Genomic DNA, 53,810 nt, shown 5'->3' with positions numbered 1-53,810 from the left:
TGGGATCAGAGATCGCGCCGGCCGACTACGCAGACGTGCTCCTGCGGCACCATGCCGCCCTGCGCCGGCTCGATCTGGACGCACCGCATTTCACCGACCGGGTCGCCGCGGCGCTGAGAGAGGTGAGCGACCGGGCCAACTCCCCCGAGCTGCCCGCTTCCGACCGGGAACTCCTCAGCGGCGCACTCGGTGGGCTGAGCGCCGCCATCAGCACCGACGAGGACGGCGACCAGCTGCTGCACGGCGAGCCGCATCCGGGCAACCTCCTCAACACGCGCAGAGGGCCGCTTTTCGTAGACCTCGCCACGTGCTGCCGTGGGCCGGTCGAGTTCGACCTCGCCCATGCGCCCGAGGAAGTGGGAAAGCACTATGCGGGGGCCGACCACGACCTGATCCACCGGTACCGCGCCCTGAACTGGGCGATGTTCTCGGCCTGGCGCTGGCGCCAGGCCGACCACATGCCTGACCGGGACCACTGGAGAGCGGAAGGACTCAACCGGGTTCGCGCCGCACTCGAACGCTGCGGACTGGGCTGAACTCGGGACACAGGGGCTGCTGGGTCCCGATCCGCTGCACCGTGTACGGCCTCCCGACACGGTGCGGCGGTCGATCTCGGCCGGCTTGAGAGGACGTCCCTTCCCCTCGCCCCGTGCCCGCATCAACGACCCTGACAGGGTCCAGCCGTTTCGTTCGGGTCACCGAACCCTTGGTGTGTGAGGGGGATCGTCGAGTGCGGCCGGATCCGGAGTACCTGGCCCACCGACGGCAGGAACGACCGCCGGCCGAGTTCCGAGAGACGTCGGACCTTCCATGTCCCTTCCCTCACCAGTTCCGGCAAGAAACCGTCGGCTCGTCAAGAGGAGTATGCCGTGCCAGGGGGCGCCCGGATCAACGCCCGGGCGTCCCCTGGCCGTCACCCGTCGGAGGCGGTCTCCCGGATGAGCGGCTCGAACTCCCGCCGCACATAGGCGTCGAACGGCTCTGTCAGCGCGCCGTCGATCACCCGCCTCACCCGGTGCTTCGCCGCGAACTCCTTGAGCGCCGCACGGGAGTCCGGCTCCACACCCCCACCGATGATCAGCACCCCGAACTCCTCGGTCGCCAACAGCTTGCGGGCCTCCTCCTCGGTGCTCACCCCCTCCGCGTGAAAGCCGTCCGCACGCAGCGTGGCCAGCACATCCGTCACCCTGGCGGGGGTCCTTCCCAGCACGAGCGTCCTCATGACCGTTCCTCTCCGGTACGTCGACATCGGTGCACCCGAAGCTAGAAGCTCAACCCGACTTGAGGTCAACCCGCGCCCTGCCCGTCCGAGACAGGGCGCGTCGAAACCGGCGAGGGGGCGGTGGCGATCGGGGCGGGCCGGCCCCGAGCGAGACGTTCCGCCGTTTCCGCGCGGCCGTGGAGCACGCCTTCACGGTCACCCGCCAGGTGGAGGAACGCGCGGCGCTGGGCTACAGCCGTCGCAGGCCCACCCGGGCCGCGGAGGCCGTCACCGGCATGCCGCCGAAGCGCCGCATCGGCGAACGCGTGGTACTGAAGACCGAACGGGAGCCGGCCCACGCCCGTTGACCGTCGGCGCCGTCGCCGCGTGTCCCGGCTTCGCCGACACCAGCGACTTCACCGAGTTCTTCCGGCAGCGGACAGGCACGGCACCGACGGCCTTCCGCGGAACGGCTCACGGCGCGTGACCGCACGGCCGACGGCGGGACCGCTTCCTCCGCCGCGTGTCCCGGCGCCGGGCCGCGGCCCCACCGGCCGTCCCGGCGCCGTGCTGGGCTACGGCTGCGCCCCCGCACCGCAGGCACGGGCGAGGGCCGCGTCGAGAAGGTGACGCAGCCGTGCCGGTGTCGGGGCCACGGCGGTGGCGAGCAGTGCCGGTCCGTCGGCGAGCGGCGCCAGGGCGCAGTGTCCCCGTACCGGGTCGCCGAGGAGCACGGGCTCCGGGGGCACGGCCAGCTCGGGGTCGACGAGGAGGAGCTGCCCGGTGGCGCGGTGGCCGCCCAGTACGGCGGGTCCGTCCCAGGCCGGTGCCCCGGCGCCGTAGGCGGTGTGCTGGTCGAGGATCGGTCGGCCGTCGCGCCGCACGGTCAGCCGGGTGGACAGGTGGCCCGGCGGCTCGGCGGTGCGTCCGAGGCACTGTTCCTCGCGCAGCAGCAGCCGGGAGGTGCCGGCGAGTTCCACCCGGTACGTCTGGTGCAGCGTGCTGCCGTGCGCGCTGATCAGCGGCTGGGGCAGCCAGTGCAGTGACGCGTCCTCGCCGACGGTGAGCCGTACGTCGTAGGTGGCGGGGTCGGTGGTCGGGCCGCGCAGGGCGATGGTGGCCGCGGCCGTGACCACCTCCAGGCGGGCACGGGCCTCGGCGGTGATGTCGAGCGCGAGTCTGTCTCCGCCGAGCGGCGCGCTCATCGCACCGAGGACGCACACCCGTGCCCGGTCTCCGCGGGGCCGCAGGCGGCGCAGGTGGAAGGGGCCGTCGCTGTGCAGGAGGGGGACCGTGGTGGTGCGGCCGTTGTGCGTGGCCCGGAGGCGGGCGGTGGCGTGGACGCCGGAGGGAGGGTCGGAGGCCCGGGCAGCGGCACCGGGGACGTCCGGCGCGTGCGGTGGACGGGCCCCGGCCGAGCGGGGGTGGCGCGCTCCGCCGCCGTCCTTGGCGAGATCCACGGTCGGCGGCCGCGTCACGGCCTTCACCGGGTGGCTCCGGCGTGCCAGGCGGCGAGGCATCCGGTGACCCAGTCGGCGACCGGCCGGATCCCGTCGGCCGTGGTCAGGCTGGTGAAGGCGAACGGAAGGTCCTTGCGCTGCCTGCGGGTGTCCGCCGCCATGGCGTCCAGGTCGGCTCCGACGTACGGCGCCAGGTCGGTCTTGTTGACCACGAGGAGGTCGGCGGTGGTGATGCCGGGTCCGCCCTTGCGCGGGATGTCGTCGCCGCTGGCCACGTCGATGACGAAGACCTGGGCGTCGACGAGTCCGCGGGAGAAGGTCGCGGTGAGGTTGTCCCCGCCGGACTCGATGAGGATCAGGTCCAGCGGGCCCAGGGCCTGTTCGAGTTGCTCGACCGCTTCCAGGTTGGCGGAGATGTCGTCGCGGATGGCGGTGTGCGGGCAGGCTCCGGTCTCCACGGCGCTGATGCGCTCCGGCGGCAGGACGGCCTCGCGGCGCAGGAAGGCGGCGTCCTCCTGGGTGTAGATGTCGTTGGTGACCACGGCGAGGGACAGCCGGTCCCGCAGCTCGCGGCAGAGGGCGGCGACGGTCGCGGTCTTGCCCGAGCCGACCGGTCCCCCGAGGCCGATCCGCAGGGCGCGGCGGCTGCCGTCCGGGCGTTGCGGTCCGGCGCTGTGGGTGTGGCGGTGCGGCATGGTCACGGGGTGGTCCAGGTGCACGGGTGCTCCAGGTCGGTCGGAAGGTCGGCCGGGAGGTCGACCGGAGAGTGGTCAGGAGGCGAAGAGGCGGACGGCCCGGGCGGCGTGCTGCTCGCCGGTGATGTCCAGTAGCGGAGCCGACGCGGCGGGCAGGGCGCTGACGCCCTCGGCGGCGACGCGCCGCGCCGCGTCCGCCGCGGCGCGGGCGACGGCGTCGAGGTCGTCGGCGAGCCGCGCCAGCACCGCCGTGGCGTCGAAGGGATCGAGGCTCAGCAGGCGTACCGCCGCGGTCGCCGGCCCGCCGACACTCTCGTAGACGGCGGCGTGGGCGGCGTCGAGCGGGGTGAGTCCGGCGGCGCGGGACGCCACGCCGAGGACGACCGGCTGATGGGCTCCCTGCGGCCGGTGGCGGGCGAGGTGGTCGAGGCCGGCGCTGGGCCAGGTGGCGCGGGCGGCGCGCATCATCTGCCGTCCCAGGCGGCGTGCGACACGGCGCAGTGCCGGTGAGGGGGTACGGGTGTCGGCGGCGTCGTCCAGGGCCAGGACGTCGTGTCCGGTGGCGGCCGCGGCGGCGAGACCGGCCGCGGTCAGTCCCGCGGTGTGCAGGCGTCCGCGGCAGAACGCCTCCAGGGTGGCGGTGTCGTGTACGCCTCCGGAGGCGACGGCGGCCTCCATGCCACCGGAGTGGGCGTGCCCTCCGGCGGGGAAGCGGCCGTCGGCCAGGATCAGCAGAGCGGTGCGGCTCATGGGACGAGGAGCCCACCTTTCGTGAGCGGCCGGGTCGGGCGCGGAGGTCCGGCCCGGCCGAGGGAGTCAGAACAGGAAGTACCGCTGGGCCATGGGCAGTTCCGTCGCGTAGTTCCGCCCGACCTCCTGTCCGTCCACCGTGGTGCGGACGTCGGAGGTGGTGGCCCCGCCGATGGTGACGTCGAAGGTGTCCGGGTCGACGACGATGTCCGGCAGGCCGTCGTTGTGCACCATGTCGGCCTTGGTGACGTCCCGGGTGGACCGGATGGCCCGCAGCGGCTTGAGCACTCCGGTCCGGGTGAGTTCGCCGTCGAGGGCCGCCTCGGCGACGAAGTTGAAGGAGTTCGCCGCCGGGGAGCGGCCCTGGAAGCCCCATACCGGCCGCGGCAGGTAGGGCTGCGGTGTGGGGATGGACGCGTTGGCGTCGCCGATCTGGGCGTAGGCGATCTGGCCGCCCTTGATGACCATGTGGGGTTTGACGCCGAAGAACTTCGGCTCCCACAGGACCAGGTCGGCGAGTTTTCCGTTCTCGACGGAGCCGACCTCGTGGTCGATGCCGTGGGTGACGGCCGGGTTGATGGTGTACTTGGCGATGTAGCGCCGGGCCCGGAAGTTGTCGGCACCCGGGTCGTCCTCGCGCAGGTGGCCGTAGCGTGACTTCATGACGTGCGCGGTCTGCCAGGTCCGCATGATCATCTCTCCGATGCGGCCCATGGCCTGGGCGTCGGAGGACATCATCGAGATGGCGCCCATGTCGTGCAGCAGGTCCTCGGCGGCCATGGTGGAGGGCCGGATCCGGGAGTCGGCGAACTTCATGTCCGCGTCGACGTCGGGATTGAGGTGATGGCAGACGATCATCATGTCGACGTGTTCCTTGACGGTGTTGACCGTCAGGGGCCGGGTCGGGTTGGTCGACGCGGGCAGCACGTTCGGCTTGCTCACGAGGCTGATCATGTCGGGGGCGTGGCCGCCGCCCGCGCCCTCGATGTGGAAGATGTGCAGGCTGCGGTACCTGGCGTCCTCGGTGCCGCGCCCCTTCTCGGTCCTGCCGCTCCTCCTGGTCGCGGCGAAGGTGTGCTGCACGAATCCGGACTCGTTGAGCGAGTCGGCGTGCAGGGCGACCTGGACTCCGGTCTCGTCGCACACCCTCAGGGCCGCGTCGATCACCGCCGGGGTCGCTCCCCAGTCCTCGTGGATCTTGAAGCCCAGGGCGCCGGCGGCGACCTGGTCGCGCAGCGCCTTCCCGGAGACCGTACTGCCCTTGGCGAGCAGTCCGATGTTCACGGGGTACGCGTCGAGCGCCTCGAACATGCGCTGGATGTGCCACTTGCCGGGCGTGACGGTGGTGGCCGTGCTGCCTTCGGCGGGGCCCGTGCCGCCGCCGATCAGCGTCGTGACACCCGACGCGAGCGCCTCGTGGATCTGGCCGGGGCACAGGAAGTGCACGTGGGTGTCGACACCGCCCGCGGTCAGGATGCGTCCCTTGCCGGAGATCACCTCCGTCTCGGGCCCCACGACGAAGTCGGACGCGCGCGGGTCGTCGTTGGGGCGCGGCGTCATGGTCTCGGGGTTGTACGCCTTGCCGATGGCCCGGATGCGGCCGTCGCGCAGTCCGACGTCGGCCTTGACCACGCCCCAGTGGTCCAGGATCAGGGCGCCGGTGATCACCGTGTCGACCGGTTCGCGGGGGTCGTCGCGCGGGATGTGCGACTGGCCCATGGACTCGCGGATCACCTTGCCGCCGCCGAAGACCATCTCGTCGCCGCTGCGTCCCGGTCCCCCGCACCAGTCCTCCTCGATCCTGAGGACGAGGTTGGTGTCGGCGAGCCGGATCCGGTCCCCGGCCGTCGGTCCGTACAGATCGGCGTAGCGGGAGCGCAGGAGGGGGGTGGGAGGGTGCTCAGTCTCGTCGGGCATCGAGGTGCTTCTCCTTTTCCGTTTTGCCTGCCTGGAGACCGGCGACGATCCGGTCGCCGGCGACGGGCACCAGCCACACGGGCCGCTCGTCATCCGGCTCGAACCGCTCGGAGGTGCCGGACGCGATGTGCAGCCGCATGCCGTGGGCGGCCTCCCGGGGGAAGTGGAGCTCCTCGTTCGCCTCGGCGAAGTGGAAGTGGGAGCCCACCTGGATCGGCCGGTCGGCGGGGTTGGAGACGGTCAACGACACGGGTGTGGCGCCCTCGTTGAAGGCGATGCTGAACTTCTCCTCGTCGGGCAGCAGTTCGGCCTTGCCCGGATGGACGTCCACCTGGGTGGCCGGCTCGTCGAACGGATCGTGGATGGTCACGAGCTTCGTGCCGTCCGGGAACGTGGCCTCGACCTGGACGTTGGTGATCATCTCCGGCACGCCGTCCATGACGTCACCGCGTCTCAGCACGTGGCGCCCGGACTCCATCACCGAGTCGACCGTCGCCCCGGCCCGGGCCTCCTCGTAGACGTGCGCCGTCAACAGCGCCATGGCTTCCGGGTAGTTCAGCGGCAGTCCTCGCTCCCGGCGCCGCCGGGCGACGTCCGCCGCCACATGGACCAGCAAGCGCTCCTGCTCGTGCGGAGTCAGATGCATGCCGTCCCCTCTCCTGCTCGTCGCTTCACCTGCGACCGATCATCAGGGAAAAAGGGAACAGACCCTGGCACTTCAACCCTGTTGACCCTTATGGGATGAACCGGGATCACAGGTCGCGCACGGGCGGGCGCACGGGGCGCGCAGGAGCCTTCCCGGCTCGCCGAAGTCGCCCGTGTCCGTTGCGGCGTGGGCCGGGAAAAGGGTTGGCTCCCGCGTCATGAGCCACTACGTGAAGACGTTCCGCGCCGTCGAGATCGGTGACGGCGGTGACGGGCGCTGGGCCGGGCACGTCCGGCCGGCCATGGCCGGCGCCGAGGACCGGCTGACCGAGGAGGGCCGGACCTCCGCCGGTGCCGCCCGGGCCCAGCGACTGTTCGAGACGCACATGCCCGAGCTGGTGCCGGCCCTCGACCGGCTCGCCGGCCAGCTCGACTTCCCCCGGGCCAGGACGTTTCTCACCTTGGCGGCGGTGCGGCCGTTCTTCTCCGGCTGCACCCAGATCGGCCGCGAGGGCTCCCTGCTCAGGAACTACGACTTCGCCCCCGATGCCTGCGAGGGCACCATCGTCTCCTCCGCCTTCCTGCGCCCGGTGGTCGGTATGCAGGAAGCGGGGTGGGGCCTGCTGGACGGCATGAACGACGCCGGGCTCGCGGTGTCCGCTCACCTTCGGCGGCCGGTTCGTCCACGGGCCCGGATTCGCCGTCCCCATCGTGCTGCGCTACCTCCTGGAGACCTGCCGGACCGTCGACGAGGCGGTGGAAAGACTGCGCACCATACCCGTGGCGATCCCGCAGAACGTCACCCTCGTCGATCCGGACCGCACGGCGACGGTCTACGTGGGACCCGACATCCCGCTGACCGGGGCACCGGACTCCTGCGCCGCCAACCACCAGCACCTGCCGGTACCGGACGGGCAGGAGCGCTTCAGCCGGACCCGGAGACGGCTGGCCGCCGTGCGGGCGGCGGGGTCGACGTCGCCGCGATGCTGCGGCCGCCGCTGTACCAGTGCGCGTACGACGAGTGGCTGGGCACCGTGTACACGGCCCACTACCGTCCCGCCGAGGGCCGTGTGACGTACCACTGGCCCGGCGCGGACTGGGAACTCTCCCTGGCCGGCTTCACTCCCGGATCACGCACCGTCGCCCTGGGGCTGCCGAACGGAGACGACGACCGCTGAGACGGCCGCCGAGCAGCCCTCGCGGGGAAACCCGCTCGACCTGCCCGGCTCCTGGAAGAGATCATCGGGTATGGAGTTCCTCTGCTATCACCGCGACCGGTCCGGTTCCGCGGCGCTGCGCGACGAGTTGACCGAAGAGCACTGGTCCTACATGGACCGGTTCGCGAAGGAGATGATCGCCCGGGGTCCGACCTTCGCCGAAGACGGCGAGACGCCCTCAGGAAGCCTGCACATCCTCGACCTGCCCGACCCCGCCGCCGCCCGCGCGTTCGCCTTCGACGAGCCGAACTACCAGGCCGGTGTCTACCGGGACGTGCTGCTGCGACGGTGGCGCAACACGCTGGGGCGCACCATGTGGGACTTCCCCGGCGGCCCGGCCGACGGCGACCGGTACCTGGTGCTCGGCCTCGGCTCGGGACAGGCCGCCGACCTCGCGGTGCCGCCCGGCGGGGACGAGCTGATCGCCTACGGGCCGCTGCTGTCCGACGACGGCGCCACCTGGCTGGGCACGGCGGCGCTGGTCCGGGCACCGGACCCGCAGACGGCACGCGCCGTCCTGACCCCGGACCGGTACGCCGACATCGAGGTGCACGACTGGGAGTTCGGCGGGCGCCGGTCGTAGCCGGGACGTCCGGCCGACGCGCTGCGGCACGGGGCGGGCGGCGCGTACACCGAGCACGGAGGCGTTCCGTCCGTACCGGCCCGTCGGTGACGGCCCGTCGGTGACGGCCCGTCGGTGACGGCCGCACGGCGCAGCCCGTGCGGTCCGGTGGTGAGCGCCGCCGCCCGGCCCGCTCCGCCGCTTCAGGGCCCGGCGGCGGAGCGGGGCGCTTCGTGGCCGTGAAGCCCGACGGGCCGGACGGCCACCACGCGGTGGACCGACGGATGTCTGCTCGGCCATGCTTGACCCCGGGCCGAACGACAACGGTCGGCCCCTCGTGGTCCCCTCGGCGCCCCGGGCGCCTTCACCTGTGGAGACACCCATGCGCGTGATCGGCTTCGACCACCTCGTCCTGAACGTCGCCGACATCGAGCGTTCGCTCGCCTTCTACACCGGTCCTCTGGGCCTGGAACCCGTACGGGCCGAGGAGTGGCGGGCCGGCGAGGCACCCTTCCCCTCCGTGCGGGTGAGCCCCACCACCATCATCGATCTCGTCGAGGCGTCCGCCGACGGCCCGCGCGGCTCGAACGTCGACCACGTCTGTCTGGTGGTCGAGCCCCTCGACTGGCAGCAGGTCGTCGACTCCGGCGTGTTCACCGTCGTGGACGGTCCCGGCGAGCGCTTCGGGGCCCGCGGCACCGCCGTCTCGCTCTACGTGGCGGATCCCGACGGCAACACCGTGGAACTGCGCTGGTATCCGCAGGATGCCTGAGGACACCTGCGGTGGGCGGGGAGTGACGGCTCATCACCGTGGCCGCTGCGACGCCTGGTCGGGGGCGCACGGCTGCGCCCGCTCGTCGCCGCGGCGCTGACGCGGCGCGTCCCACCGCCCATGCCGGCGGCTTCCGGCGCGGGAGCCGGTGGCCCGCACCGCGTGGAGTGCCGGGGCCGGTTGCACCGGATCGCCCGCCCGCGGTCCGGGAACGGTTCGGTCACGGTGAGTCGTGGCGCGCCGGCCAGGGCCGAGGCGCTGCTCCGGGACGCACTGGAGCCGGCCGCGGCCCGCCGTGGCGACGACGGGCTCTTCCGCCCGGGGCCGGTCACCGTGCGTCTCGACTCCGCCTCTGCCTGGACGGGCGGTCGGGCGCCGTGACCCTCCGTGCGGCCTCCCTGCCGCACGGCGGCCGCGGAACCGGGGCGGCCCCGGCCGTCCGGCCGGCGTGCCGTGGGGGACATCGTGCCCGGCAGCCATTGAGCGGTGGGTTGGTGCCGTCCGGGACCGGTCCGCTCGGGCATGATGCTTGCCAGGCCCTCGGGTCTGCCGGGACGCTTGGCGGAAAGGGAGCGACAGCTGTGGGTGCGGGGCGTGCTGCTGTGGAGTACAGGCGGCGGGCTGAGCAGCATCCCTGGCCGCCACGGTGGCTGCGCTGGTTCCCGCCCGCGATGATCGTGCTGGCCATGACGCTCGACGAGGTGACGCCGCCGCAGTACTTCTTCGGACCGTTGCTGTCGGCCTCGGTGGTGCTGGCCATCTTCACCTATCCGCCGCTCGGTGTCGCCGCCACCGGTGTCGCCGGATGTGTCCTGCTGGTCGTCTCCGAGCAGCTCGAGGACTACATCGGTCCGCTGACCGTCGTGGCGCTGATCGTGCTGGGCTCCGTCACGCTGCTGTCCGTCGTGCTCTGCGTGGTGCGCCAACGGGCCGAGAGCCGTTTCCGCCACGTGCAGGCGGTCGCCGAAGCCGTGCAACTGGCCCTGCTCCGTCCCCTGCCCGCCCGGATCGGCCCGTTACGGGCGGCCGGCTTCTACCGGGCCGCGGATGACGAGGCCCTCATCGGTGGGGACCTCTACAGCGTCCGTCCGACGCCGTTCGGCATCCGCGTGATCGTCGGGGACGTCAAGGGCAAGGGTATCGGCGCTACCCAGACCGTCGCCACGGTGATCTCCACCTTCCAGGAGGCGGCGCAGCTCCACCCGGCACTGTCCCAGGTGGCCGACCGGATCGACGTGGCCCTGCAACTGGACCGCGACAACCCCCCGATGGATCCCTTCAGCCACACGCAGCCCGTCACCCCGCCCCCGGACGGCGTGGCACTGGCGGACGAACTGTTCGCCACGGCCGTCCTGCTCGAGTTCTCCCCGGACGCACGCGCCGTACGGATCCTGGACCGCGGACACCAGCCTCTGCTCGTCATCCGGCACCACACCATGTCCGTCGTGGAGACCGAGCCCAGCCTGCCCCTGGGCATGGCCGACCTGCTGCCCGGTCCGCCGGACACCACCGAACTCGCGCTGGAGCCCGGCGACATCCTGATCGCCTACTCCGACGGCGTCACCGAGGCACGCAGCCGTACGGGCGTCTTCTACCCGCTGCGCGAACGGCTCCAGGCATACTGCGCCGCCAGCGATCAGCCGGTCTCCCCCACCGGCCTCATCACCTTTCTCGAAACCGACCTCGTCCGATGGGCGCCCACCCTGTGCGACGACGCCATCGCGATCGCCTTCCAGCCCGCCACGGCGTGACGGGCAGGTGCCGGAGGCGACCGGGGCTCGTCGGGACCGGGCGGGGGGCCGCTGCGCGTTCCGCGCTGTGCATCACCGCGACGCGCACGGTGGACAACCCGTGCCGGGCAGAGTCCCGCCGGGATCCGCGGCGGTCAGCCGGCGAGAGCGGCGGTGATCTGCCGGGTGGTCTGCGCCGCGACCCGAGGGCTGACGGCGGCGTAGGAGGTGTAGGCGTTCAGACCGGTGGTCAGGGCCCAGCCACGGCCTCGCGTCCACATGGCGTCGTCCACTCCGAGCGCGTCGCGGAACGCGGCTCGGCTGCCGGTCGTCATCAGGGTGAAGGCGATCACCAGGTCACAGGCCGGGTCACCGATGCCGAGCCCGCCGAAGTCGATGACGGCGCCGAGGCGGCCGTCGACGGTCAGCAGATTGCCCGTGTGGAAGTCTCCGTGGAACCAGACCGGTGGGCCGTCCCAGCCGGGGGCGTTCAGTGCCGCGTCCCACAGGCCGGTCATCGCCGCGGCGTCGAACACGCCGTCCACCTGGGCGATGGCCGCCCGGGTCGCGCGGTCCCGGTCGGCCAACGGCCGGCCGGCGAGGTCTTCGCCGAGGTCCCCCGCGGGCGGGTCCTCGGGCGCGACGCGCCGAAGGGCGGTCAGGAACCGCGCCAGTTCGACGGCGGCCCCGGAGGAGTCGGCCAGTGCCTCCACGGTCGCCACCTCGCCCTCCAGCCAGCGGGACACCGCCCACGGCCACGGATAGCCGAAGCCGGGCTCCCCCACCGCCACGGGGAACGGGACGGCGAGGGGGAGGTGCGGGGCGAGCCGGGGCAGCCACCGGAACTCCTTCCCGGCCTGTCCGGTCGCTCCGGCGTGGCGGGGCAGCCGGACGGTCAGCTCCTCGCCCAGCCGGTGGATCACGTGGTCGGAACCGGCCGGTTCGAGCAGGGTCAGGGGGAGCCCCGCCCACTGCGGGAACTGGGCGTCGACCAGGCGCCTGACCAGTGTCGTGTCGATTCCGGGTCGGGCCTGTGCGGCCGTCGCGGTGTCCAAGGGCAGCTCCTGTGGGCGGCCCGCCTCGTCCGGCGGGCGGTAGGGGCATCACAGCCGGTCGCCGCTCCGTCTGTCGACCGGATTTTCCGTCCGCGACGGCTGCCGGCCCGTCAGGAGGCCGGGAGACAGGAGGCAGGAGGCAGGAGGCAGGAGGCAGGAGGCAGGAGGCAGGAGGCAGGAAGGTGTCGTCAGGACGAGGTTCTGGTCTCTTCCTGTTCCGCGGTGGGCGTGTCCTCGGTGGCGGCCCACATGGCCAGCAGCCACAGGGTGTCGTGGTCGGGGGTTCCGGGGGCGGCGCTGTAGGCGGTGAGAGTGAGGCCCGGCTGGACGGGCAGTTCCACGGCGTCGAAGTCGAGGGAGAACCTCCCGACGACCGGGTGACGGAAGGATTTGCGCCCGGTGTGGTGCGGGCGCACATTGTGCTTGGCCCACGCGGTGCGGAACTCCTCACTGCGGGTGACCGGCTCCCCGGTCAGGCTGGTGAGGCCCTTGTCGTGCGGGGCGCGGCCGGCCTCGGTGCGCAGCAGGGAGACGGTGGCGTTCGAGGACTCCTCCCAGTCGGGGAAGAAGTCGTGTCCCCGGGGGGGTCGAGGAACTGGAACTGGGCGATGTCGGCCGTCCTGGTCGCTGTGTCGGGGAACATCGGGGAGCAGAGGGCGCGGCCGAGCCGGTTGGTGGCGAGGACGTCCAGGCGTCCGTTGCGGATGAAGACCGGGGGCATCGGTCATGGAGTCCAGGACGCGCAGCACGCTGTCGGGCAGGGGCCCGCGGGCGCGCCGGGTGCGGCGGACGGGGCGCTTGGCGACGGCCCGCGCCAGGTCGAACAGATGGGCGCGTTCGGCCTCGTCGAGGTGGAGGGCGCTCGCGACGGCGTCGAGGACCTCCTCCGAGGCGTCGGCGAGGTGCCCGCGCCCCCGGCGGACGTAGTAGTCGATGCCGACGCCGGCGAGCAGGGCGCCTTCTTCCCGGCGCAGGCCCGGCACGCGGCGGTTGCCGCCGTGGACGGGCAGTCCCGCCTGCTGCGGGGGGATCCTGGCGCGGCGGGAGGCCAGGAATCCTCGGATGTCGCTTTCGGCGCTCACCCCTGCGGGCCAGGCCGGTCGGGGCACGTGAAGGGGGTCCTGTCAGTACCTGGAACGGCAGTCCCCTCCCGGCGCGCGTCACCTGCGGGCTCCCCGGCGCCGGCAGTCGGTCCCGTCACCGGCGGGCAGTACGCCGTCGCTGCCGGAGGGCATGGTTTGCCGCCGTACCGGGAACAGAGGCGCGGTGGCATCACCGCACACGGACACGTGTCCTGGTGGTCCGTCCGTCTGAACGCGGGAGAGTGGGGCGACATGGCGCGAAGCGTCGAATCGGTCCGGCGAGTGGTGCTGGGTGTTCTCGGCGCGGCGCTGGTGGTGGTTGGTGCGGCTCTGCTGGTGCTGCCCGGGCCGGGGCTGCTGCTCGTGTTCGCCGGAGTGGTGCTGCTGGCCCGCGCCGTACCGGCGCTGGACCGGTTCGTCGCTCCCGTCCGCAAGCAGGCGATGCGGGCGGTCGAGGAGAGCGTCTCCTCGCCGTGGCGCATCGCCGGCTCGGTCCTGGCGGGGCTGTGCCTGATCGGCGCGGGCGTGGTGTGGGGCCTGGTCCCCCAGGTCCCGTTCGCCGGATGGGGCACGGGGGCGAGCCTGATCGTCTCGGGCCTCGTCCTCTTCGCCCTTCTCCTCTGGAGCTACCGCCGCGTCCACGGCGCCCGGAACGCTCCTGGGCGGTGACGTGGGACGGGCGCGCCCTCCCGCCCCGTGCCCCTACCGTCCGAGGATCCGCGCGTTGGGGACGAACCCGTTCCTGTCCTCCGGGTCGACGACCTCGTCGAGGTCGGTGAAGTAGAAGGACGTCGTCGTGCCGGAGACCACCTCGAGAAGGAACTGGCTGCACGAGATCGGATGGCTCTCCCAGAGCGGACCGCGGCCCTCGTTGAGGATCACGGTCCACTCCTCCGGCTCGACACCGGGCCGGACCAGCCAGTACAGGAAGTGGCCCCCGTCTTCCTCGAACCCCCAGGGCACCAGCTCGACGTCGTCCTCGCGCAGTTCCGACGGCTTCTCCTCGCCCGCCTCCCAGAGGCCGGTGAGGATCTCCTCGCGCTCCGTCCGCTGGGCGACCAGGTCGTACATGGCGTCCGGGCAGCCCGGTTCGAGCAGCCGGAGGACGCCCGCGAAGAGGCCGCCTCCGTAGGTCTCGACGAGCCGTTTGTAGTCGGCAGGCAGGGTGAGGCACAGTTCCCGCTCCACGGCGGACCAGTTCACGGTCCGGCCCTCGCCGGGGGGTGGGCAGAGGCGTACCAGTCGTTCGGTGTGGCGCAGGCTCCGGGCCGTCCGCGTCTCGTGGTCATCGGCGAGCATGGGGTCCACCCTGCACCATGCGGGCGGACCTCAGAACACCCACCGGGTGTGGCTGTACACCCCGTCGTTCCGGCCGAAGCCGTACGCCGTGGCCGGGGTCACCGCGAACACCGTCACGTCGCCCTTGCGGAACGCGTCCCCGATCCCGTGGAAGGTGCCCTCGGGCGAGGTGATGTGCCGCCCGTACTTCGCCTCGTACGCCGCGATCACCTCTTCGGTGACCGCCGGGTCGGTGACCGGTTCCGCCCGGCCCTCGACGACGAGGTCGAGTCCCCGGGTGAGCGAGTTCCCTCCGGTGGTCAGCGCGCAGTGCGCGTCATGAGCGAGGTTCCTCGCCTTCTGCTCGCCCGCGCCGGTGGAGAAGTACAGCACTCCGCGGTGCCAGGCGGCGATCACGGGAGTGACGTGCAGCCGTCCGTCGGGCCGCACCGTGGACACCCAGAAGATCTCGGCGGTCTCCAGGTGCCGCTGGGCCTCGGCCCACTCGGTGGCGGTGACGTCGGCGGCACCCGGGCGGGGACGGAGCGCGGAGCTGTATCGGGCGTCGAGGCCGGTCGTGGGCTCGGGGGGATCCTGTGTCGGCATGGCGGATCTCCTTTCCTCTTTCCCATGACGACCGGCCGCCCGCGCCGAAATCATCGCCGGCGCCGGTCACGCGGCGGAGGTGTCGCCCGCCGCGTCGCCGCGTGCCTGCTCGGCCAGGCGCCGCATGGCGTCGTCCCAGGAGATGGGGAGCCGGCCGGTGTCGGCCTCCCAGAAGGTGAAGGTGGAGTCGCGCATGGTCGAGCGCGCGGAGGCCATGATGCCGCGGTGCGGCTCCGTCCTCGCGTAGGCGTAGAGGGCGTCGCGGTCCTCCCAGGCGGACAGGGTGCAGAAGACCCGCTCGAACGGCCGGGCGACCAGGGAGGCCCCGTAGGCGCCGGGGGCGGTGCGGACCTGGCGCCAGGCCGCCAGGGAGCGCAGGAAGAACCGGGGGACGTCCTTGAGGGACCGCACTTCGAAGCGGGACGCCATGACGAACGCCGTGCCGTGCGGCGGGGGCGGGTTCGGGACGGTCCAGGGCAGGGTGGGCACCGTGCTCTCGCCTCCAGAATTGGGGAGTGACACTATCCACAATAGGCAGTGGCGCTATCCAAGAGCCAGTGGTTTCGCGTGCCTCGTCGACCGAACCCCCGTGCACCCCGAAGGGCACTTCTGATACCTCAAGGCATTTGCCTATAGGCATTAGGCATTAGGCAGATGCATGATGGCTATCGGCGAAGGAGAGACAGACCATGGTGCGAGCGGGACTGACCACGGAGCGCCTGACCCGGGCGGGCGCGGAGCTGGCCGACGAGGTCGGCTTCGACCAGGTGACCGTCTCGGCGCTCGCCCGGCGTTTCGACGTCAAGGTCGCGAGCCTGTACTCGCACCTGAAGAGCTCCCAGGAACTCAAGACGAGGATCGCCCTGTACGCGCTGGAGGAACTCGCCGACCGGGTCGCCGCCGCACTGGCCGGGCGGGCCGGCAAGGACGCCCTGGCCGCCTTCGCGAACGCCTACCGCGACTACGCCCGGGAGCACCCCGGCCGCTATGCCGCCGCGCGGCTCAGGCTCGACCCCGAGACGGCGGCCGCCAGCGCCGGCGTCCGGCACGCGCAGATGACCCGAGCCATCCTGCGCGGTTACGACCTGGGCGAGCCGGACCAGACGCACGCCGTCCGGATGCTGGGCAGCGTCTTCCACGGCTACGTCAGCCTGGAGACGGCCGGAGGCTTCAGCCACACGGCCGTCGACTCGCAGGAGTCCTGGGAATGGGTCGTGGACTCCCTCGACGCGATGCTGCGGAACCGGTCCGCTCCCTGACCGGCGCGGGGCCGCACGGCCGAACGCGCCCCGCCGGTCGCACACCGGCACACCGGACCACACGCAAACCCGATCGACAGGCTGAGGCGATGGACACCGAAGACCACTGGGTCACCACACCCGTGACCGCGGACCTCCTGCGGGGGGTCCTCGACGTCGAACCGACCGCGCACGGCCTGCTGCCGCACCGTCTGCCCGCTCGGGCCCGCCGGCAGATCCCCGACGACCAACTGGCCGTGGCCGAGGCCCAGCCCTCCGGCGTGCGGCTGGTCTTCCGCACCCGGGCCACCACCGTCGAACTGGTCACGCTGCCCACCAAGCGGGTCTACCGAGGTCTCCCGGCCCCGGCCGACGGCGTGTACGACCTGCTGGTCGACGGCCGTCTCGCCGCCCAGGCCACCGTGACCGGCGGCAACGTCCGCACGGTCGTCGACCTGGTCACCCAGACCGCCGAGCTGAGCGAAGGCCCGCCCGGCACCGCCCGGTTCACCGGTCTGCCGGCCCGTGACAAGGACGTCGAGATCTGGCTTCCGCACACGGAGATCACCGAGCTGATCACGCTGCGCACCGACGCCCCGGTCGAGGCGGTACCGGACAGCGGGCGCCGGGTGTGGCTGCACCACGGCAGTTCCATCAGCCACGGCTCGAACGCCGCCCACCCCACCGCCATCTGGCCGGCCCTGGCCGCCCGCCGGGGCTCGGTGGAGCTGGTCAACCTGGGGTTCGGCGGCAGCGCGCTGCTGGACCCGTTCACCGCCCGTGCCATGCGGGACACCCCCGCGGACCTGATCAGCGTCAAGGTCGGGATCAACATCGTCAACGCCGACGTGATGCGCCTGCGCGCCTTCGTCCCCGCGGTGCACGGCTTCCTCGACACCGTCCGCGAGGGCCATCCGACCACGCCGCTGCTGGTCGTGTCGCCCATTCTGTGTCCGGTCCAGGAGGACACCCCCGGGCCTCTCGCACCCGACTTCGACGGCGGCACGGTGCGGTTCAAGGCCACGGGCGATCCCGCCGAACGCGCCGCCGGGCGCCTGACGCTCAACGTCGTCCGCGACGCCCTCGCCCGTATCGTCGAACAGCGGGCCGCCGACGACGCGCACCTGCACTACCTCGACGGCCGTGAGCTGTACGGGGAGAAGGACTACGCGGAGTTCCCGCTGCCGGACGAGGTCCACCCCGATCCCGCCGGGCACCGCCGCATCGGTGAGAACTTCACGCGGCTCGTGTTCGCGGACGGCGGCCCCTTCGCCGCCACGACCGGCTGACCGGCTCACGCCCGCACAGCCGCCGGCCTCGCCCACAGCAGTTCGCACCCGACGACGGCCCCGCTCAGCCTCCGCGGCACAGACCACCGGGCCCGCCGGACCGTGTCCACCACCGGAAGAAGGAGCCGCCCGTGATGCCGGAGACCGACTACGAACAGTGCTGGACCGTCTACGGTCAACGGCAGCTGGACCACGGCTGGTCGCCTCCCGTGCCCGACCGCATCGACTGGGGGTTCTGGCCCGGTGTGGGGCCGGGGGCCGAGGTCCTCGGCGACCTCCGGGGCAAGCGGGTCCTCGACGTGGGATCGGGGCCGGGCCACCATGCCGTCCACCTGGCCCGCGCGTACGGCGCCCTCGTGGACGGCGTCGACCTGTCCCCCACCCAGCACCGGCGCGCACTGAACGACCACGGCTCCGAGCCCGGAGTCCGTTTCCTGTGCGCGGACGTCGTCGAACACCTGCGGCGGGTACGGCCGTACGACGCGGCGTACGGGCTCCGTACGTTCGCCTGCATCGACCCCCGTCACCTGCTGCCGGCGCTGCGGGACGGACTGGTCGACGGCGCTCCCCTCGTCTTCTCGGCGCTGCACACCGACTCCGACGGGCGGGGCCCCGGCGAGGAGGTGGCACCACGCCACGAGGTGATCCGGCTGCGGCAGGAGGCGCCGATTCCCACCCTGATGTGGGTACTCACGCCCCGGCTGTGGGAGGAACTGCTGAACGATCACGGCTTCGAGGTGGAGGGGTGCGAGCTCCTCAGCGCGCCGGACGGGGACGACCCCGGGGTCCTCCAGCTGATCCGGGCCCGGCGCCGACGCGCTGCCCGCGTCTCCGCCGTGTCCAGCCGGCCCAGGACCGACCGGCCGCCCGTTCCCCACGCCGCGATCGGCGTGGGCGCCGTCGTGCTCGGACCGCGCGGACTTCTGCTGGGCCGGCACCGGTACGGCACCTGGGAGTTGCCCGGTGGCACCGTCGAACCCGGGGAGGCCCTGCAGGACACGGTCGTGCGTGAGCTGGCCGAGGAGACCGGGCTGCTCGCCCGGCCCGAGGACGTGACACTGCTGGGCACGCTCGTCGACCACGTCGGCGACGTGGTGCGCGTCACCGTCGGGGCCGTCGTCACGGCCTGGCGGGGCGTTCCCCGCGACCAGCAGGGCGAGCGTGTGGGCGACTGGCGCTGGTGGCCGCTGGACGGACTGCCGCAAGGACTGTTCGAGTGCAGTGCCCAGATCCTCACCTCCTGGCGCGCCGACCTGCCCCCCATCGATCACCCGCCCGCCCACTTCACGCCGTTCGCGGACCCGTCGTCGCTCCCCGTACGGCCGGACGGCACGGGCTGACCCGAGTCTTCACCCGGCTGCGCGGGCGGTTCCGTCCGTGGTGCGGCCGTGCCCCACGCCGCGCCGCGTAGGGAACCGTCCGGCCGTCACACCCGCTGGGCGTGGTCCGTGCCCACGGGTTCCGTGGCGAGGCCTCCCATCACGATGCGGGAACGGCTGTGCAGGCGCAGCGAGACGGCGACGAGGACGATCGCGACCGCCGTCATCGCCGCACCGGCCCAGGCCGTGGAGGCGAAGCCGAGGTCCGCGTCGATCACCGCGCCGCCGAGCCAGGGGCCACCGGTGTTGCCGAGGTTGAACGCGGCGGTCGTCGTCGCGCCCGCGAGCGTGGGCGCGGCGCCCGCCACGTTGAACAGGCGGGCGTTGAGCGCCGGGGCGGTGTAGAAGGCGGATACGCCCAGCAGGAACGACAGGACGATGACGACGGCGGGGCTGGAGGCGAACAGCGCCAGCGCGGCCAGCAGCACGGTCGAGGCGGTGATGCCGGAGAGCAGCACGCCGAACAGGTGGGCGTCGGCGACGCGTCCGCCGATCGTCGTGCCGACCAGCGCGCCGATGCCGAACAGGGCCAGCACGGTCGGCACCCAGCCGTCCGCCAGGCCGGCCACATCGGTGAGCAACGGCGCGAGGTAGGAGAAGGCGCAGAACACGCCGCCCGCCGCGAGCGCGGTCACCACGATGGAGAGCCACACCTGACGGTCGCGGTAGATCGCCAGCTCGCCCTTGAGCCTCGGCCGCTGCTCGGGCAGCGGGATGCGGGGGATCTTCGTCGCCACACCGACGAGGGCGATCGCGGACGCCGCGCCCACGGCCCAGAACGCGGACCGCCATCCCAGGTGCTCGCCGAGGAACGCGCCCGCCGGGACGCCGAGGACGTTCGCGATCGACAGCCCGCCGATCATCACGGCCATCGCGCGGGCCCGCGCCGTCTGCGGCACCATCGCGATGGCGACGGCCGCGCCCACCGCCCAGAACCCCGCACACGCCAGGGCGCTGACGACGCGTGAGACGAACAGGATCTCGTACGTCGGTGCCAGTGCACCCGCGACCTGGCCGAGTCCGAAGACCGAGATCAGCGCGACCAGGGTGGTCTTCCGCGGCAGCCGCAGCGTCGCGACCGCGAGCAGGGGGGCGCCGAGCACCATGCCGATCGCGAACGCCGATATCAGCAGTCCGGCCCTGGGGATGGACACGTCCATGTCGTCGGCGATGGGCGGCAGCAACCCGGAGAGCATGAACTCACTGGTACCGAGTGCGAATACGGACAGGCCGAGGATGTAGACGGCGAGTGGCATGCGGGATGCCGAGGGCCGCGTGGAAGAGTCGGGCATGACAGGTGCCAACGAGGCTCTTCCTCCTGACATTCCCTCATGTCCCCCGTTCTCACGATGCGGTCGGCCCTCCGGCCGTCGCGCCGGATGATGGGCGGGTCGTCCGGTCGGGCGGCCCCGGTGTCCCCCGTCGTGTACGCCGCCTCCGGCCCGAGCGACGACGCCGGTCCCTGGGCGGGGGCCGAGACGGGCATCGAGCGGGACGGTGGCGAACCGTTTCGGTGGCGCCACCCCGTACCTGCCGGGCGGCGTCGGGGCGCCCCCGCTCCAGCACGCCGACCGGCACGGCTCCACGGAGACCGCCGCACCGCTGAGGATTGTCCGGTGAGGGGGACCGCCGCGCTCGCCGCCCTCGGCGGCGGGTGCGCCGCTCCCCGGTACGACGCGGCCGGTGCCGCCACTCCCACCGCGTCGGGAGCGGACACGGCGGCGCCCGGCGCCTCGACGCGGGCGAACGGCCGCCGGGGGCCGCGGTTCTCCGGACCTCGTCCCGCCACGGCGGACGCGCGCCGCGGACCGCACGCGCGCAGAATGGGAGCAGGACATGCCGGCTCGGTGGCGTCCGGCCGCCTCGGGACGGGGCGCACCGATGTGACGCGACCTGCCGGGAGGCAGCGATGGAGCACTCCGGGGGCCGACGCGGCGCCCCCTCCGCGTCAGGCGGCCGACGGGTCGCCGCACATGTGGCTCTCGCCGTCAACGGCATGGGCAGTTTCACCTGGGACGTGCCCAGCGGGGTGATGCACTACGACGATGCCGCCCTGGCCGTGATGGGCTTCCGTCCGGACGAGTTCGACGGCCGGCTGGGCACGCTCGGCGCACGCATGCTCCCGGCGGAGCTGCCCGCGGTGCGGGCGCGCGTGGACCGGGCCCTCGAGGAGCGGTCCGGATTCAGTCTGTACTTCCGCGTCCGGCATCCCGGTGGCTGGCTGCGCTGGACGCACACCCAGGGGCACGTCGTGTGCGACGCCCAGGGACGTCCCCTCCAGGTCATCGGCATCGTCCGGGACGCCAGCCACGAGCTGCGGGCCATCGACCAGACCGAACAGCTGCGGCAGGCCAGGCAGGACCGGCGCCGGCAGGCCGACATCGTCGCCCACATCAGTGACGCGCTCATGCCCACGGTCACGGTGGACGACGTCGCGGACGCTCTCACCTCGGCCCGGCTGCTGGAACGGCTGGGCGCCTCCAGCATCGTCCTGGGGCTGGTCGACAGCGGCCGGATGGAGCTGATCGGCTCGAACGGCCTGAGCCGGCAGCTCGTCCGGGACTTCCACCTGTCCCGGCTCGACCGGCCGCTGCCGCTCACCGAGGCGGTGCGCACCCGCGAGCCCGTCTTCGTCGAAGGCCGCGACGAGCTGGCCGAACGCTACCCGCCGCTGCTGCCGTACCTGAAGATGTTCTCCAGGGCGACGGCCGCCGTGTACCAGCCGCTGATCGCACACGGCACCCCGATCGGCGCCCTCGGTCTCACCTTCGACGGCAAGAGGGTGTTCACGCAGGACGAGCGGACGGTCCTGAACGCCCTGGGCAAGGTGGTCGCCCAGTCGCTGCAGCGGGCCCTGCTGTACGACAGGGAGCACGAGCTGGCGGCCGGGCTGCAGACCGCGATGCTTCCGGGCCACATGCCGCCGACCCCCGGGCTGGTCACCGCCACCCGTTACCGTCCGGCGAGCGCCCGCGGCGGGATCGGCGGCGACTGGTACGACGCGCTCACCCTCCCCGACGGCCGGGTCGTCGCCGTCGTCGGCGACGTGCAGGGCCACGACGTGACGGCCGCCGCGGTGATGGGCCAGCTGCGCATCGCCCTGCGGGCCTATGCGGCCGAGGGCCACCCTCCGACGACGGTCGTCGCGCGGTCCTCCGCCTTCCTCACCGAGCTGGACACCGACCGTTTCGCCACCTGCCTGCTCGTGCAGATCGACCCGCGCACCGGACACACCGTGATCGTCCGTGCCGGTCACCTGGGTCCCGTACTGAGGGGTCCGGACGGCACCTGCACGTGGCTGGACACCCCCGGGGGCCTGCCGCTCGGCATGTCGTCGCCGGGGTCGCGGCCCGGCCACCCGGCCTTCGAGATGGTACTGGGCGCCGGTTCCACGCTCCTGCTGTGCACGGACGGGCTCGTCGAGTCGCGCGCCGCCGACATCGACGAGGGCCGGGGCAGACTGCTCGGCGCTCTCGCCACCGGACCCATGGAGCCGGAGGGCCTCGCCGACCACGTTCTGGACTCCATGAGCGCCCACACGGGGGAGGAGGACGACGTGGCGCTGCTGGTCATCCGGCGCAACCGCCGCGCGTCCGAGGTCACCGAGCGGCTGGAGGTCGCCATCAGGTCCGTCGACCCCGACTCGCTGCACACGGCCCGGCTGGCCCTGCGGAAGGCGCTGGCCGACTGGTCGCTGGGCCCGCTCTCGGAGACGGCGGAGCTGCTCGCCTGCGAACTGGCCACCAACGCCCTGCTGCACGCCCGGGGCGACGCGACCCTCACCGTCTCGCCGGTACCGGACCGGGGCCCCACCGTGCGGCTGGCCGTCACCGACACGTCACCGGTCTCGCCGCGGCGCCGGGCCGCGACCGAACGTTCGACGTCCGGCCGCGGACTGGTGCTGATCGAGGAACTGGCCACCGCCTGGGGGGTCGAGTCGCGGGGCAACGGCAAGACGGTGTGGTGCGAAGTGACGCTGCCCCCGCCCTGACCGGCCGCGACGCGCGCGGGCCGGACGACGGCGGCGCCCGGGCTCGCCCGGTCAGCGCACCCCGGTGGCGTGCGCGGTCCCCGGGTCGGTGACGGTCGGCGGGGCGGTGGCTTCACAGACGAATCCGTCCGGGTCGGTGAACGGGCCGGCGGCCGAGGAGAGCACGAGCCGGTGCGATCCCGTGCCGCCGGCGGGGACGCCCGCGACCTTGGCCAGCGCGCGGCGCTTGTACAGGGACAGCTTGACGGCGCCCTCCCCGGCGACGAACTCGACGTACTTGCCGCCGAAGCTCTTGCCCACGGTGAAGCCCTGCTCGACGTAGAACCGCTTGGAGTCCTTCACGTCCTCGACGCCCAGCAGGAGCACGAGTTCGTCGATGTCCCGGGTGACCGGCCCGGTGTCCTTCTTCACCGAGGTCGCGAGCTGCCAGACGGTGCCGTCGGGGGCCTGGACGACGCCGCCGTAGCCCCACAGCGACTTCGCGGCGGGCTTGAGGACGGTGGCGCCGGCGTCGTGTGCGGCGGTGAGGAGCGCGTCGACGTTGCCCGGCTGGGACACCACGAGCGACAGGGTGAAACCACGGAAGCCGGTCGTGGGAGCGTCACAGCCGCGCAGCCGCACCTGTGTCGGGTCCAGTCCGAAGGCGGCGTCGTAGAAGCGGGCGGCGGCCGTGGTGTCGGCCACTTCCAGGGCGACGGAGTCGATGGCGTTCATGTCGTCGACGGTAGGGGCGGCCGGGTCACCGGCGCTTCTCGAAAACTGACCGACCCGGCCGCCGCCCGTGTGCGCTGTCGGCGGACAGGGGCACGCACGCGGCTCGCGGGACGTTTCGGGTGGTGAGAAGGTCGGATGCCGGTCGACGTGTGCCGGCAGCGGAGAGGAAGTCCTGCGATGAAGCACCAGAGGGTGGGCGACGTGATGAGCGACGCCGTGGTCCGTGTGCAGCGGGGAACGCCGTTCAAGGAGATCGCCCACCTGCTGCAGGACTACGACATCACCGCGGTGCCCGTCGTGGACGCGGCGGACCGGCCCGTGGGGGTGGTGTCGGAGGCGGACCTCCTGGAGAAGATGTGGGGCGGGGAGCCGGACGGGAGCGCCGGACGCGGAGCGGAGAGCGCTCCTGCCGGGGCCAAGGCCTCCGCCACCGACGCGGCGGGGCTGATGACATCGCCCGCCGTCTGCGCGCGCGAGGACTGGAGCGTCGTAGAGGCCGCCCGCGCGATGGCGCGGCACGGCATCAAGCGGCTGCTGGTGGTCGACGAGGACGGGCGGCTGATCGGGGTGGTCAGCAGGAGTGACCTGCTGCGGGTCTTCCTGCGCAATGACCGGGCGATCCGGACCGAGATCCTCGAGGAGGCCCTGGTGCGGACCCTCGGCCTGCCGCCGTCCTCCGTGCAGGTGGACGTGGCGCACGGACACGTCGTCCTGAGCGGCCGCCTCCCCGGGCATGTGTCCGTCTCCGTCCTGGAGGAACTGTGCCGACGCGTCGACGGCGTCGTCGCCGTGGAGTTCCGGCCGGCGGGAGAGAGCGACGGCGACAAACCGGCGTCCGCCGGTCCCTGAGCGGCGGGCGGCCCCGGCACCGGTACGCCGGGGCCGCCCTACCGGTTCCGCGCGTTCCCTTCGCGTCCCCTGGAGTGCGACAGGCAGGACGTGACCACCACGAAGGGCCACAGGGACTGTGCGAACGTCACCACCCGTTCCGCGACCCCGGCCGCGCCGTGCCGGGTCATCTCGAACAGGAACCATGCGCCGCCGACGGCCATCAGGGCGGTCGCCGCGATCGACGGCGCGGGCCGCAGTGCCCACGGGGTGCCCTCGTCGCCGTCGACGGCCAGGACCGGCCACAGCGCCAGCAGTGCGAATCCGACGACCGCCACCGCGCCGTGGCGCAGGGATCCCCCGCTGCTCGGCGCCGGCAGCAGCACCACCGCGAACGCCGCCAGCCCTCCCCCGCCGAGCGCCACCCGGCCGGCGGCCGCGGCCGCCCGCAGACCCCACGCGGTCAGCAGGTGGCAGAGCCCCAGCGCGAGGAACGCCCCGTTCATCACCCAGAACCCCGAGGCACCGGAGGACCCCAGGACACTGATCGTCTGGGTCGAGGGGTCGTAGGCGGGCATCAGCGACGCCGCGATCGCCCACCCTCCGATCAGCAGGAGCGGCGCGCACCCCGACGTGAACAAGGCCCACCTGGGAACGATTCGCATCGGAACACCATAAAACGCCCACTTCCCATACCTTCCCGTCCGGTCACGGGTCGCCCCGTTGCCCCACCCGGCCTTTCCGGTCCGGGCCGGTCGCCGCCGACCCGCCGGCCGGGGGCGGTGGTGATGCGGGTGACGGCTTCGAGGGTCAGGGCCCGGCCGTGCGGCTCCCGGGCCAGGGCGCGATGGAGCGACAGGCCCTCGATGAGGGCGTCGAGCTGGCGGGCGGTGTCCGGGGCGAAGTGCTCCTCCAGGTGTGCGCGGCTGCTCCGCATCCATTCATGGGCGAGTTCGCGGTAGGCGGGCCGGCGCGCCGCGAGGGTGTAGAGCTCCTGGGTGAGGACGAGGTCACGGGGGCTGCCCTCGGACAGGGCGGGCACGAGATCGGTCACCGCCCGCAGGGCCTGGTCGCGGTCGGCCGGGGCGACGAGGCAACGACCGTGCGAGCCCTCCGTTCGACCGGCCGGGCGAGCACACGGCGCCAACAGTCATGCACGGAGACCGTACGGTGAACGTCCGTACGCCACCTCTCGACCGGTCCCGCGGCGCACGCTCCACCGCACCATGTGAATCCCTGTACGAACGGGGAGCGTCGAGACGTAGGTTGTGACGGAACACTTCACGCCCCGGCCGAGAGACGGACCTTCCCCATGAGCGACCCCGTGACGACGCCCGGACCCGCGCACCAGAAGATCGACACCTCGGTGCCGCATTCGGCCCGGATCTGGAACTACTGGCTGGGCGGCAAGGACAACTACCCCGTCGACGAACAGGCCGGTGACGCCTACACGGCCGTCTTCCCCGGCATCGTCACCATCGCCCGCAGCAGCCGTGCCTTCCTGCGCCGCAACATCACCCATCTGGTCGCCGAGGCCGGCATCCGCCAGTTCCTGGACGTCGGGACGGGTCTGCCCACCGCGGACAACACCCACGAGGTCGCCCAGCGGATCGCCCCGGAGTCCCGGATCGTCTACGTCGACAACGACCCGATGGTCCTGGCGCACGCCCGCGCCCTGCTCACCTCCACACCCGAGGGGGCGACGGCCTACATCGACTCGGACGTGCTCGATCCGGACCGCATCGTGGCGGCGGCGGCCGGCACGCTCGACCTCGACCGTCCCGTCGCGCTCGTCCTGAGCAACATCCTGGGCCACATCCCCGACCACGACGTGGCGCGCTCCGTCGTCACCCGGCTGATGGACGCCCTGCCCCCGGGCAGCTACCTGTCCGTCAACGACGGTTCGCGGGGCGTCGACCCGGACTTCGAACAGGCGCAGGACGCCTACAACAAGAGCGGCGCCGCGCCGTACGTGCTGCGCACCGTGGAGGAGATCACCGCGTTCTTCGACGGCCTGGAGCTCGTGGAGCCCGGAGTCGTGCCGGTCACCCTCTGGCGCCCGGACGGCCTCTCCCCCGCCACCGGGCCCATCGGTGAGCACGGCGGTCTCGCCCGCAAGCCGTGATTCCCGCGACCGGCCGCCGCCCGTTCTTCGCCGCCACGGGCACATCGGCCTGGACGGGGGGCCGGGTGGTGGCCGCGTCGGCGGTACCGACCGCGGGGCTGCTGGCCTTCCCGGGGGCGGTGCCCAACTCCGTCGGGCGGGCGGGCAGTCTGCTGGAGACGTTCCTGCCGTGGCTCGGCCTGGTGGTCGTGGCACTGCTCGGCCTGGCACTGCTGCGCCGCTCGGCCGTCGCGCTGGTGGCCGTGCTGCTGCCGGTCGCCGCCTGGACGCATCACTTCGGCGGGCTGCTGCTGCCCGCTGCGCAGAGTGGCGGTGACGACCTGGTCGTGGTGCAGCACAACGTCAGCGACGAGAACCCCGACCCCGCCGGAACGGCCCGCGCCCTGGCCGGCGCCGGACCCGATCTCATCGCGCTGGAGGAGTTGGTGCCCCGGGCGCTGCCGGTGTACGAGAGGGCCCTCGCCCGCCGGTATCCGTACCGCGCGGTCCAGGGCACCGTCGGGCTCTGGTCGAGGTATCCGCTGACCGAGGCCGGGCCGGTGGACATCAGACCGCGCGGGATCACGGGGGCCTGGGATCGTGGGCTGCGGGCGGTGGTCCGCACGCCGTACGGTGAAATCGCCGCGTACGTCGCCCACTTGCCGTCGGTGCGCGTCCGGGCGAGCGGACTCGCGTCGTCGTGGCGCGACGAGAGCGCCCGCCTGCTCGGCGAGGCCGTCGGCGCCGAGCGACGGGAGAAGGTGCTGGTGCTGGGCGACCTCAACAGCACGGTCGACGACCGCGGGCTGAAGCCGCTGACCGCCCGTCTGAACACCGCGGAACGAGGACTCGCCTTCAGTTTCCCGGCCGCCTTCCCGCTGGCCAGGATCGACCAGGTCATGGCCCGTTCGATGACGGTCCGCCGCATCAGCGCCCTGCCCGCCACCGGAAGCGACCACCTGCCGGTCGCCGCCGGGATCGCCCTCTGAGCGGGCGCACACGAAACCCCCGCCCCCGGGAAGCCGGGGACGGGGGTTCGACACGGAGCGCCGGGCAGGCCTTGCACCTGCATTTTCCCGCAGGAAGCGGGACGTCTTGCCTTAGACGACCAACGCGCGGACATCCGCCGTGTGGTGGCTGGACGACCTGGGAAGACTCTAGCGCAGTCGCCTGGAGGACGCATGCCGGGGTCGCGATGGCGGCATCGGCCACGAGAGCGGTCCGGCACCCGGCGGGCGAGGCGCGTCAGGGCCGGCGGCCCCGGGGGCCGCGGAAGACGGCCAGCCTCAGGACGGCGAAGCGCACCACGGTGACCACGACCGACGTGCCGGTCAGGACGACGGTCTCGGCGGCCGGTGACGCGCCCGGGTCCGCGTGTCTGAGCCACAGCACGGCACCGGACGTCACCAGGTAGCCGAGCAGGAAGAGGCCACCGGCGCCCAGATGGGCCCGGGCGGGCCGCACGGGGGCGTGCCGGAACGTCAGGCGCCGGTTGGCCTCGGTGTTGAGCACGGTGAGGACGAGCAGGGAGACGAGGTTGGCGACGGCCGGAGGCCACCAGGCGCGCAGCAGCCAGTAGACCAGCGCCTGGCCGACGGTCGACGCGACGCCGATGGCGACGAACCAGCCGGCCTCCCGCGACCACGCCCTTCGCCGAGGGACGGCACCGGGCACCGCTTCGCCCCGTCCGGTGCCCCCTGCCTGACGGCGGCCCGTCGTGGCGCGGACGGTCCCGGGCGTCTTCGACCGAGCCACGCGTCACGCTCCCCCGCAGATCACCGGCCGTGGTTCCACCACGTCACCGTAGGTGTCGATGCCCGCCGCCCCCTTCCGGCACCCGTGGCTGCGGAGCCTACTACGGCAGCCCGCGAGGCCCGTCCGGGGTCCGTCCGGGCGCGGCTCCCCAGGTGGTTTTGCTTCTCCTTTACGATTCGGGAACCGCTCCCGGCCCGGGAGCGTTCAACCTGACGGGCCGTGACGTGACGCGTTCGCGGCCCATGACGGATACGCAGCGACAGAAGCCGAGGTGGCACGAGTGGCGATGTGGGACCGGATCAAGGACCAGGCCAAGACGCTCCAGCAGTCCCAGGGCGCGCGGGGAACGGGCGGGCACGGGCAGGGGCAGCAGGCGTTCGGCCGGCCGGGCCCGTCGTCCTCCGGTGGCTCCAAGGCCCAGCTGATCGGGCTGTTCAAGTCCCAGCTCGCGTCGGTGAAGACGGAGCTCAAGAGCGGTGCCTACCGGGACGCGAGCATGGCCATGTGCGCGCTGGTGGCGGCGGCCGACGGGCGGGTCGAACCGGCGGAGCGGCAGCGCGTGGAGGAGCTCATCGTCTCCAACGAGGTCCTGCAGAACTTCCCGGCGGACCAGCTCCGGCAGCGGTTCAACCAGCACGTGGACCGGCTCCTGGGCGATTTCGAGGCGGGCAGGGCCGAGGCGCTGCAGGTGATCGCCAAGGCCGCCAAGAAGCCCGCGGAGGCCCGAGCGGTGGTCCAGACCGGCATGGTCGTCGCCGGCGCGGACGGGGTCTTCGAGCCGGCCGAACAGCACGCGGTGCGTGAGGCGTGTACCGCGCTGGGACTGTCTCCCGCGGAGTTCGGCGTCTGAGCGCCTTCCGGGCCGCCGGGGCGGGAAAACGTTTGACGCGCGTCGGCGCCCGGCGATCGGATGGCGTCCATGAGTTCAGGTCAGGCGCGTCCCGGTGTGCGCCCCGTCGACGACGCTCTCGTACGGCGGCTGGTCGCAGGCCGGTTCCCCCGGTGGTCCGGCCTGCCGGTGCGGCGGTATCCGTCCGGCGGGACGGTCAACGCCATGTACCGGCTGGGCGAGCAGATGGTCGTACGGCTGCCGCTCACGGAGGGCGGGGCCGCGGACGTGGTGGCCGAGCGTCACTGGCTGCCACGGCTGGCGCCCCTGCTGCCCGTGTCCGTCCCCGAGGCGGTGGGGGCGGGAGAGCCCGCCGAGGGGTATCCGTGGCCCTGGTCGGTGTACCGGTGGCTGCCCGGGGAGATCCCCGCGGAGGGGGCGCTGGGCGATCCGGTGGCTCTGGCCGGGGATCTGGCCGGATTCGTGGCGGCGATGCGCAGCATCACCCTGCCGGGGGCACCGCCGGCGTACCGCGGGGGTCCGCTCGCCTCGCTCGACGCGTCGACCCGGGCGGCGATCGAGGAGCTGCGCCGCATTCCGCAGGAGGGCATCGACGGTGATGCCGTGACCGCCGTCTGGGACGACGCGCTGCGCGCACCGGCCTGGGAGGGGCCGCCGGTGTGGCTGCACGCCGATCTGATGCCGGGCAATCTGCTGGTCGAGGCCGGCAGGCTCTCCTCGGTGATCGACTTCGGCTGCGCGGGTGTGGGCGATCCGGCCTGCGACCTGTTCCCCGCGTGGAATCTGCTGCCGGCCGGTGCGAGGGAGGTCTTCCGCGAGGCACTCGGCGTGGACGGGGCGGCCTGGCGGCGCGGCCGGGGGCGGACGCTCTCCCAGGCGCTGATCGCACTGCCCTACTACCGCGAGACCAATCCGGCGATGGCCCGCAACGCCCGGCACGTGATCCGGGCGGTGCTGGAAGAGGCCGGATCACCGGGTGCCGTGACGCCGGGTCAGCTGTCGTAGTCGACGGTGAGTGTGTCGGACGCCGGGTACGACTGGCAGGTCAGGACGTAGCCGGCGTCGACCTCGGCGGGTTCGAGGGCGTAGTTGCGCCGCATGTCGGCCTTGCCGTCGGTGACCAGGGCGCGGCAGGTGCCGCAGACGCCGCCCTTGCAGGCGAACGGCAGGTCGGGCCGGGTCTGCTGGGCGCCGTCGAGGACGGTGCGTTCCCGGGACAGGGAGGCCGTCGTGGACCGGCCGTCCAGGGTGATGGTGACCTCGCTGACCGGGCCGCCCGGCCCGGCGTCCTCGTGGTGCACCTCGCGCACCGGCTGGTCGTCGGCGAAGAACAGCTCCCGGTGGACACGGTCGGCGGGCACGCCGAGGCCGGCCAGGACCCGCTGGGCGTCGAGGACCATGCCGTGCGGGCCGCACAGCCACCAGTGATCGGCGTTCTCCACGTCGACCAGGGCGTCGACGAGCGCCGAGAGCCGTTCGGCGTCGAGGCGTCCGGAGAGCACCTCGGCCTCCCGGGGCTCGCGGGAGAGCACGTGGGCCAGCTGGAAGCGGGCGGGGTGCAGGTCCTTCAGGTCGGCCAGTTCGTCGGCGAACATCACCGTGTCGGTGCGGCGGTTGCCGTAGAACAGGGTGACGGTGGAGCGGTCGTCGGCGGCCAGCACCGACTCGGCTATGGACAGCATGGGCGTGATGCCCGAGCCCGCCGCGATGAGCACATGGTGGCCGGGAGCGGTGAGGTCGGGGGTGAACAGACCGGTGGGGGCCATCACCTCGACCGTGTCACCGGGCCGCACGTCGTTGACGAGCCAGGACGAGAACAGGCCGCCGGGCACCACGCGGACCCCGATGCGCGGTGCCGAGCCGGCCGGTGAGCAGATCGAGTAGGAGCGGCGCTCGTCGCGGCCCTCGATCTCGCGCCGCAGGGTGAGCGACTGTCCTGGCGCGAAGGCGAATTCCCCGGCCAGTTCCCCGGGGACGTCGAAGCCGACGGCGACCGCGTCCGCGCACAGCCGCTGGACGGCGGCGACGCGCAGGCGGTGGAAGGCCGGGCGGCGCCGGACGCGTGCCGGGACGGCCGAGGCGGGGGCGGTCGGGGCCATCAGATCTCCTTGACGTACTCGAACGGTTCGCGGCAGGCCCGGCAGCGCCACAGCGCCTTGCAGGACGTGGCGGCGAAACGGGAGGTCTCCTCGGTGTCCGCCGCACCGCAGCGGGGGCAGGGCACCGTGCGCCGGGTGGGCGACAGCACGAGGGCGACCGGGCCGCGGGGCGCGGAACCGGGCGGGGCGATGCCGTGCTCGGTGAGCTTGCGGCGGCCGGACTCGGTGATCCAGTCGCTGGTCCAGGGCGGGCTGAGCACCGTGCGGATCTCCACCCGCGCGTACCCCGCGTCCCGCAGCCGCGCGGCGACGTCCGCCCGCATCTCGGCCATGGCGGGACAGCCGGAGTAGGTGGGCGTCAGACTCGCGACCACCGTGCCGTCCTCGGTCAGCTCGACGTCGCGCAGCACCCCGAGGTCGGCGAGGGTCAGCATGGGCAGTTCGGGGTCCGGCACCCGCTCGGCGACGCGCCGGGCGTGCCGGGCGTCCAGGGCGGTCACCATGTCGCCTCCGGGTGGGCGCGGGCCACGCTCTGCAACTCGGCGAGCAGGGGCGCGAGGTGCTCGGTGTGCTCGCCGTCGCGGCCGGAGCCGGGCAGCGGCCGGTACACGGGCATCGGCAGGCCGGCCGCCTCGGTGACCTGGCGCAGGACGGCGGTGAGTTCGTCGCGCACGTCGTACGCGGCGTGCAGTTCGCCGAGGTAGGGGGCGATCTGCTCCAGGGCCGTGCGCATCCTGCGGTGGGACTCGTCCGTGCCGTCGCCGAGGCGCACCGCCCACTCGGCCGCGTACTGCCGGTGGTACGTCAGTTCCTTGACGCCCTTGGCGGCGATCGCCGCGAGGACCGGGTCGGGGTGGGTCACGAGCCGCTCGAAGTGCGCGAGACGCCAGGCGGAGAGCACCAGCAGCCGGACGACGGCGAACGCGAAGTCGCCGCGCGGCAGTTCGGCCAGGCGCACGTTGCGGAAGTCGCCCGGGTCCCGGAAGTAGGCGTAGGCGTCCTCGTCACGGCCGGTGCCGTCGGCCTGGCCGGCGCGCGAGTAGAGCAGGCGGGCCTGGCCGAGGAGGTCGAGGCCGATGTTGGCCAGCGCCACCTCCTCCTCCAGCTCGGGGGCGCGGGTGACCCACTCGGCGAGCCGCTGGGCCGAGACCAGGGCGTCGTCGGCGAGCACCACGCACTGGGCGGCCAGCTCACCGGCGTCGACGTCGTCGGGCACGGTGGTATCCACCCCGTGCAGCGGGTCCTCGAAGCCCGTGCCGTAGGCCCAGCGGGTGTCGTCCTCGTGTCCCTCGGCGAGGGTCATGTAGACGTGGTCGTCACTCATGCCCTGCTCCTAGATGTGGGGGACGTCGTCGGGGATGTCGTAGAAGGTCGGGTGGCGGTAGACCTTGTCGGCGCTGGGGGCGAAGAAGGGGTCCTTCTCGTCGCGGGTGGAGGCGGCGATGTGCTCGGAGCGGACCACCCAGATGCTCACGCCCTCGTTGCGCCGGGTGTAGAGGTCGCGGGCGTGGGTGAGCGCCATCGCGTCGTCGGCGGCGTGCAGCGAGCCGACGTGGACGTGGTTGAGGCCGCGCTTGCCGCGCACGAACACCTCGTACAGCGGCCACTCCTGCTTCGCCGGGGTCATGCCGCCGCTCCCTTCTGCGTACGGGCGGCCCGCTTGGCCGCGTGGGCGGTGGCCGCCTCGCGGACCCAGGCGCCCTCCTCGTGGGCGGTGCGCCGCCGCTGGATCCGCCGGGCGTTGCACGGGCCGTCGCCCTTGATGACCCGCATCAGTTCGTCCCAGTCGGGGGTGCCGAAGTCGTGGTGCCCGGTCTCCTCGTTCCAGCGCAGCTCGGGGTCGGGCAGGGTGACGCCGAGTTTCTCGGCCTGGGGGACGGTCATGTCGACGAAGCGCCGGCGCAGCTCGTCGTTGCTGTGCCGCTTGATCTTCCAGGCCATCGACTGCGCCGAGTTGGGCGAGGCGTCGTCGGGCGGGCCGAACATCATCAGCGACGGCCACCACCAGCGGTTCACCGCGTCCTGCACCATCTCGCGCTGGGCGTCGGTGCCGCGCATCATCGTCATCAGCAGCTCGTAGCCCTGCCGCTGGTGGAACGACTCCTCCTTGCAGATGCGCACCATCGCGCGCGCGTAGGGCCCGTAGGAGCTGCGGCACAGCGGGACCTGGTTGCAGATCGCCGCACCGTCCACGAACCAGCCGATCACGCCGACGTCGGCGAAGCTCAGGGTCGGGTAGTTGAAGATCGACGAGTACTTCTGGCGGCCCTCGATCAGCCGCTCGGTGAGGTCGGCCCGGTCCGCGCCGAGGGTCTCCGCCGCCGAGTACAGGTAGAGCCCGTGGCCGGCCTCGTCCTGGACCTTGGCGAACAGGATCGCCTTGCGGCGCAGGGACGGCGCCCGGGTGATCCACTCGCCCTCGGGCTGCATGCCGATGATCTCCGAGTGCGCGTGCTGGGCGATCTGCCGGATCAGCGTCCTGCGGTAGCCGTCCGGCATCCAGTCGCGCGGCTCGATCCGCTGGTCGTGCGCGATCGTCGCGTCGAAGTGCTCCTGCAGCCCCGCGGGGGGCGGCGCCTCGGCGGCGTGTGTCGTGGTCATCGATACCAGCTTCCCCTACCGACCATTCGTTCGGTACCAGTCTGACGTGTTTCCCGGGGCCGGGCAAGACCTCGGACCGGCCACCCTCCTGACCTGCGACCCGGGGCGGGCGCCCGCCTCTTGACAGGCCGGGACGTGACTGGATTACTGGGCCGTGCCGCACGGTAACCGAATGGTCGGTCGGGACACAAGGTGGTGGATGGCGTGGCACAGACCGCTGGGGCGACGACGCCGGCACAGGCGATGTTCGCCGCGGACGAGGCGTCCCGTCGCCTCGGCATCGAGCTGCTGGAACACGGCGAGGGAAGGGCCGTGCTCCGCATGACCGTGACGCCCGCGATGGTGAACGGGCACCGGATCGCCCACGGCGGTTACCTGTTCCTGCTCGCGGACACCGCCTTCGCCTGCGCCTGCAACAGCCACGGAGCCGTGACCGTCGCCGCCGGCGCCGACATCGTGTTCGTCGCCCCCGCGCGCGAGGGCGACGTGCTCGTGGCCAGGGCCGAGGAACGCACGCGGTACGGCCGCAGCGGCGTCTACGACGTCAGCGTGCGGCGCGGCGAGGAAGTGATCGCGGAGTTCCGCGGGCGCAGCCGCAGCGTCCGGGGCTCGACGAAGGACACGGCGGCGGATCCGGCGGCGGATCCGGCTGCGGACGGGACGCCGGGCACGACGAAGGAGTCGCGATGAGCAGCGAACCGACGACCGGCGCACCGGCGGCCACCGCGGCCTCCGCCTCCCGCCTCGGACGCCCCCTCCCCCAGGACCTGCTGGACGACGGCGAGCGCCTGACCGGTGATCAGCTGCGCGAACTCCAGCTCGACCGGCTGCGCGCGACCCTGCGGCACGCCTACGAGAACGTGGAGCTGTACCGGAGGAAGTTCGACGCGGCCGGGGTCAAGCCCGACGACTGCCGCAGTCTGGCGGACCTGTCCCGGTTCCCCTTCACCACGAAGGCCGACCTGCGGGACACCTACCCCTTCGGCATGTTCGCCGTCCCGATGTCCGAGGTGCGACGCGTCCACGCCTCCAGCGGCACCACCGGCCGCCCCACCGTCGTCGGTTACACGGAGGGGGACCTGTCCAGGTGGGCGGACGTCGTCGCCCGCTCGATCCGGGCCGCCGGCGGCCGCCCGGGCCACAAGGTCCACATCTCGTACGGCTACGGCCTGTTCACCGGCGGCCTGGGCGCGCACTACGGCGCCGAACGCGCCGGATGCACCGTGATCCCCGCCTCTGGCGGCATGACGGCCCGGCAGGTGCAGATCATCCAGGACTTCCGGCCCGAGATCATCATGGTGACCCCGTCGTACATGCTCACCCTGCTCGACGAGTTCGAGCGGCAGGGCGTCGATCCGCGCACCAGCTCCCTGGAGGTGGGCATCTTCGGCGCCGAGCCGTGGACCGAGGAGATGCGCCGCGAGATCGAGGAGCGCACGGGCATCCACGCCGTCGACATATACGGCCTGTCCGAGGTGATCGGCCCGGGCGTGGCGCAGGAGTGCGTGGAGACCAAGGACGGGCTGCACGTGTGGGAGGACCACTTCTACCCCGAGGTGGTCGACCCGGTCACGGACGCGGTGCTGGCCGAGGGCGAGGAGGGGGAGGTCGTCTTCACCTCCCTCACCAAGGAGGCGCTGCCCGTCATCCGTTACCGCACCCGCGACCTGTCCCGGCTGCTGCCCGGCACCGCCCGGCCCGCCTTCCGCCGGATGCAGAAGGTCACCGGCCGCTGCGACGACATGATCATCCTGCGCGGGGTGAACGTCTTCCCCACCCAGATCGAGGAGATCGTGCTGCGCACCCCCGGTGTGGCCCCGCACTTCCAGATCCAGCTCACCGAGCGCGGGCGCATGGACCACATGGCCGTCCGCGTCGAGGCCCGCCCGGACGCCGGACCCGAACAGCGCGAGGCCGCCGCGCGGGCGATCGGCCAGGGGGTGAAGGACGGTGTCGGCATCACCGTCGAGGTGGCCGTCGTCGACCCCGGGACGCTGGAGCGTTCGGTCGGCAAGCTGCGCCGGGTGAAGGACCTCCGCCGGGCGTGACCGGGGGAAACGTGAGCACCGACACAGCGGTTCGCCATGCGCACTGGTGTGCGGGGAGATGCGGATGGGCAAGGAATGCATGATCGGGGGAGGTCTGTGTCCGTCCTGAGGGGAAAACCCGTGCGAGTGTGTGTGATCGGTGCCGGTCTGTCGGGGTTGGCTGTGGCCCGTGCCCTCAACGACCGTGGCATCGAGTTCGTCTGCCTGGAGAAGGCTCCCGACGTCGGGGGGATCTGGCGTCAGCCGCAGGCGGGTGAGCGCGGCCCGGGGTACCTGTCCCTGCACCTCAACACCGCCAAGCAGCTGACCTGTTACGCCGACTTCCCGATGCCGGCGTCGTACCCGCTCTATCCGCGGCACAGCGAGGTCGCCGCCTATCTGCGGTCGTTCGCCGAGTGGGCCGGGGTGCTGGACCGGATCGAGCTGAGCACCGAGGTGGTCTCGGTGCGCCAGGACGCGGACGGCATGTGGACGGTCGACAGCAGGGACGCGGACGGCGAGGTGTCGTCGCGTCGGTTCGAGCACGTGGTCGTCGCCTCGGGGCACCACAGCGAGCCCGCCCTGCCCGACCCCCTCCCGCCGGGCGCCGCCTCCTTCGAGGGAACGATCCTGCACTCCCTCGACTACCGCGACGGCAGCGACTTCGCCGGGCAGCGCACCGTCGTGGTCGGCCTGGGCGCGTCGGCGGTGGACATCGCGGCGGACCTGTCCCGGCACGCCGCGCGGACCGTGCTGTCGGTGCGCCGGGGACTGCACATCGTGCCCAAGCAGCTCTTCGGGCTGTCGGTCGACGAGATCGCGAACGCGCCCTGGTGGTCCGCCATGTCCTTCGCCGAACAGCGCCGTTTCGTGGAGCAGGCCCTGCTCGTCGCGCGGGGCAGGCTCTCCGACTACGGTCTGCCCGAGCCCGACCATCCGGTCTTCTCCTCGGCCGTGACCCTCTCGGACGAGATCCTCAGCCGGATCCGGCACGGCGCGGTGACCCCGAAGCCGGCGATCGACTCCTTCGACGGCAGCCGGGTCGTCTTCACCGACGGCACCGATGTGGAGGCGGACGCGGTCGTCTACTGCACCGGCTTCCACATGACCTTCCCCTTCCTGCCCGAGGGCTGCCCGCTGGGTCCGGACGGCTCGGTGGAGCTGTACCGGCGGGTCGTCCCGGCCGGCCGGCCCGGTCTGTACTTCGTCGGCCTGGTCCGGCCCGTGGGCGCGATCACCCGGCTGGTGGAGGCCCAGGCGCAGTGGGTGACGCGGCTCATCGACGGCGAGGCCGCGCTGCCCGGGGCCGACGAGATGCGCGAGGAGATCGGCGCGTACCTCGACGGGATCGCCCAGCGCTACGGCAGGACGCAGGGCGCCTCGATCCAGGTCGACGTGGGCCCGTACCTGAGCGGGTTCCGCGAGACGCTCAACGTGTAGCGCCCCGCGCGCCCACGCGCCGCACCCGCACCCGCACCCGCACCCGCACCAGGGGCCCCTCGGTGACGTCCGCCGAGGGGCCCCTGGCCGTGCCGTGCGCTCCGCTCAGTGCACCGCCACCGTGTCCCGGGCCTCCCGGGCGACCGGCGGCCTGACCGCGTACGCCTCCGAGGAGAGGTACGCCGTCACCCGCGGCGCGCGGTCCTGCTGGTGGGCCAGCGCCAGGTAGGCGATCAGGCCCACGCCGTCCTCCGGCCGGCGCCCGGTCAGGGCGGCCAGGGACCGGCCGAGCGCGGGGGTGTCCACCCCGTACCGGCGCAGCACGCTCACGCCCCGTGCGAGCGCCTCCCCGTCGTGCCGGGCGTAGTCCCGGACGGGGATGTGGAGGGTGAAGCCGGTCGGCCGTGCCGTGCCGGTGTCGGTGAAGGAGTGGCACGTCAGGCCGGGCCGCCCGTCGAGCCGCGCCACCCGGGTGGCGGCGCCGGCCGCCGTGAGGAAGAAGTCCTCGACCGCGGCGGGGTGAGGGCTCGGGTCCATGCGGGACAGCCGTCCGGCCTGCCCGGCCGTCAGGTTGTCGTGCCGCAGGTAGACCTTCACCCGGGGCTCCTCCCAGTCCCCCAGGTCGAGCGCGACGAACGGATACCCGTCGGCGGCGGGGAGCGCGGCGAAGGCCTGCCGGTGCCCCAGCCGGTGCAGGGCCTCGCGCACCGTCTCGACGGTGCGTTCGGGCCCGGAGGCGGCCGGGTTCAGGTACACCTTGACCTTGGGCACGCCGCCGGGCCGCAGCTCCAGCGCGCACCACAGGGCCAGCGGGCCGTGCGGGGAGCGCGGCAGGAACAGGTCCCGGACCGCGTCGAGCGGGCCGGTGGTGAAGTTCCAGCGTTTCGCCATCGCCCGTACCGTCTCGAGTCCGGCGCGGCCGTTGCGAGCCAGGCTGTCTGCGCCGCAGCCGGGTTCCAGGAGCACCCGCAGTGCGGGGGCCGCGCCCGGCTGGAAGGAGAGGGAGAACTCCACCGGGGTGTGGTCGTCGGACAGGAAGGTGCGGTTGGGCGGAGGCAACGCCAACGACCGGTCGCTCTGCGGCCCCAGGGTGTCCGTCAGGACACGGGCGTAGGTGTCGATGTCGGTCTCGGACAGGCCCGCGACCGCGCCGAGTCTTCGCAGCTGACCGCTCGTGAAGGCACCGAGGGTCGTGGTTCCCGGCAGTCCCCCGCCCGTGGACACCCCCGTCACCGGCCCGTCCCCCGTCGCGGGCCTGCAAGAAGATACCCGCCCGTTCGGGCGGGTATCGGAGTGGTCGGCGGCGGGAGAGCGGCGTTCGTGGATATGTGGTCCACGACACCTCCTTTTACTCGTGAGCAACTTGAGCCGCGTGCTCACTACCCGTGCCGTTGAACGTTTATGCGAAAGCGGCAGGTTGGGCGGGTGTTGCGGATGTCACCGTGTGAGCCAGTTGAGGAACTGGCTCCACATGCCTCCGCGTTCGGGCGTACGCGCCGGCCCGGCCGTGGCCTCCCGCGCGGCTGCCGCAGGAGCGCTCCGGTGCTCGGAGCGCCGGCCCGACGGCACCGGGGTGAAGCGGGCCGGAAGGGTGGTCAGAGCCCGGTTGAAGGGGCCCGGGCGCCAGGTCAGGCTGTCCTCGGGGACGGCGAGTCCGACGTCGGGCAGTTCGTTGAACAGGTTCTCGATGGCGGTGACGGTGATGTGCCGGGCCGGTTCCTTGGAGGGGCAGGCGTGCGGGCCCGCGCTCCATGCCAGGTGGGCGCGGTTGCTGCCGGCCTGGCGGGCGGCCTGGAGGGCGGGCCCGGTGTTGGCCGCGGCGAAGCTGACCAGCACCAGGTCGCCCGACTGCAGGCGCTGTCCCGCGAGTTCGACGTCGGCGGCCGGGTAGTGCGGCGCGTAGTTCGACATGGGAGGGTTCTCCCACAGCGTGTCGTCGAGGGCCTCGTCGATCAGACCGCCCTCGCGCGCGTACCGCTCATGGGTGAGCAGCCGGTGCAGGGTGTTGCCGATGAGGTTGCGCAGCGGCTCCGCGCCGGCACCCAGCAGCAAGGCCAGCTGGTGGACCATCTCCTGGTCGCTGAGGCCCGCCTGGTGCCGCATCAGCCAGGAGGTGACATCGTCGCCCGGCTTGCCGCGCTTGAGCGCGACGAGCTCGCCCACGGCCTGGAACAGCACCTCGGTGGCCTTCTCCGCGTTGACCCCGTCGAACATGCCGGAGATGCCGAACAGCACCCGGTCGCCGATGTCGGCGGGGCAGCCGAAGAGTTCGTTGAACACGAACAGCGGCAACTGCTTGGCGTAGTCACCGAGCAGGTCGGCCGAACCCCGGGCCCCGAACTGGGAGATGAGGTAACCGGAGATCTGCTCGGTGCTCCGGGTCAGCCGGCGGGTGTCCACGCGCGCCATGCTGTCGGTGACGGCCTGCCGCAGCCGCAGGTGGTCGGCGCCGTCGGCGAACATGCAGTTGTTCCGGTGGGCGAGCAGCGGGACGACCGGGCTGTCCGGACTCACCTTGCCCTCGTTGAAGGCCCGCCAGCGGCGCGCGTCCTTGCGGAAGGTCCCGGAGTCCTGCAGCAGCTGCAGGGCGGCCGCGTAGTCGGTGACGAGCGTCGCCTCCACGCCGGGGGCGAGTTCGACGGGCGCGGCGGCCCCGTAGTGGCGCAGGTACTCGTAGTACGCCTGGGGGGCGGCGGCGAACTCCGGGCCGTACAGCGGCACCCGGCCGCCGGAGCCGTGGGCAGGGCACCCGGGCGGGGGCGCCGGGGCCGTGTCGTGAGCGTCCATGTTGCTCTCAGTTCCTAGCGGGTGTGGTCCAGCAAGTAGCGGACCAGAGTGGTCAGTGCGGCGGCCGAGGACCTCTCGTCGCGGGCGTCGCAGGTGACGACGGGGGTGTCGTCGAGCAGGTCCAGGGCCTCGCGCAGCGCCGCCTCGTCGCGCAGCGGGGCGCCGTCGAAGTGGTTGACGGCGATGGCGTACTCGAGTCCGTACTGCTCGATGAGGTCGATCACGGGGAAGGAGTCCGCCAGCCGTTCGGGGTCGACCAGCACCAGGGCACCGAGCGCGCCACGGGCCATGTCCTCCCACATCTGGACGAAGCGCTGCTGGCCGGGTGTGCCGAAGAGGTAGAGGACGACGCGGTCGCTGATGGTCAGACGGCCGAAGTCCATGGCGACCGTGGTGGTGGTCTTGCCCTGGACCCCCTTGAGGTCGTCGACCGACTCGGCGGCCTGTGTCATCGTCTCCTCGGTGGACAGGGGCTCGATCTCGGAGATGGACCCGATGAGGGTGGTCTTGCCCACGGCGAAGTGCCCGACGACGAGGATCTTGACCGCGGTCTGGGTCGCTCCGCCGCGGACGTAGGCCCGCTCATCCAAACTTGGCGCGGAGACCATTGAGCACCTCTTCCAGGATTTCCTTGTCCGCGAGGCGGGCGCGGGCCACCGGCGGGCGGGTCATGAGGTAGCCGCCCTCCATGAGGGAGGCCAGCAGGATCCGCACCACGCCCAGCGGAAGGTGGCTGTGCCCGGCGATCTCGGCGACCGAGAGGTAGCCGGCGGAACAGAGGTCGAGCAGGTTCTGCTCCTCGGGGGACAGCCTGGTCGGCCGCTGCGCGTGGTCGGCGGACGCGGTGACCAGGGTGATGAGGGAGAGCTGCTCGTCGTCGGGCAGGCCGCGGCCCTTGGTGATGACGTACGGCCGGACTAATTCCGCGGTTTCCGGCTCCCAGCCGTCGGGGCCGGTCATGAGCGGGTACCGAGGTTCTCGCGCGGCGGTGTCGTCAGCCGCTTGCCGAGCTGGGCGACGAGCTGCTGCATGCGGAAGGTGATGTCCGCCATGTCGACGTCGGGCGAGGCGGAGACACCGAGGTAGGCGCCCTCACCGGCGGAGATCAGGAACACCCAGCCGCCGTCGAACTCGACCAGGGTCTGCCGCCACGCCTGGTGCGGGTCCTCGCAGAAGAAGGCGAGCGTCCGGCTGAGCGACTGCACGCCGCTCATCGCTGCGGCGACCCGGTCCGCGTCGTCCTTGTCGAAGTCCTGCGTCCGGGCCATCAGCAGTCCGTCGGCGGATATCAGGACCGCGTGCAGGGCCCCGGGAATCTCCAGGGCGCTGTCGAGCATCCATGACAGATCGTCGTTCACGAGAATCCATGTCCTTCGCTGCTTGCACCAGGTGTTCTGCTCGTCCGGTCCGCGTCCTGTGGCCGGTCGGCGCGGCCGGACCGCGTGCCGCGCTGGAAGGCACCCATGATCTGTGCCTGCTCGGATTCGGAGCGGCCGGCGGGACGTGGGGCCGGGGTGTTGCCGGGCACGATGGCCATCGGCCGCTTGCGGCGCCGCCGGGGAAGTCCGTCACTGGTCCGGGACGGGGTGAGCGCGGCTTCCGGACCGCCGTCCAGGACCGGCCGGGCCGTGCCCGCGGCGGCCGGGGCCGGTGCCTTCTTCTCCGGCATGGCGGTGAGCAGTTCGTGCGGCAGCAGGACGACCGCGCGTACGCCCCCGTAGGGAGAGGAGGAGTCCACCGACACCTCGAAACCGAAGCGTTCGCACAGCAGGCCGATGACCGCGAAGCCGAACTGCGGGGGGTTGCCGAGCCCCGCCACGCCCGAGGCGCGCTCACTGGAGAGCAGCTTCTCGGCGCGGGTGCGCTCCTCGTCGCTCATACCGACACCGGCGTCGTCGACGACGATGCAGATGCCCTTGGGCACGGTGCGGATGTTGATCTCGACGACGGTGTCCGGGCTGGAGTAGCTGGTGGCGTTGTCGAGGAGTTCGGCGAGGGCCAGGGCGACGGGTTCGACGGCCCGGCTGGTGATGCCGAAGTCGACCTGGGAGAGGATCTCCACCCGCCGGAAGTGCCGGATCCGGCCCTGGGCGCTGCGGACTACGTCGTACACGGACGCGGTGTCGCGCCGGCCGCCCAGCCAGCCGTCGCACAGGACGGCGATGGACTGCGCGCGCCGGCCGAACTGCGAGTTGGTGTGGTCGATCTCCAGCAGGTCCTGCAGCAGGGCGGAGTCGCCGTACTTGGTCTGGAGCCGGGTGAGGACCAGCTGCTGTTCGGCGGCCAGGCCCTGGAGGGTGCGCATGGCGGACTTCAGAACGGTCTTCGTCTCGTCCTCGGCCCGCTCCTGGGCCGCCTGCACGGACTTCCCGTAATCGTTCTCCAGCTGCGTGTAGTGGTCCTTCAGACCCTGCACTTCCTGCCGCAGCGCTCGGGCCGCCCCGCGCTGACGGCTGATGAGCACGGCGGCGGCGACGAGGGCGACGAGAAGGACCCACACCAGTGGGTTCCCTGTGTATTCCGTCATAAGACTCTCTTCAGGCGAGTGACGGCTTGCTGAATTCCCGTCCGTGCGGGCGGCGCGGCGGACCGCCCGCACCGGGTTGCCGCCCGGGCCGTCCCTGAAGTCGGGGATGCCGTCTTTCACCCATCCACCGCTCCGCAAACGCGGTGATCGTATCACCGACTGATCTTGTGAATTCACGTCAAGAAGTGTGTGGAGAAGAGCTGTTGGGGATCGACATGGATCGTTCCGCACGTGGTGGACACGGTCGGCCGCGGGGCTGCCGCCCGTCACCGCGACGGTGTCCGACGCCCCCGGCCTCGCCCCCGGTTCCGTCAGCGGCGCCGTCGGCTACCGCGAGGAACCGCGCGGCCGGCCCCGCGTGTCCATGAACCGGACGCCCCGGCAAGAGCGTGGTGAATGCACCTACCGTGCACGGTGAACGACGGCGTCGCGAGTGGAGGAGCTCCTGTATGGTCCGGCAGACAACGCAGTCCCAGGTGAACGGTCACAAGGCCGCCGTGCTTCTCCTCGAGGACGTGAGCGTGCGCCGCCACACGACGGACCAGCTGATCCTCGACGGGATCGACTGGACGGTCCGGCCGGGAGAGCACTGGGCCCTGCTGGGCGCCAACGGGGCCGGGAAGACCACCCTGCTGCGGCTGCTCGGCGCCCTGATGCACCCCACGACCGGAAGCGTGGAGGTCCTGGGCAGCCGGCTCGGCCGGGTGGACGTCCGGGAGCTGAGGGCCCGCATCGGCCACGTCACCTCGGCCCAGCGGGTGCCACAGGACCTCAGCGCCCACACGGTCGTGCTCACCGGGCACAGCGGCACGGTACAGCCGCTGTGGCGGACGTACGACGAGGAGGTCCGGCTCCGCGCCCACGACCTGCTGACGGAGCTGGGCATCAAGGAGCTGGCGGACCGGCCGTACGGCGTCTGTTCCGGCGGACAGCGGGCGCGCGTCCTGATCGCCAGGGCGCTGATGGCCGATCCCGCGCTGCTGCTCCTGGACGAACCGTTCAACGCCCTGGACCTGCCCTCCCGCGAGGACCTCGTGGAGGCCATGCACCAACTGGCCGAGGGCCGCCCGCACCTGGCCACCGTCACGGTCACCCATCACCTGGAGGAGTTGTTCCCGGCCGTCAGTCACGCCCTGCTGCTGCGGGAGGGCCGGGTCCTGTCCCGGGGGCCCGTGGAGACGGTGCTGACCGACTCCCTGCTGACGGCCTGCTTCGGCCGCGACATCACGGTGACCCGGCGCGACGGCCGCTGGTCGGCCTACTCGGGCCGACGCGCCCCCGCGTAGGACCGGACGGGTTCCGCGTCGCGGAAGCACCCCGTTCACCGGCGTCGACACCGCTGCCGATCCTCTGGATCGGGCCCCGGGGCGAGCACGGCGACGGCGGCCGCTTCCGGCTCGTCCCGGACACCGCCGACCACGAGCAGCCGACGGTCCGCCGGCTCCTGCGCCGTCTCGCGGGCGCCCGCGGCCACCAGGTGGTCGCCGGTATGCCGGAGCAGGTCGCCCACGGCCCGCCGCGGCCCGCCGCGCGCCCGGGCACGCCGGGCGCTGCCGCCGGGGGGCAGTCCCTCGGCGGACGGGCCTGGAGCCCTCTCCCGGCGCTTCCCGTGACGGCTGCTAGGTTCACCCGTCATGCATCCAGAGGTGTTCGACATGCGGTTCCGTGAACGAGGCCGGCGCGCACGGACCCTGGGCCTCGGCCTGCTGGCCGTCGCGACCCTGCTGTGGGTGTGGTGCGGCGTGCTGCTCGCCACCTCCTACGAGGTGGAACCCTCGTACGCGCGCCGTCCCGTCGAGTGCGAGTCCCGCCTCTTCACCGACGGGGGGACCGCCAACGAGGGACGGTCCAAGGATCCCTGCGGCGACGAACGGGACTGGCCCGAGGCGCTGGCCGTGCTCGGCCTCTCGGTCCCCCTGTCCGTCGCGGGCGCGGTGCTGCTCGCCTACGGGCTCCTGGGCGTGCGGATGAGCGAGCACGCGGCCGAACTGGCCCGTCTGCGGGAACTCGCCGGCCGCGAGAAGGACGGAGAGAAGGACGGAGCGGACACGTAGTCCCGTCCCCGGTGCCAGGAGGGCGGCCCCGGACGTATCGGCGTGCTGCACGTCCGGGACCGCCCGTCGGCTCCCCCGCACGTGACCGTCCTGGTCCCGGCGTGCGGGAACGGCGCTCCTCGTGCCGGCCGGCGCTGCCCGTGCTCCCACGGGGAACGCGGAGGGCGGAAGCATCCCGACCGCCCGACACGAGGAGCAGCCGACCGTGGGAACCGCCGTACACGTGCCGCAGACACGGGACATGATCGGGGACGAACTCTCCGGCGACGAAGCCCTGACCGCGTTGAGACGGTACGGGGGCCTGCGGCTGCTGACCGACTCCTTCGCCCGGTTCCGCTACGCGGACGGCTTCACCAACGCCCGGGCCCTCGCCTTCCAGGTGGTCCTCGGTCTGGTGCCGTTCACCGTCGTACTGGTGGGCCTCGCGACGTCGGTGCACACGGAGGGCGTGGGCCGGGTCGTCGAGCTCACGCTCGGCCGGATCGTCCCGGGTGCCAGTGCCGAGGTCGTGGAGGGGGCGTTCGAGGGCACCCGGCGCAGCGCCCACAGCGACGCCCGGAGCACGCTCGCGCTGTGGCTGGGCCTGGGGTTCGCGCTGCTGAATTTGGCGTCGGCCATGGGCCAGATCGAGCGGGGCGCCAACCGCATCTACGGCATCGAGCGGGACCGGCCCTTCCCCCGCAAGTACGGCAGGGCGCTCGTCCTCGCGCTCACCGCCGGGCTGCCGATGGTGCTGGGGTTCGTCGTGCTCGTCGCCGGTGAGGCCGTCGGGGACGCCGTGGCCCGGTCGACCGGCGCCCCGGGCGGCGGTGCCGGCTGGTGGGGCGCCCTCGAGGTGCCCGTGGGGCTGCTGCTGGCCTGGGTCGCCTCGGCGGTGATCCTGCGCTGGTCGCCCCGCCGCGACCAGCCGGGCTACACCTGGCTGGCCTTCGGCTCCGCGGTCCACCTGGTGCTGTGGGTCTCCGCGACGTGGCTGCTCGCGCTGTACGTCGGGCGCAGTGGCGCGTTCGGTGCCGTCTACGGGCCTCTGACCGCGTTCATCGCCCTGCTGCTGTGGGCCAACCTGACCGCGGTGGCGCTCTTCCTCGGCATCGCGTTCGCCGCCCAGTTGGAGGCGGCCCGGGCGGGCCTGCGGACGCCGGTGCGGCCGGACCCCGGGCCGGGAGCCTGAGCTCCGGTCCGTACGCGCGGCCGGGTGCTACGCCGCGTCGCGGGGCGGGGCCATCGCCCAGCGGATCCCGGCGGTCACGGCCGTGCCCAGCGGCCGTACGCAGACCGCCTCGGCCGGCGGCAGCCGCGGCAGCCGCAGGGCGCGCGAGGCCCACCGTGGCAGCAGCGAGACCGCGTTGGCGGCGATCACGCCGTACGGGAGGCGGGCGAGGAGCGGGACGGGCGGGTTCAGCAGCAGGAACCGGGCGGTGCCGCACGCCTCGTCGGTGGCGCGCAGTTCGCCGCGGTAGGCGCCCAGCCGCTCGGCGAGACCCGCCCGGTCGACGGGCGGGTCGGGCACCCCGAGCGCCGTGGCGACGCGTGCCGTGTCGGCCACGTAGGCGTCGCAGCCCTCGTCGTCCAGGGGCCGGGCACCGTAGCGCTGGTGGGCGCGCAGGAAGCTGTCGACCTCCGCGACGTGCACCCAGCACAGCAGGTGCGGGTCGGCCGCGGAGTACGTCTCCCCGGCGGCGGTGGTGCCGCGCACCCGGTCGTGGACGGCCCGCACCCGGTCGCAGGCCTCCTGGGCGCTGTCGGCCGTCCCGAAGGTGGTGACGGCCAGGAAGGTACTGGTCCGCTGCAGTCGCCCCCAAGGGTCCGAACGGAAGCCGGAGTGCGCCGACACGGCCGCCATGGCCAAGGGGTGGAGCGACTGGAGCAGCAGGGCGGACAGGCCCCCGATGAACATCGAGGCGTCGCCGTGCACCCGTCTGACGGGCCGGTCGGGACCGAACCAGCGGGGGCCGGGCGTGCCGTGGATGCGGGCCCGGTTGTCCCGGCCCTCGGGCCCCGCCACTCTGGAGAAGATCATGTCGCCGATCCGTGCGCGCGGGTCGGGAAGCCGGTCTGCCGGGGAACGCCTCATGGCTGTCGAGCCCTCCTTCGCCTGCGGGGACCGGACGGGTCTCATGAGTAGTCTGCCCAGGTCCGTCCGAAGGAGGCACCGGCGCGGCCCGTCCGCGGGGTCAGGCGCAGGTCCAGGCCGACATCCCCTGCATGCGGGCCAGGCGCTCGGCCACCTTGATCTGTTCCTTGCGGGTGGCCAGGTCCGCGCGGGGCGCGTACTTCAGGCCGCCGGCCGCCTCCCAGCTCGACTGCTTGAACTGCAGGCCGCCGTAGTGGCCGTTTCCCGTGTTCGCCTTCCAGTTGCCGCTGGACTCGCACTCGGCGATGGCGTCCCAGTCGGTCGCGCGCAGGACCGACGGCGAGGCGGCAGCCTGTGCGCCCGTGCCCAGGACGGTGGCGGCGACCAGGGCCACCAGGACGGACGGGATGCCGCGACCGGCCGAGCCGGCCCATGTGCTCGTATGAGCATGCTGTCTACAGATCATACGATGACTGTTACACCAGGTGATCGCCGGTCGCCGCGCCGACCGCGTCCGGGTTGCGCCGGACGGAGCAGCGGGACACCCCCAGCCACCGCGTGCGGCCGTACGGCCTTCCTCCGCGGGCGGAACCGCTCAGGTCCACAACTCGTCGCTGTCGCACACCCGGGCGCCCATGTTGCGCTGCATCATCCGCAGCGCGGCGTCCGCGAGGTCGGCGTGGATGTGCGCGACCGCGTCCCGCGGCACGACGACGTCGAGGTGGCGGATGTGGGCGTCGAGGGCCGAGTAGAGCACGCACTGTTCGGTCACCTGGCCGCACAGCACGAGCCGGTCGATGCCCTGCTCGTGGAGCAGGTACGTCAGCGGGGTCTCGAAGAAGACCGAGTGGCGGGCCTTGACCACGAAGAGCGAGGACTCGTCGGGCCGCAGCGGCTCGACGAGCCGGGCGTGCGGACCCGACAGGGCCTTGTCGAGGATCTCTCCGTGGTGCGAGCGCCACTCACCGAAGTTGTCGTTGACGTAGATGACGGGTACGCCCCTGTGCCGCGCCCGGCGCAACAGGCCGGCCACCACCGGCACCACGGGCTCCACGGACGGGATCAACCGGTCGGCGTCCTTGTGGTCATAGGTGTTGATCATGTCGATGACGATCAGCGCGGTCTTGCCCATGCCCTTCGGGTTTCCAGCGGAGGGCGGGCCAATGATCCCTCCGGACCGACGGCACGGCGGGGCCGTGGGACATCACCGCGACGCCCCGTCCGGCAGGCCCGTCTCCTGCTCCTGCTCCCCACAGGTCTCCGCGGCCCACGGCTCGGGCCCCGCGCCCTCGCTCCACGCGCACAGTCGCCGCCGGTCGACGCAGACTATTCCGCACCGGTCGGCGTAGTCGGCGGCGGGCGCGGTGAAGTCGCTGGTGGTGACGAGGATCGCGACGTCGGCCTCATGGACGGTGAAGCAGGTGCCGCCGAAGCGCTGCAGTTCCTCGGAGCCGACCTTGTTGTCCTCTCCGTAGCGCTTGCACTGGATGACGAGGCGCCGGCCGTCGGGAGCCACCGCCAGCACGTCGGCGCCGAGGTCTCCGGCCCCGCCCACGACCTCGACCTCGGCGCATCCGTCCCGTACACAGAGGTCGGCTATCGCCCGCTCGAACTCCTCCGGGGTCAGGGCGTCGTGGTCGACGGCCTCCACCGCGGGGACCTCCACCACGGTGGGCTCCACGACGGAGGGCCGGTCGCCCGGTGCCGTCGCCGGGGCCGGCGCGGCGGGGCGCTCCGCGTCCAGCGCGTCGAGCGCCGTGGTCGTGGCCTGTTCCAGGGCGTCCGTGGTGCGGCGGGCCAGCCTCGCGGCGGAGAGGCCGGACCGCCCGCGCCGGCCGAGGACGAGAGCCGCCACCACACCGAGCGACAGGAGCACGGCCCATGCGGGACGGTGCTCGGCGACGCCGAACGCCATGCGCACCACCAGACCGACGAGGCCGAGGCCGAGGGCGGCGAGTGCGAAGAACATGGCGGTCGCGCGCAGGTCGAAGCGGCGTCCGGTGGGCAGGCGGCGTGTCCGGTGCTCGGGCGCGGTCACGGGGCGGGTCCTCCTCGGGGAGCCGATGTGAAGATCACCTGTGCGTCTGCCCTCCGGCGGACCGGCCAGTCTCGGTGAACGCGCCGTCTGCGCCGGTCACATGACACGCCGTCGGATGGCTCATCGTCCCCGCCCTCGAAACCCTTCGGGCATAACGTGCCGAATATGAAGAAATGCCATGTCGTGTACCTGGTGTGCACCGCCGCGATGGTCGGAACGGGTCTTGGAGCGGCTCCGGCAGGAGCCTTCCCGAACGTCCCCGCCGCCCCCACCGTCCACGTGGTCCACCCCGGAGAATCGATCCAGAAGGCCGTGGACGCCGCCGAGGCGGGCGACACCGTCCTCGTCACCGTCGGCACCTACCACGAGAGCGTCAGGGTGAGCACCCCCGGGATCACCCTGCGCGGTATGGGCCGGTCCACGGTCATCAAGCCGAGCACGAAGAAGGCCACCGGCATCTGCGCCGAGAACGGCAACGGCATCTGCGTGGTCGGGACGAAGGACAAGAAGGTCAAGGACGTCACCGTCGCCTCCCTGAAGGTGACCGGCTTCAGCCGCGCCGGTGTGTTCGCCATGGCCACCGACGGGCTGACCGTGCGCAACGTGACGGCCGAGAAGAACGACGTGTGGGGCATCGCCCAGGAGCGCTCGGTCCGCGGCGTCTTCCGGGACAACACCGCCCGGGACAACGGCGACGCGGGCATCTTCCTCGCCAACACGATCAAGGCCGAGGAGGGCGCCGAGGACACCCGCGGCGCGGTCGTCGAGGACAACCGGCTGGAGGGCAACCGGATCGGCGTCACCGTGCGGCGGCTGCGCAACCTCGCCGTCGCGGACAACCACGTCACCGGCAACTGCGCGGGCGTCTTCGTCGTCGGCGACGAGAACGCCCCCAAGGCCGGCGACCTCGTGGTGCGCGGCAACCACGTCGAGCGCAACAACAAGTCCTGCCCGAAGACCGAGCGCCTGCCCGCCCTGCAGGGCTCCGGCATCGTCCTGACCGGCACCGAGAAGGTCCTGGTCACGGCCAACACGGTCGAGGGCCACGTCGGCACCTCCCCGCTGTCGGGCGGCATCGTCCTGTTCAAGTCCCTCGTGGGCGTCCCCGGCGAGAAGAACGAGGTCAGCCGCAACACGCTGCGCGACAACTCCCCCGCCGACCTCGTCAGCACCGAGACCGGCGAGAACAACACGTTCAGCGGCAACTCGTGCCGGGCCTCCAGGCCCGCGGGGCTGTGCTGACCACCCGGCCCCGGCCCTGCGTGGACCGAAGAAGGAAGGAAAGCGGCACATGACGACCGCACAGACCGCCCCTCCCCCGCCGATGCGGTTGAGGGAGCTCGTGTTCGGGGCGGCATGCGCCGCCGCCCTGCGCGCGGCCGCACGCCTCGGCGTCGCCGACGCCCTGGGCGAGAGCCCCATGGCCGTGGAGGACCTCGCGGCCGCCGTGAAGACCGAGCCCCGGCCGCTGCGCCGGCTGCTGCGCGCCCTGACGTGCTACGGCGTCTTCGCCGAGCAGAAGGACGGGACGTTCGCCCACACCGACATGTCCCGGCTGCTGCGCGAGGACGACCCGCACAGCCTGCGCTACATCACCCTGTGGTGCACCGAGCCGTGGACGTGGGACGCGTGGCCCCGGCTGGACGAGGCCGTACGGACCGGCCGGAACGTCGTCGAGGACCTGTACGGCAAGGAGTTCTTCACCTACCTCAACGAGGACGCCCCCGAGTCGGCCGAGGTGTTCAACCGTGCCATGACGACGTCCAGCCGGCAGTCCGCCGAGGACGTCGCGGCCCTCCTCGACCTGTCGGGGAGCAGGTCGGTCGCGGACATCGGCGGCGGGCAGGGCCACGTGGTGGCGAGCCTGCTGGAGAAGTACCCGTCGATGCAGGGCGTTCTGCTCGACCTCCCGCGCGTCGTCGAGAACGCCGACCCGCGGCTGCGCGAGGGGGGTGCGCTCGCGGACCGCGTGCGCATCGTGCCGGGCGACTGCCGTACGGCCATCCCCGTCCAGGCCGACGTGTACATCATCAAGAACATCCTGGAGTGGGACGACGACAGCACCGCCCGCGCCCTGCGCAATGTGAAGGAGGCGGGAGGCCCCGGCGCGCGGGTCGTGGTCATCGAGAACCTCGTCGACGACTCGCCCTCGATGCGGTTCAGCACCGCGATGGACCTGCTGCTGCTCCTCAACGTCGGCGGTGCCAAGCACACCACCGACAGCATGGTCGGCCGGCTGACCGACGCGGGCCTCGTCATCGACAGCATCCGCCCGGTCAATCCCTATCTGCACGCGTTCGACTGCACCGTGCCCGTCGAGTAGGCCGACCGCAGGCCCCGGCACACCGGCCGCCGGACCGCGACCTACGCGGTCCGGCGGCCGGTCCGTGTCCCGGTGCCGTCTCAGACGCCGGGTGAACGGCGGTCGGTGACGGGGGTCATCCGGGCGCCCCGGAGGGCTCGGGCCAGGTCGCTCTCCCCGACGACGGCCTCCGTGCCGGCGGAACCGTCGAGGAGGGTGGTGAGTTCGGCCGCCTGGACGGCGTCGGGCAGTCCGAGGGCGACCGCCGGGTCGCAGGCGTCGAGACCGCCGCGTACGGCGATCAGCCGGACCACGACGTCGTCGCGCTGGAAGATGGTGCTGCACAGGACCGGGCTGCGCGGGTCGTCCGCCGCCGCCTCGTCCCGCTGGGCCAGCAGCCGGGCCAGCCGCATGCCGCACCCCGGCCGGGCCGGATACGACAGCGCGTGCCGCTCCGCCTCCGGTTCCTCCTGTCCCGCCGTCACGTGGTGGACGGCCGGCAGCGCGGCCCGTGTGTAGAAGACCCGGGCCGACTCGGGGTCGCTCAGATCCCGGTCCTGCTCCAGGTACGGGTTGATGGCCTCTTCGAGGGCCCGCACCTCCGGCTGCTGGGCCACGTGCCGCAGCGCCGCGAGCAGGTCGCCGCGTACCTCGATGGCCCGCACCACCCGGTTGCCGTGCATGAACAAGGAGGTGCGCAGCAACCGTGTGGTGGCGTCGACCTGCGGCTCGGGGGCGGCGTAGTCGGCGAGGAGCTTGGCGACGGACTCCTCGCTGCCGGGCTCGACCGTGAAGGTCAGCGCGTGGCGGATCACTCCGTCGCCGACGCGGGGTGAGGTCTGCAGGCCGCCCTCACCGGCTCCGGCGCCCGGGGCGGCGCCGCCGATCTCGCGGACGACGTGGAAGCGGAGCGACCTGGTGTCCCGGACGCACCTGTGCAGCGGTCTCACCATCCGCACGTGCTCCTCGCTGCTCACCCAGTCGAGGAACGGCGGCGCGCTCTCCCACTCGCTGGTGATGAGCCACTGGGACGGGTTCTCGATGGACTGGCACAGCTGTTCGCTGACGTGCCCGGGTACGGACTCGACATGGTTGCGCAGTTGTTCGTACGTCTCGAGGAACTGCTGCTGGGCTCCGTCGTTGACGTCCACCAGCAGGACGACGCGGAGTCTGGAGCCGTCGAAGACGGACTGGGAGACACGGTGCGACACCTGTCGCGTCAGCGGTTCTGAAGCAGGGGTGGACATGATGGTCATCCTGCGCACATCTCCTTCGCGGGGGCGGTACTGAACGTCGGCCGCGGTGATGCGACGCCAGCTGTCTCGATCTTGTGCCCGCCCCCGGGAGCGCGCGAGTCGTATGAACTACGCGGGTGACCGGTGCGGACGGGGCCGGGCGGGCTCAGACGAGGTGCGCGAAGACCACCAGGTTGTCCGTGTAGTCCTTGACCTTGCGGTCGTACTCACCGGCACAGGTGATGAGCCGCACCTCCGGACGGTCCGCGTCGCCGTACACACGGCTGCTGGGGAAGGCGTCCTTGTCGAAGGTCTCCAGGCTGTCGACGACGAAGGACGCCGTGCGTCCGTCGGCCCGTTCGACCTGGAAGACGTCTCCCTGCTTCAACTGGTCGAGGCGGGCGAAGACGGCCGCGGACGTCTTGGTGTCGACGTGTCCGGCGATGATCGAGGTACCGGTCTCGCCGGGGGAGGCTCCCTTGGCGTACCAGCCGACGAGGTTGGTGTCGTCCGCGGGTGGAGCCTGGAGCTGCTTGTTCTCACCGATGGCGAGGTCGGTGAAAGGGGCGTCGACGGAGATCCCCGGGATCAGCAGGCGCACAGGCCTCGACCGGGGCAGGGCCGCCGTTCCGTCCGCGCCGGTCGGGTCGGCGGTCGGCGGGTCGTCGGCGGGCGGGTCGGCGGCGGCCGATGCCCCGCCGACCGCCGGGGCCGACGCACCGGCCCCCGGAGCGAGCGGCGGCCGGGAGGAGTCGGCCGACGTGTCGTTGCCGCCGAACAGGCTCATCGCCAGAACCAGGAGCGCGACGGCCCACAGCACCATCAGTCCTCCGCGGAAACCGGAGGAGGCCGGCGCGTCACCGGCGGGAGAGGAAGGGGGTACTGCCATCGGAAAACACCTCACTAGGCACGGCAGCGGGGTGGGGGCGGGCGGTGAGCCGGGCCGCCACGCGGTGCGCGGGTGGCGGCCCGACTGCTATCACGCCCGGCATGGCTCAGGCCGCTCCGTGAGACTTCCTGCGTCGCGCGGCGTACAGACCGGCGGCGGCCACGCCCAGGACGGCCAGCCCGCCCGCGGTCGCACCCGGCTGGGCCAGCCCGCCGCCGCCGGTGTGCATCCCGCCTCGCGGCTCGTCGCGCTCACCGCGCTCACCGCCACGCTCACCGCCACCCTCGCCGCCGCGCTCGCCGCCGCGCCAGGACTTCTCACCGCCGCCGTCGCCGCCGGAGCCGCCCCAGTCGCCCTCGTTCGACACGGTCAGCGCACCGCCACCGGTGTGCATCCCGCCTCGCGGCCCGTCGTGCTCGCCACCCTCGCCGCCACGGGACCGCTCGTCGCGCTCACCGCCCCGGGACTTCTCACCACCGTCGTCGCCGGAACCGCCCCAGTCACCCTTGTTCACCGAGGACAGCGCACCGCCACCGGTGTGCATCCCGCCTCGCGGCCCGTCGTGCTCGCCACCCTCGCCGCCACGGGACCGCTCGTCGCGCTCACCGCCCCGGGACTT

General features: G+C 72.6%; 56 protein-coding genes and 3 pseudogenes (1 of these 59 cut by a window edge). 25 read left to right on the top strand and 34 right to left on the bottom strand.

The window, feature by feature from the left end; translation table 11 throughout:
- On the top strand, nt 1-536 hold the 3' portion of the coding sequence (locus ACIRFH_RS28070; RefSeq protein ID WP_403526516.1) for a phosphotransferase. The gene continues 307 nt to the left of window position 1, outside the view; the window shows 536 of its 843 coding nt (coding positions 308-843); its start codon lies beyond the left edge, outside the window; its stop codon occupies nt 534-536.
- A 377-nt stretch (nt 537-913) separates the two neighbouring features.
- Here the strand turns inward: ACIRFH_RS28070 and ACIRFH_RS28065 are convergent, their stop codons facing one another.
- Entirely contained in the window at nt 914-1,222 is a 309-nt protein-coding gene (locus ACIRFH_RS28065; RefSeq protein WP_403526514.1) for a hypothetical protein, read from the bottom strand.
- A 176-nt stretch (nt 1,223-1,398) separates the two neighbouring features.
- Between ACIRFH_RS28065 and ACIRFH_RS28060 the strand changes: the two genes are divergently transcribed.
- Entirely contained in the window at nt 1,399-1,569 is a 171-nt protein-coding gene (locus tag ACIRFH_RS28060) for a hypothetical protein (RefSeq protein WP_403526510.1), read from the top strand.
- A gap of 207 nt (nt 1,570-1,776) precedes the next feature.
- Here ACIRFH_RS28060 and ACIRFH_RS28055 read toward each other — a convergent pair whose 3' ends face one another.
- The 5 genes from ACIRFH_RS28055 to ACIRFH_RS28035 form a co-directional block, all read right to left on the bottom strand.
- A complete protein-coding gene (locus ACIRFH_RS28055; protein ID WP_403526506.1) occupies nt 1,777-2,688 on the bottom strand; it encodes an urease accessory protein UreD in 912 nt (303 codons plus the stop codon).
- The gene (gene ureG / locus ACIRFH_RS28050; protein ID WP_403526503.1) at nt 2,685-3,380 is read right to left on the bottom strand and encodes an urease accessory protein UreG; all 696 of its coding nucleotides are present in this window, start codon (nt 3,378-3,380) and stop codon (nt 2,685-2,687) included. Before ureG ends, ACIRFH_RS28055 begins: the two co-directional genes overlap by 4 nt.
- Before the next feature lie 51 nt (nt 3,381-3,431).
- Nucleotides 3,432-4,106, bottom strand: coding sequence for an urease accessory protein UreF (locus ACIRFH_RS28045; RefSeq protein ID WP_403526500.1), 675 nt, complete (start codon nt 4,104-4,106; stop codon nt 3,432-3,434).
- Nucleotides 4,107-4,172: 66 nt separating this feature from the next.
- Complete coding sequence (locus tag ACIRFH_RS28040) at nt 4,173-6,023, bottom strand: urease subunit alpha (RefSeq protein WP_403526498.1); 1,851 nt, start codon at nt 6,021-6,023, stop codon at nt 4,173-4,175.
- Nucleotides 6,007-6,669, bottom strand: a complete 663-nt coding sequence (locus ACIRFH_RS28035) for an urease subunit gamma (protein WP_403526495.1) — start codon at nt 6,667-6,669, stop codon at nt 6,007-6,009. The genes ACIRFH_RS28040 and ACIRFH_RS28035 overlap by 17 nt, the downstream gene beginning before the upstream one ends.
- 710 nt (nt 6,670-7,379) lie before the next feature.
- Here ACIRFH_RS28035 and ACIRFH_RS28030 point away from each other — a divergent pair.
- The 4 genes from ACIRFH_RS28030 to ACIRFH_RS28015 all read left to right on the top strand — a co-directional run bounded on the left by ACIRFH_RS28030 (nt 7,380) and on the right by ACIRFH_RS28015 (nt 10,970).
- The gene (locus ACIRFH_RS28030) at nt 7,380-7,742 is read left to right on the top strand and encodes a carcinine hydrolase/isopenicillin-N N-acyltransferase family protein (protein ID WP_403526493.1); all 363 of its coding nucleotides are present in this window, start codon (nt 7,380-7,382) and stop codon (nt 7,740-7,742) included.
- Between the two features lie 174 nt (nt 7,743-7,916).
- On the top strand, nt 7,917-8,468 hold the full coding sequence (locus ACIRFH_RS28025; protein ID WP_403526490.1) for a YciI family protein: 552 nt from the start codon (nt 7,917-7,919) through the stop codon (nt 8,466-8,468).
- Between the two features lie 361 nt (nt 8,469-8,829).
- A complete protein-coding gene (locus tag ACIRFH_RS28020) occupies nt 8,830-9,219 on the top strand; it encodes a VOC family protein (protein WP_403526487.1) in 390 nt (129 codons plus the stop codon).
- 686 nt (nt 9,220-9,905) lie between these two features.
- Complete coding sequence (locus tag ACIRFH_RS28015) at nt 9,906-10,970, top strand: PP2C family protein-serine/threonine phosphatase (RefSeq protein WP_403526484.1); 1,065 nt, start codon at nt 9,906-9,908, stop codon at nt 10,968-10,970.
- A 134-nt stretch (nt 10,971-11,104) separates the two neighbouring features.
- Here the strand turns inward: ACIRFH_RS28015 and ACIRFH_RS28010 are convergent, their stop codons facing one another.
- Nucleotides 11,105-12,004 (bottom strand): aminoglycoside phosphotransferase family protein, encoded by a 900-nt coding sequence (locus ACIRFH_RS28010; protein ID WP_403526481.1) that lies wholly within the window; start codon nt 12,002-12,004, stop codon nt 11,105-11,107.
- A 188-nt stretch (nt 12,005-12,192) separates the two neighbouring features.
- A pseudogene (locus tag ACIRFH_RS28005) lies at nt 12,193-13,086 on the bottom strand (transcriptional regulator).
- 252 nt (nt 13,087-13,338) lie between these two features.
- Between ACIRFH_RS28005 and ACIRFH_RS28000 the strand changes: the two are divergent.
- Complete coding sequence (locus ACIRFH_RS28000; RefSeq protein WP_403526478.1) at nt 13,339-13,755, top strand: PGPGW domain-containing protein; 417 nt, start codon at nt 13,339-13,341, stop codon at nt 13,753-13,755.
- Between the two features lie 33 nt (nt 13,756-13,788).
- Here ACIRFH_RS28000 and ACIRFH_RS27995 read toward each other — a convergent pair whose 3' ends face one another.
- The 3 genes from ACIRFH_RS27995 to ACIRFH_RS27985 form a co-directional block, all read right to left on the bottom strand.
- Nucleotides 13,789-14,385 carry an SMI1/KNR4 family protein gene (locus ACIRFH_RS27995; protein WP_403526475.1) on the bottom strand — a complete coding sequence of 199 codons (597 nt, stop codon included), beginning with the start codon at nt 14,383-14,385 and terminating at the stop codon, nt 13,789-13,791.
- A 30-nt stretch (nt 14,386-14,415) separates the two neighbouring features.
- A complete protein-coding gene (locus tag ACIRFH_RS27990) occupies nt 14,416-14,970 on the bottom strand; it encodes a pyridoxamine 5'-phosphate oxidase family protein (protein ID WP_403526472.1) in 555 nt (184 codons plus the stop codon).
- 66 nt (nt 14,971-15,036) lie between these two features.
- Nucleotides 15,037-15,459, bottom strand: a complete 423-nt coding sequence (locus ACIRFH_RS27985) for a DUF3291 domain-containing protein (protein ID WP_403526469.1) — start codon at nt 15,457-15,459, stop codon at nt 15,037-15,039.
- A gap of 200 nt (nt 15,460-15,659) precedes the next feature.
- Between ACIRFH_RS27985 and ACIRFH_RS27980 the strand changes: the two genes are divergently transcribed.
- The 3 genes from ACIRFH_RS27980 to ACIRFH_RS27970 all read left to right on the top strand — a co-directional run bounded on the left by ACIRFH_RS27980 (nt 15,660) and on the right by ACIRFH_RS27970 (nt 18,837).
- Nucleotides 15,660-16,229, top strand: a complete 570-nt coding sequence (locus ACIRFH_RS27980) for a TetR/AcrR family transcriptional regulator (RefSeq protein WP_403526466.1) — start codon at nt 15,660-15,662, stop codon at nt 16,227-16,229.
- Nucleotides 16,230-16,318: 89 nt separating this feature from the next.
- The gene (locus ACIRFH_RS27975) at nt 16,319-17,497 is read left to right on the top strand and encodes a GDSL-type esterase/lipase family protein (protein ID WP_403526463.1); all 1,179 of its coding nucleotides are present in this window, start codon (nt 16,319-16,321) and stop codon (nt 17,495-17,497) included.
- A gap of 134 nt (nt 17,498-17,631) precedes the next feature.
- The gene (locus ACIRFH_RS27970) at nt 17,632-18,837 is read left to right on the top strand and encodes an NUDIX domain-containing protein (protein ID WP_403526460.1); all 1,206 of its coding nucleotides are present in this window, start codon (nt 17,632-17,634) and stop codon (nt 18,835-18,837) included.
- A gap of 86 nt (nt 18,838-18,923) precedes the next feature.
- Here the strand turns inward: ACIRFH_RS27970 and ACIRFH_RS27965 are convergent, their stop codons facing one another.
- Nucleotides 18,924-20,132 carry a Cmx/CmrA family chloramphenicol efflux MFS transporter gene (locus tag ACIRFH_RS27965; protein WP_403526566.1) on the bottom strand — a complete coding sequence of 403 codons (1,209 nt, stop codon included), beginning with the start codon at nt 20,130-20,132 and terminating at the stop codon, nt 18,924-18,926.
- A gap of 241 nt (nt 20,133-20,373) precedes the next feature.
- Here ACIRFH_RS27965 and ACIRFH_RS27960 point away from each other — a divergent pair, with 241 nt between their 5' ends.
- Both ACIRFH_RS27960 and ACIRFH_RS27955 read left to right on the top strand, forming a co-directional pair.
- Nucleotides 20,374-20,496 carry a hypothetical protein gene (locus ACIRFH_RS27960; RefSeq protein ID WP_403526457.1) on the top strand — a complete coding sequence of 41 codons (123 nt, stop codon included), beginning with the start codon at nt 20,374-20,376 and terminating at the stop codon, nt 20,494-20,496.
- A gap of 289 nt (nt 20,497-20,785) precedes the next feature.
- The gene (locus tag ACIRFH_RS27955) at nt 20,786-22,867 is read left to right on the top strand and encodes a SpoIIE family protein phosphatase (protein WP_403526454.1); all 2,082 of its coding nucleotides are present in this window, start codon (nt 20,786-20,788) and stop codon (nt 22,865-22,867) included.
- 51 nt (nt 22,868-22,918) lie between these two features.
- On the opposite strand, the gene ACIRFH_RS27950 is transcribed toward ACIRFH_RS27955, so the two are convergent.
- Entirely contained in the window at nt 22,919-23,581 is a 663-nt protein-coding gene (locus ACIRFH_RS27950) for a glyoxalase (RefSeq protein WP_403526451.1), read from the bottom strand.
- Between the two features lie 177 nt (nt 23,582-23,758).
- Here ACIRFH_RS27950 and ACIRFH_RS27945 point away from each other — a divergent pair, with 177 nt between their 5' ends.
- A complete protein-coding gene (locus ACIRFH_RS27945) occupies nt 23,759-24,430 on the top strand; it encodes a CBS domain-containing protein (RefSeq protein ID WP_403526448.1) in 672 nt (223 codons plus the stop codon).
- A gap of 38 nt (nt 24,431-24,468) precedes the next feature.
- On the opposite strand, the gene ACIRFH_RS27940 is transcribed toward ACIRFH_RS27945, so the two are convergent.
- Nucleotides 24,469-25,074: a DUF998 domain-containing protein gene (locus tag ACIRFH_RS27940; RefSeq protein ID WP_403526445.1), complete on the bottom strand. Its 606-nt coding sequence runs from the start codon at nt 25,072-25,074 to the stop codon at nt 24,469-24,471.
- A gap of 92 nt (nt 25,075-25,166) precedes the next feature.
- A pseudogene (locus ACIRFH_RS27935) lies at nt 25,167-25,502 on the bottom strand (TetR/AcrR family transcriptional regulator); the annotation flags it as partial.
- 219 nt (nt 25,503-25,721) lie between these two features.
- On the opposite strand from ACIRFH_RS27935, the gene ACIRFH_RS27930 reads away from it, so the two are divergent.
- Both ACIRFH_RS27930 and ACIRFH_RS27925 read left to right on the top strand, forming a co-directional pair.
- Nucleotides 25,722-26,534: an SAM-dependent methyltransferase gene (locus tag ACIRFH_RS27930; protein ID WP_403526442.1), complete on the top strand. Its 813-nt coding sequence runs from the start codon at nt 25,722-25,724 to the stop codon at nt 26,532-26,534.
- Between the two features lie 65 nt (nt 26,535-26,599).
- Nucleotides 26,600-27,502: an endonuclease/exonuclease/phosphatase family protein gene (locus ACIRFH_RS27925; protein WP_403526563.1), complete on the top strand. Its 903-nt coding sequence runs from the start codon at nt 26,600-26,602 to the stop codon at nt 27,500-27,502.
- Between the two features lie 256 nt (nt 27,503-27,758).
- On the opposite strand, the gene ACIRFH_RS27920 is transcribed toward ACIRFH_RS27925, so the two are convergent.
- A complete protein-coding gene (locus ACIRFH_RS27920) occupies nt 27,759-28,268 on the bottom strand; it encodes a GtrA family protein (RefSeq protein ID WP_403526439.1) in 510 nt (169 codons plus the stop codon).
- A 280-nt stretch (nt 28,269-28,548) separates the two neighbouring features.
- On the opposite strand from ACIRFH_RS27920, the gene ACIRFH_RS27915 reads away from it, so the two are divergent.
- Entirely contained in the window at nt 28,549-29,118 is a 570-nt protein-coding gene (locus ACIRFH_RS27915; RefSeq protein ID WP_403526560.1) for a tellurite resistance TerB family protein, read from the top strand.
- A gap of 69 nt (nt 29,119-29,187) precedes the next feature.
- The gene (locus ACIRFH_RS27910) at nt 29,188-30,123 is read left to right on the top strand and encodes an aminoglycoside phosphotransferase family protein (RefSeq protein WP_403526436.1); all 936 of its coding nucleotides are present in this window, start codon (nt 29,188-29,190) and stop codon (nt 30,121-30,123) included.
- On the opposite strand, the gene paaE is transcribed toward ACIRFH_RS27910, so the two are convergent.
- Genes paaE through paaA form a run of 5 tightly spaced genes read right to left on the bottom strand, consistent with a single transcriptional unit; the run spans nt 30,111 to nt 33,818 of the window.
- On the bottom strand, nt 30,111-31,217 hold the full coding sequence (paaE, locus tag ACIRFH_RS27905; RefSeq protein ID WP_403526433.1) for a 1,2-phenylacetyl-CoA epoxidase subunit PaaE: 1,107 nt from the start codon (nt 31,215-31,217) through the stop codon (nt 30,111-30,113). The two genes, ACIRFH_RS27910 and paaE, sit on opposite strands and share 13 nt — an antisense overlap.
- Nucleotides 31,217-31,720 (bottom strand): 1,2-phenylacetyl-CoA epoxidase subunit PaaD, encoded by a 504-nt coding sequence (paaD, locus tag ACIRFH_RS27900; RefSeq protein WP_403526430.1) that lies wholly within the window; start codon nt 31,718-31,720, stop codon nt 31,217-31,219. Before paaD ends, paaE begins: the two co-directional genes overlap by 1 nt.
- Entirely contained in the window at nt 31,714-32,541 is an 828-nt protein-coding gene (gene paaC, locus ACIRFH_RS27895) for a 1,2-phenylacetyl-CoA epoxidase subunit PaaC (RefSeq protein WP_403526426.1), read from the bottom strand. Before paaC ends, paaD begins: the two co-directional genes overlap by 7 nt.
- Before the next feature lie 9 nt (nt 32,542-32,550).
- A complete protein-coding gene (gene paaB / locus ACIRFH_RS27890; RefSeq protein WP_403526423.1) occupies nt 32,551-32,844 on the bottom strand; it encodes a 1,2-phenylacetyl-CoA epoxidase subunit PaaB in 294 nt (97 codons plus the stop codon).
- Entirely contained in the window at nt 32,841-33,818 is a 978-nt protein-coding gene (gene paaA / locus ACIRFH_RS27885) for a 1,2-phenylacetyl-CoA epoxidase subunit PaaA (protein WP_403526420.1), read from the bottom strand. Before paaA ends, paaB begins: the two co-directional genes overlap by 4 nt.
- Nucleotides 33,819-34,061: 243 nt before the next feature.
- Here paaA and paaI point away from each other — a divergent pair, with 243 nt between their 5' ends.
- From paaI to ACIRFH_RS27870, 3 genes are all read left to right on the top strand, one after another.
- The gene (gene paaI / locus ACIRFH_RS27880) at nt 34,062-34,508 is read left to right on the top strand and encodes a hydroxyphenylacetyl-CoA thioesterase PaaI (protein ID WP_403526557.1); all 447 of its coding nucleotides are present in this window, start codon (nt 34,062-34,064) and stop codon (nt 34,506-34,508) included.
- Nucleotides 34,505-35,866 carry a phenylacetate--CoA ligase PaaK gene (paaK, locus tag ACIRFH_RS27875; protein WP_403526417.1) on the top strand — a complete coding sequence of 454 codons (1,362 nt, stop codon included), beginning with the start codon at nt 34,505-34,507 and terminating at the stop codon, nt 35,864-35,866. Before paaI ends, paaK begins: the two co-directional genes overlap by 4 nt.
- Before the next feature lie 120 nt (nt 35,867-35,986).
- Nucleotides 35,987-37,285, top strand: coding sequence for a flavin-containing monooxygenase (locus ACIRFH_RS27870; protein ID WP_403526414.1), 1,299 nt, complete (start codon nt 35,987-35,989; stop codon nt 37,283-37,285).
- 105 nt (nt 37,286-37,390) lie between these two features.
- On the opposite strand, the gene ACIRFH_RS27865 is transcribed toward ACIRFH_RS27870, so the two are convergent.
- The 6 genes from ACIRFH_RS27865 to ACIRFH_RS27840 form a co-directional block, all read right to left on the bottom strand.
- A complete protein-coding gene (locus ACIRFH_RS27865) occupies nt 37,391-38,518 on the bottom strand; it encodes a tryptophan dimethylallyltransferase family protein (protein ID WP_403526412.1) in 1,128 nt (375 codons plus the stop codon).
- A 204-nt stretch (nt 38,519-38,722) separates the two neighbouring features.
- Nucleotides 38,723-40,072 carry a cytochrome P450 gene (locus ACIRFH_RS27860; protein ID WP_403526409.1) on the bottom strand — a complete coding sequence of 450 codons (1,350 nt, stop codon included), beginning with the start codon at nt 40,070-40,072 and terminating at the stop codon, nt 38,723-38,725.
- A 14-nt stretch (nt 40,073-40,086) separates the two neighbouring features.
- On the bottom strand, nt 40,087-40,680 hold the full coding sequence (locus tag ACIRFH_RS27855; RefSeq protein WP_403526406.1) for a GTP-binding protein: 594 nt from the start codon (nt 40,678-40,680) through the stop codon (nt 40,087-40,089).
- Entirely contained in the window at nt 40,655-41,032 is a 378-nt protein-coding gene (locus ACIRFH_RS27850) for a DUF742 domain-containing protein (RefSeq protein WP_403526403.1), read from the bottom strand. Before ACIRFH_RS27850 ends, ACIRFH_RS27855 begins: the two co-directional genes overlap by 26 nt.
- Entirely contained in the window at nt 41,029-41,430 is a 402-nt protein-coding gene (locus ACIRFH_RS27845) for a roadblock/LC7 domain-containing protein (RefSeq protein WP_403526400.1), read from the bottom strand. The genes ACIRFH_RS27850 and ACIRFH_RS27845 overlap by 4 nt, the downstream gene beginning before the upstream one ends.
- On the bottom strand, nt 41,427-42,599 hold the full coding sequence (locus ACIRFH_RS27840; RefSeq protein WP_403526397.1) for a sensor histidine kinase: 1,173 nt from the start codon (nt 42,597-42,599) through the stop codon (nt 41,427-41,429). The genes ACIRFH_RS27845 and ACIRFH_RS27840 overlap by 4 nt, the downstream gene beginning before the upstream one ends.
- A gap of 449 nt (nt 42,600-43,048) precedes the next feature.
- Here ACIRFH_RS27840 and ACIRFH_RS27835 point away from each other — a divergent pair, with 449 nt between their 5' ends.
- The 3 genes from ACIRFH_RS27835 to ACIRFH_RS27825 all read left to right on the top strand — a co-directional run bounded on the left by ACIRFH_RS27835 (nt 43,049) and on the right by ACIRFH_RS27825 (nt 45,824).
- Nucleotides 43,049-43,885 (top strand): ABC transporter ATP-binding protein, encoded by an 837-nt coding sequence (locus tag ACIRFH_RS27835; protein WP_403526394.1) that lies wholly within the window; start codon nt 43,049-43,051, stop codon nt 43,883-43,885.
- Nucleotides 43,886-44,233: 348 nt separating this feature from the next.
- Nucleotides 44,234-44,653 (top strand): hypothetical protein, encoded by a 420-nt coding sequence (locus tag ACIRFH_RS27830; RefSeq protein ID WP_403526391.1) that lies wholly within the window; start codon nt 44,234-44,236, stop codon nt 44,651-44,653.
- Between the two features lie 205 nt (nt 44,654-44,858).
- Entirely contained in the window at nt 44,859-45,824 is a 966-nt protein-coding gene (locus ACIRFH_RS27825; RefSeq protein ID WP_403526388.1) for a YihY/virulence factor BrkB family protein, read from the top strand.
- A 27-nt stretch (nt 45,825-45,851) separates the two neighbouring features.
- Here the strand turns inward: ACIRFH_RS27825 and ACIRFH_RS27820 are convergent, their stop codons facing one another.
- The 4 genes from ACIRFH_RS27820 to ACIRFH_RS27805 form a co-directional block, all read right to left on the bottom strand.
- Nucleotides 45,852-46,727 (bottom strand): oxygenase MpaB family protein, encoded by an 876-nt coding sequence (locus tag ACIRFH_RS27820; RefSeq protein ID WP_403526385.1) that lies wholly within the window; start codon nt 46,725-46,727, stop codon nt 45,852-45,854.
- Nucleotides 46,728-46,827: 100 nt separating this feature from the next.
- Nucleotides 46,828-47,193: a transglycosylase family protein gene (locus ACIRFH_RS27815; protein WP_403526382.1), complete on the bottom strand. Its 366-nt coding sequence runs from the start codon at nt 47,191-47,193 to the stop codon at nt 46,828-46,830.
- A gap of 129 nt (nt 47,194-47,322) precedes the next feature.
- Nucleotides 47,323-47,859, bottom strand: a complete 537-nt coding sequence (locus ACIRFH_RS27810; RefSeq protein WP_403526379.1) for a cysteine hydrolase family protein — start codon at nt 47,857-47,859, stop codon at nt 47,323-47,325.
- A gap of 72 nt (nt 47,860-47,931) precedes the next feature.
- A complete protein-coding gene (locus ACIRFH_RS27805) occupies nt 47,932-48,765 on the bottom strand; it encodes a restriction endonuclease (protein ID WP_403526376.1) in 834 nt (277 codons plus the stop codon).
- Between the two features lie 165 nt (nt 48,766-48,930).
- Here ACIRFH_RS27805 and ACIRFH_RS27800 point away from each other — a divergent pair, with 165 nt between their 5' ends.
- The gene (locus ACIRFH_RS27800) at nt 48,931-50,007 is read left to right on the top strand and encodes a nitrous oxide reductase family maturation protein NosD (RefSeq protein ID WP_403526373.1); all 1,077 of its coding nucleotides are present in this window, start codon (nt 48,931-48,933) and stop codon (nt 50,005-50,007) included.
- A gap of 49 nt (nt 50,008-50,056) precedes the next feature.
- On the top strand, nt 50,057-51,088 hold the full coding sequence (locus tag ACIRFH_RS27795; RefSeq protein ID WP_403526370.1) for a methyltransferase: 1,032 nt from the start codon (nt 50,057-50,059) through the stop codon (nt 51,086-51,088).
- Nucleotides 51,089-51,168: 80 nt separating this feature from the next.
- Here the strand turns inward: ACIRFH_RS27795 and ACIRFH_RS27790 are convergent, their stop codons facing one another.
- The 3 genes and pseudogenes from ACIRFH_RS27790 to ACIRFH_RS27780 all read right to left on the bottom strand — a co-directional run.
- On the bottom strand, nt 51,169-52,323 hold the full coding sequence (locus tag ACIRFH_RS27790) for a SchA/CurD-like domain-containing protein (RefSeq protein ID WP_403526368.1): 1,155 nt from the start codon (nt 52,321-52,323) through the stop codon (nt 51,169-51,171).
- 145 nt (nt 52,324-52,468) lie between these two features.
- Entirely contained in the window at nt 52,469-53,191 is a 723-nt protein-coding gene (locus tag ACIRFH_RS27785) for a class F sortase (protein ID WP_403526365.1), read from the bottom strand.
- 106 nt (nt 53,192-53,297) lie between these two features.
- Nucleotides 53,298-53,810: pseudogene (locus ACIRFH_RS27780) on the bottom strand (hypothetical protein); the annotation flags it as partial.

Origin of the sequence: Streptomyces sp. NPDC093586, assembly GCF_044764905.1 — a bacterium.
Taxonomy (GTDB): Bacteria; Actinomycetota; Actinomycetes; order Streptomycetales; family Streptomycetaceae; genus Streptomyces.
The sequence above is the reverse complement of the archived record's forward strand: the minus strand, read 5'-3'. Positions and strand labels throughout refer to the sequence as shown.

What these genes read in the sequence shown, in the direction of transcription:
- ACIRFH_RS27910 (WP_403526436.1), top strand. Translation starts at nt 29,188, where the DNA reads ATGAGTTCAGGTCAGGCGCGTCCCGGTGTGCGCCCCGTCGACGACGCT.
- ACIRFH_RS28015 (WP_403526484.1), top strand. Translation starts at nt 9,906, where the DNA reads ATGACGCTCGACGAGGTGACGCCGCCGCAGTACTTCTTCGGACCGTTG.
- paaD (WP_403526430.1), bottom strand. Translation starts at nt 31,720, where the DNA reads ATGGTGACCGCCCTGGACGCCCGGCACGCCCGGCGCGTCGCCGAGCGG.
- ACIRFH_RS28045 (WP_403526500.1), bottom strand. Translation starts at nt 4,106, where the DNA reads ATGAGCCGCACCGCTCTGCTGATCCTGGCCGACGGCCGCTTCCCCGCC.
- ACIRFH_RS27945 (WP_403526448.1), top strand. Translation starts at nt 23,759, where the DNA reads ATGAAGCACCAGAGGGTGGGCGACGTGATGAGCGACGCCGTGGTCCGT.
- ACIRFH_RS27970 (WP_403526460.1), top strand. Translation starts at nt 17,632, where the DNA reads ATGCCGGAGACCGACTACGAACAGTGCTGGACCGTCTACGGTCAACGG.
- ACIRFH_RS28040 (WP_403526498.1), bottom strand. Translation starts at nt 6,023, where the DNA reads ATGCCCGACGAGACTGAGCACCCTCCCACCCCCCTCCTGCGCTCCCGC.
- ACIRFH_RS28065 (WP_403526514.1), bottom strand. Translation starts at nt 1,222, where the DNA reads ATGAGGACGCTCGTGCTGGGAAGGACCCCCGCCAGGGTGACGGATGTG.
- ACIRFH_RS27850 (WP_403526403.1), bottom strand. Translation starts at nt 41,032, where the DNA reads ATGACCGGCCCCGACGGCTGGGAGCCGGAAACCGCGGAATTAGTCCGG.
- ACIRFH_RS28035 (WP_403526495.1), bottom strand. Translation starts at nt 6,669, where the DNA reads ATGCATCTGACTCCGCACGAGCAGGAGCGCTTGCTGGTCCATGTGGCG.
- ACIRFH_RS27820 (WP_403526385.1), bottom strand. Translation starts at nt 46,727, where the DNA reads ATGAGGCGTTCCCCGGCAGACCGGCTTCCCGACCCGCGCGCACGGATC.
- ACIRFH_RS27855 (WP_403526406.1), bottom strand. Translation starts at nt 40,680, where the DNA reads ATGGTCTCCGCGCCAAGTTTGGATGAGCGGGCCTACGTCCGCGGCGGA.
- ACIRFH_RS27815 (WP_403526382.1), bottom strand. Translation starts at nt 47,193, where the DNA reads ATGATCTGTAGACAGCATGCTCATACGAGCACATGGGCCGGCTCGGCC.
- ACIRFH_RS27835 (WP_403526394.1), top strand. Translation starts at nt 43,049, where the DNA reads ATGGTCCGGCAGACAACGCAGTCCCAGGTGAACGGTCACAAGGCCGCC.
- ACIRFH_RS28000 (WP_403526478.1), top strand. Translation starts at nt 13,339, where the DNA reads ATGGCGCGAAGCGTCGAATCGGTCCGGCGAGTGGTGCTGGGTGTTCTC.
- paaK (WP_403526417.1), top strand. Translation starts at nt 34,505, where the DNA reads ATGAGCAGCGAACCGACGACCGGCGCACCGGCGGCCACCGCGGCCTCC.
- ACIRFH_RS27800 (WP_403526373.1), top strand. Translation starts at nt 48,931, where the DNA reads ATGAAGAAATGCCATGTCGTGTACCTGGTGTGCACCGCCGCGATGGTC.
- ACIRFH_RS27995 (WP_403526475.1), bottom strand. Translation starts at nt 14,385, where the DNA reads ATGCTCGCCGATGACCACGAGACGCGGACGGCCCGGAGCCTGCGCCAC.
- ACIRFH_RS28025 (WP_403526490.1), top strand. Translation starts at nt 7,917, where the DNA reads ATGGAGTTCCTCTGCTATCACCGCGACCGGTCCGGTTCCGCGGCGCTG.
- paaE (WP_403526433.1), bottom strand. Translation starts at nt 31,217, where the DNA reads ATGGCCCCGACCGCCCCCGCCTCGGCCGTCCCGGCACGCGTCCGGCGC.
- ACIRFH_RS27940 (WP_403526445.1), bottom strand. Translation starts at nt 25,074, where the DNA reads ATGCGAATCGTTCCCAGGTGGGCCTTGTTCACGTCGGGGTGCGCGCCG.
- ACIRFH_RS27795 (WP_403526370.1), top strand. Translation starts at nt 50,057, where the DNA reads ATGACGACCGCACAGACCGCCCCTCCCCCGCCGATGCGGTTGAGGGAG.
- ACIRFH_RS27950 (WP_403526451.1), bottom strand. Translation starts at nt 23,581, where the DNA reads ATGAACGCCATCGACTCCGTCGCCCTGGAAGTGGCCGACACCACGGCC.
- ACIRFH_RS27930 (WP_403526442.1), top strand. Translation starts at nt 25,722, where the DNA reads ATGAGCGACCCCGTGACGACGCCCGGACCCGCGCACCAGAAGATCGAC.
- ACIRFH_RS28020 (WP_403526487.1), top strand. Translation starts at nt 8,830, where the DNA reads ATGCGCGTGATCGGCTTCGACCACCTCGTCCTGAACGTCGCCGACATC.
- ACIRFH_RS27980 (WP_403526466.1), top strand. Translation starts at nt 15,660, where the DNA reads ATGGTGCGAGCGGGACTGACCACGGAGCGCCTGACCCGGGCGGGCGCG.
- ACIRFH_RS27785 (WP_403526365.1), bottom strand. Translation starts at nt 53,191, where the DNA reads ATGGCAGTACCCCCTTCCTCTCCCGCCGGTGACGCGCCGGCCTCCTCC.
- ACIRFH_RS27975 (WP_403526463.1), top strand. Translation starts at nt 16,319, where the DNA reads ATGGACACCGAAGACCACTGGGTCACCACACCCGTGACCGCGGACCTC.
- ACIRFH_RS27860 (WP_403526409.1), bottom strand. Translation starts at nt 40,072, where the DNA reads ATGGACGCTCACGACACGGCCCCGGCGCCCCCGCCCGGGTGCCCTGCC.
- paaB (WP_403526423.1), bottom strand. Translation starts at nt 32,844, where the DNA reads ATGACCCCGGCGAAGCAGGAGTGGCCGCTGTACGAGGTGTTCGTGCGC.
- ACIRFH_RS27790 (WP_403526368.1), bottom strand. Translation starts at nt 52,323, where the DNA reads ATGACCATCATGTCCACCCCTGCTTCAGAACCGCTGACGCGACAGGTG.
- paaI (WP_403526557.1), top strand. Translation starts at nt 34,062, where the DNA reads ATGTTCGCCGCGGACGAGGCGTCCCGTCGCCTCGGCATCGAGCTGCTG.
- ACIRFH_RS27965 (WP_403526566.1), bottom strand. Translation starts at nt 20,132, where the DNA reads ATGCCACTCGCCGTCTACATCCTCGGCCTGTCCGTATTCGCACTCGGT.
- ACIRFH_RS27830 (WP_403526391.1), top strand. Translation starts at nt 44,234, where the DNA reads ATGCATCCAGAGGTGTTCGACATGCGGTTCCGTGAACGAGGCCGGCGC.
- paaC (WP_403526426.1), bottom strand. Translation starts at nt 32,541, where the DNA reads ATGAGTGACGACCACGTCTACATGACCCTCGCCGAGGGACACGAGGAC.
- ACIRFH_RS27990 (WP_403526472.1), bottom strand. Translation starts at nt 14,970, where the DNA reads ATGCCGACACAGGATCCCCCCGAGCCCACGACCGGCCTCGACGCCCGA.
- ACIRFH_RS27810 (WP_403526379.1), bottom strand. Translation starts at nt 47,859, where the DNA reads ATGGGCAAGACCGCGCTGATCGTCATCGACATGATCAACACCTATGAC.
- ACIRFH_RS27955 (WP_403526454.1), top strand. Translation starts at nt 20,786, where the DNA reads ATGGAGCACTCCGGGGGCCGACGCGGCGCCCCCTCCGCGTCAGGCGGC.
- ACIRFH_RS27840 (WP_403526397.1), bottom strand. Translation starts at nt 42,599, where the DNA reads ATGACGGAATACACAGGGAACCCACTGGTGTGGGTCCTTCTCGTCGCC.
- paaA (WP_403526420.1), bottom strand. Translation starts at nt 33,818, where the DNA reads ATGACCACGACACACGCCGCCGAGGCGCCGCCCCCCGCGGGGCTGCAG.